This window comes from Pseudomonas sp. NPDC089530 (genome assembly GCF_050280705.1).
In the GTDB taxonomy this organism is placed as follows: domain Bacteria; phylum Pseudomonadota; class Gammaproteobacteria; order Pseudomonadales; family Pseudomonadaceae; genus Aquipseudomonas.
The window spans coordinates 57672-113911 of record NZ_JBNNVU010000005.1 but is presented as its reverse complement, the minus strand read 5'-3'; the positions used below and the strand labels follow the sequence as shown (position 1 = coordinate 113911).

General features: G+C 68.6%; 23 protein-coding genes (1 of these 23 only partly in view). 7 read left to right on the top strand and 16 right to left on the bottom strand.

Annotated elements, in window-relative coordinates:
• Positions 1-266: 266 nt before the first annotated feature.
• From ACQKQA_RS03485 to sctW, 13 genes are all read right to left on the bottom strand, one after another.
• Positions 267-890: an aspartyl/asparaginyl beta-hydroxylase domain-containing protein gene (locus ACQKQA_RS03485; protein WP_427553572.1), complete on the bottom strand. Its 624-nt coding sequence runs from the start codon at positions 888-890 to the stop codon at positions 267-269.
• Positions 891-984: 94 nt separating this feature from the next.
• The gene (locus ACQKQA_RS03480) at positions 985-5970 is read right to left on the bottom strand and encodes an AvrE-family type 3 secretion system effector (RefSeq protein ID WP_427553570.1); all 4986 of its coding nucleotides are present in this window, start codon (positions 5968-5970) and stop codon (positions 985-987) included.
• Positions 5971-6085: 115 nt separating this feature from the next.
• Complete coding sequence (sctU, locus tag ACQKQA_RS03475) at positions 6086-7177, bottom strand: type III secretion system export apparatus subunit SctU (protein WP_427553567.1); 1092 nt, start codon at positions 7175-7177, stop codon at positions 6086-6088.
• Positions 7178-7225: 48 nt separating this feature from the next.
• On the bottom strand, positions 7226-8032 hold the full coding sequence (gene sctT / locus ACQKQA_RS03470; RefSeq protein WP_427553564.1) for a type III secretion system export apparatus subunit SctT: 807 nt from the start codon (positions 8030-8032) through the stop codon (positions 7226-7228).
• A gap of 1 nt (position 8033) precedes the next feature.
• The gene (sctS, locus tag ACQKQA_RS03465; protein WP_427553562.1) at positions 8034-8294 is read right to left on the bottom strand and encodes a type III secretion system export apparatus subunit SctS; all 261 of its coding nucleotides are present in this window, start codon (positions 8292-8294) and stop codon (positions 8034-8036) included.
• 7 nt (positions 8295-8301) lie between these two features.
• On the bottom strand, positions 8302-8955 hold the full coding sequence (gene sctR / locus ACQKQA_RS03460; protein WP_427553560.1) for a type III secretion system export apparatus subunit SctR: 654 nt from the start codon (positions 8953-8955) through the stop codon (positions 8302-8304).
• Positions 8952-10025 (bottom strand): type III secretion system cytoplasmic ring protein SctQ, encoded by a 1074-nt coding sequence (sctQ, locus tag ACQKQA_RS03455; RefSeq protein ID WP_427553558.1) that lies wholly within the window; start codon positions 10023-10025, stop codon positions 8952-8954. The genes sctR and sctQ overlap by 4 nt, the downstream gene beginning before the upstream one ends.
• Position 10026: 1 nt before the next feature.
• Positions 10027-10584 (bottom strand): type III secretion system HrpP C-terminal domain-containing protein, encoded by a 558-nt coding sequence (locus tag ACQKQA_RS03450; RefSeq protein WP_427553555.1) that lies wholly within the window; start codon positions 10582-10584, stop codon positions 10027-10029.
• Positions 10581-11045, bottom strand: coding sequence for a type III secretion protein (locus ACQKQA_RS03445; protein WP_427553553.1), 465 nt, complete (start codon positions 11043-11045; stop codon positions 10581-10583). Before ACQKQA_RS03445 ends, ACQKQA_RS03450 begins: the two co-directional genes overlap by 4 nt.
• Positions 11032-12387, bottom strand: coding sequence for a FliI/YscN family ATPase (locus tag ACQKQA_RS03440; RefSeq protein ID WP_427553550.1), 1356 nt, complete (start codon positions 12385-12387; stop codon positions 11032-11034). The genes ACQKQA_RS03445 and ACQKQA_RS03440 overlap by 14 nt, the downstream gene beginning before the upstream one ends.
• On the bottom strand, positions 12387-13328 hold the full coding sequence (locus tag ACQKQA_RS03435; RefSeq protein WP_427553547.1) for an FHA domain-containing protein: 942 nt from the start codon (positions 13326-13328) through the stop codon (positions 12387-12389). Before ACQKQA_RS03435 ends, ACQKQA_RS03440 begins: the two co-directional genes overlap by 1 nt.
• Before the next feature lie 12 nt (positions 13329-13340).
• Positions 13341-15434 carry a type III secretion system export apparatus subunit SctV gene (gene sctV, locus ACQKQA_RS03430; protein WP_427553544.1) on the bottom strand — a complete coding sequence of 698 codons (2094 nt, stop codon included), beginning with the start codon at positions 15432-15434 and terminating at the stop codon, positions 13341-13343.
• Entirely contained in the window at positions 15431-16555 is a 1125-nt protein-coding gene (sctW, locus tag ACQKQA_RS03425) for a type III secretion system gatekeeper subunit SctW (RefSeq protein ID WP_427553541.1), read from the bottom strand. The genes sctV and sctW overlap by 4 nt, the downstream gene beginning before the upstream one ends.
• 266 nt (positions 16556-16821) lie before the next feature.
• Between sctW and ACQKQA_RS03420 the strand changes: the two genes are divergently transcribed.
• Entirely contained in the window at positions 16822-17379 is a 558-nt protein-coding gene (locus ACQKQA_RS03420) for an RNA polymerase sigma factor (RefSeq protein ID WP_427553538.1), read from the top strand.
• Complete coding sequence (locus tag ACQKQA_RS03415) at positions 17376-17942, top strand: N-acetyltransferase family protein (RefSeq protein WP_427553536.1); 567 nt, start codon at positions 17376-17378, stop codon at positions 17940-17942. Before ACQKQA_RS03420 ends, ACQKQA_RS03415 begins: the two co-directional genes overlap by 4 nt.
• 39 nt (positions 17943-17981) lie before the next feature.
• On the opposite strand, the gene ACQKQA_RS03410 is transcribed toward ACQKQA_RS03415, so the two are convergent.
• Genes ACQKQA_RS03410 through ACQKQA_RS03400 form a run of 3 tightly spaced genes read right to left on the bottom strand, consistent with a single transcriptional unit; the run spans position 17982 to position 20739 of the window.
• Positions 17982-19244, bottom strand: a complete 1263-nt coding sequence (locus ACQKQA_RS03410) for a hypothetical protein (protein WP_427553533.1) — start codon at positions 19242-19244, stop codon at positions 17982-17984.
• Positions 19241-20239, bottom strand: coding sequence for a DegT/DnrJ/EryC1/StrS family aminotransferase (locus ACQKQA_RS03405; RefSeq protein ID WP_427553530.1), 999 nt, complete (start codon positions 20237-20239; stop codon positions 19241-19243). The genes ACQKQA_RS03410 and ACQKQA_RS03405 overlap by 4 nt, the downstream gene beginning before the upstream one ends.
• On the bottom strand, positions 20230-20739 hold the full coding sequence (locus tag ACQKQA_RS03400) for a hypothetical protein (protein ID WP_427553528.1): 510 nt from the start codon (positions 20737-20739) through the stop codon (positions 20230-20232). Before ACQKQA_RS03400 ends, ACQKQA_RS03405 begins: the two co-directional genes overlap by 10 nt.
• Before the next feature lie 1126 nt (positions 20740-21865).
• On the opposite strand from ACQKQA_RS03400, the gene fabD reads away from it, so the two are divergent.
• The 5 genes in view from fabD to ACQKQA_RS03375 are tightly spaced (at most 44 nt apart) and all read left to right on the top strand, a layout consistent with a single transcriptional unit that may run on beyond the window.
• Entirely contained in the window at positions 21866-23752 is a 1887-nt protein-coding gene (gene fabD, locus ACQKQA_RS03395; protein WP_427553525.1) for an ACP S-malonyltransferase, read from the top strand.
• A gap of 3 nt (positions 23753-23755) precedes the next feature.
• A complete protein-coding gene (locus ACQKQA_RS03390; RefSeq protein ID WP_427553523.1) occupies positions 23756-29110 on the top strand; it encodes an amino acid adenylation domain-containing protein in 5355 nt (1784 codons plus the stop codon).
• A complete protein-coding gene (locus ACQKQA_RS03385) occupies positions 29110-33027 on the top strand; it encodes a beta-ketoacyl synthase N-terminal-like domain-containing protein (RefSeq protein ID WP_427553521.1) in 3918 nt (1305 codons plus the stop codon). The genes ACQKQA_RS03390 and ACQKQA_RS03385 overlap by 1 nt, the downstream gene beginning before the upstream one ends.
• Before the next feature lie 44 nt (positions 33028-33071).
• The gene (locus ACQKQA_RS03380) at positions 33072-41501 is read left to right on the top strand and encodes an amino acid adenylation domain-containing protein (RefSeq protein WP_427553518.1); all 8430 of its coding nucleotides are present in this window, start codon (positions 33072-33074) and stop codon (positions 41499-41501) included.
• Positions 41498-56240 carry the 5' portion of an SDR family NAD(P)-dependent oxidoreductase gene (locus tag ACQKQA_RS03375; protein ID WP_427553516.1) on the top strand. 3470 nt of this gene lie beyond the right edge of the window, so 14743 of the gene's 18213 nt are visible here — the first part of the coding sequence; the start codon lies at positions 41498-41500; its stop codon lies off the right edge, out of view. Before ACQKQA_RS03380 ends, ACQKQA_RS03375 begins: the two co-directional genes overlap by 4 nt.

Below are 56240 nucleotides of genomic sequence, written 5' to 3'. Positions count from 1 at the left end.
GATCGCGGGCTGCGCCAGCGGCTACAGGATCGCAGCGCCTGTGTAGCCGCTGCCGAGCCTGCGAGGCTGCGATCGGGCGCGCGGCGGCCGCTGGTCCAAGCGACGCGGTGTGCCAGATCAATCTCGGATACAGGTTTGCGTCTGCTGCGCAGCCGATCGCAGGCTGCGCCAGCGGCTACAGGATCGCAGCGCCTGTGTAGCCGCTGCCGAGCCTGCGAGGCTGCGATCGGGCGCGCAGCGGCCGCTGGTGCGGGCAACGCGGTGGGTCAGGTCGACTGGTTCGCCGCCGCGCTCAGCCTGACCCGCTCGAACTCCAGGTAGAGGATGGTGCGCGCCTCGTCGCTGGCGTTGACCACGAAGTGGTCCAGGGAGCCGTCGAAGATGGTCGCCGTGCCGCTGCGATGCTGGTGGAATTCGCCGGCGACGTTGAGGTAGGCATAGTTGCGCTCGGAGGCGGCGCTGAGGGTCAGGTGCATCTGCAGCAGGCCCTCGTCGTGCACTTCCGGGTGGCGATGGGTACTGAGCCAGGCATGGGGCTCCAGGCGTGCCAGGGCGGCGACCTTGAGCCCGGGGATGGCGCCGAGCAGGGCCAGGGTCCGGGGCAGGGCGGCCAGGGCCGGCGCCAGGGGCCGGTCCTGGAACAGCAGCGGATACTGCACCCAGTCGCGGTTGCCGCCGGCTTCGCCCCAGCCCTTGAGCCAGCCATAACTGCCGCCCTGTCGCAGGTGCGCGCTGACTTCGGCGTGCACCGCCTGGTGCGGTTTGTCGGTGCGGTCGATGTCCAGCAGCGGTGCCTGCAGCGCCAGCAGTTCCTGTTGCATCAGCGGCCAGTGGCGCGCCAGTTCGGCCAGGGCCGGGAAGGTGTCGAGGGGATAAAACGCAGGACGCATACAGCCTCCTTGAAAGGTCGAAGGCCCCGCCCGTCAGGGCGAGGCCGGTTGCGCAAAGAGACACCGTGGCGCCAGGGCCACGGCGAGTGGGGCCTCAGCTCTTGAGTTCCAGGCCGTCCTGCTTCAGGGCGCCGACCGCCGCCTTCAGCGACGGGCTCGGCCGTGACAGCTCGCCGTCGAGGAAGTAGCTCTTGGGCGTGTCCTGGTCCTGGCCATAGCTGAAGTTGATCTTGCCCAGGGTCTTGTTGACGTTGAGCGAGGCACTGCTGCTGTAGCTGACCACGGGCGTCGGCGAGGTGAAGCTCTCGGGCTGGTTGACGCTCTGGAACACGGTGATGGCCTTGATCCGCATGTTGTCGCGGTCGGTCAACAGGGCCGCCAGTTCCTTCTGCGACAGGTTGCCCTGGCGGCTGCCTTCGTCGATGCGGTCCTGCACGTGGTCCTTGAGCTCCAGGCGCACCCGGGCCAGGGTGCCGGGGGTGTCCTGCATGTCCTTGACCAGGGCCTTGAGGGTCGGGTCCTTTTCGAGCAGCGCCGACACCCGCTCGGCGTTGCTCGGCGAGTGCAGGGGGCTGACCAGGCCCATGACCTTGGACACCGCCCCTTGCTCATTCAGGCGCGACAGGTTGGTGTAGGAGCTTTCGAAACGCCCGCCGTCGAGCATGCTGTGCTTGGCCTCGGCGGCCTGCTGCTGCACCCCGGCGCGTGTCAGGGCGCGCAGGGCGGCGTACTGCTCGTCGTTCTCCGCCGGTTTGCCGGCGAAGTGCTGCTCCAGGCCCTGCAGGTGCCGCTGCAGTTGTTCCTTGGCCCCCAGGCCTGCGTATTCCGGTTGCTCGGTGTCGGCCAGTCGGGTCAGCTCCCGTTGCGACGCCGGGTCCTTGAAGGCGTTGCCCAGGCTGGTGCCGAGCTTGCTCAGGTTGGCGCTGGTCAGCGCTTCGGCTTCCTTGAAGGTGAACTTGATGCGCTTGGTGGTCTTGTTGTCCACCGTGACCCCGGCGGTGCCACCCAGCGGCGCCACCAGCCCCTGGGACGGCGGCGTCGCGGCGCTCGATGGCGAGGTGTGGTTGCCGGCGATCTGGGCCCGGGCGAACGCCGAACCGCCGAAGTTGTTGAGCACCCGCGGGCGGTTCTGGCTGCTTTCCTGCAACTGGCCCTTGTTGCTGTGATGCTCCAGGGAGTAGTTGCTGTAGTTCAGCAGGTTGACATTGACCGTGCCGCCGACGCCAACGCGCGCCGCCGCCGACAGCGGCGAGCTGTCCTTGTCGGTCAGGCCCAGGCCGACGCGCAGCTCCGCGGTGCCGCTGGCATTGAGGTCGAAGTTGAAGCGCAGGCCTTTCTGGGTTTCGTGGTCGAGGCCTTTTTTCATCAGTTCCAGGGGGTTGAGGTCGCCGCTGAACAGGTGGTCGACGAACTGGTCGATGCCCTCGTCGGGCACGGTGAATACCACGCCGTCACGCCGGGTGGTGGTCGCAGTGCCGGTGGCATCCACCCCCAGGCGCAGGGCTGGGGTGAGCAGGCGATCGTTGCCGATATCGACCTTGGTGAACTTGTCGACTTCCTCGCTCTTGAAAAAGCCCGGCCAGTAGTCCTTGCCGCCGCCCACGCCGCCGCTGATGGTGCCCAAGCCTTCGCGTTGCAGGTAGACGTTCACGCCCTTGTCGCCTCGTTCGGCGTTGAGGTTGTAGTTGCGTCCGCCCCCCAGCGAGCCGCTGGGCCAGGGGCCCAGGCCCTGGTTGGCCAGGGACACGAATGGCGTGCTCAGGTTGGCGCCGTAGCTGCGTTGCAGGGCGATCTCGTCGTCGGGGTGTTCCAGTTGCTTGAGGGAGGCCTTGAGCTTGTCCGCCAGCTCGGCCTGGGTCGTGCTGCCGGTGGCTGCGCGCAGGTTGACGCTGATGGCGTGGTCTTCCTTCTTGAAGCCCTTGAGGAAGGTCTTGATGCCGTCGTAGGAGGCTTCCAGGTTGGCATGGTCGATAAAACCCATGTCGGTGACCTGCTTCACCGGATGCTCGCCGTAGTCCTTGTCGCGGATCTGCACCAGTTGTTTTTTCAACTGTTCCAGCTGGCGGCTGTTGTCGGCGCCGGGGTTGAGCATTTCGCTCTGGCCCAGCAGCGTACCCAGCTCCTTGAGGGTCACCACGTCGAGGGCCAGCCGCGCCTTGCCCAGGCCCAGGTCGTCGCTGACGTCGCGGCGTTGCCCCAGGGGGATGTCGGCCTTCTGGTGGGACAGCCGCATGCCGTTGTCGCTCAGGGTCTGGAGCAGGGCGCTGGTGCGGTTGTCCGCCGAGGGTGCGATGTGGGCCAGGGCCCCTTGCAGTTCCTTGATCAGGTCGTGGCCGGAGCTGGACAGGTTGAGTTTTTCCGCCAGGTTGTTGAGCTTCATGCTCAGTTGGCTGCGCTGGGACGGCGCCGACAGCTCGCCGTGGATATTCAGCAGGCCCTCTTTCTGCTGCAGCACTTTCGACTTGCCGTACTGTTGGCCCAGGTGGTGGGTGGCGCGCAGGCTGTTGTCCTCCAGCTCGTTGCGAAACGCTTCCAGCTCCTTGATCAGTTCGGCGCCCTGGGCCCCGAGGTCGAGCCGGCCGATGCGCGCTTTCAGGTCCTGGCCGGGGGCCGCGGGCGGCTGGTCCTGATGCAGCTCCAGGCGCTTGAACAGGTTGCCCTCCGACTGGTACAGCGGCCGCAAGCCCTCGCGGCCGTGATGGTGATGCTGGATATGATTGCCGATGTTCTTCAGCACCCGAGGGGTTTCCAGGGTCGGCTTGAAGATATTGGCGCGGACGAACTCGCTGGTGCTGGCCTGGTTGCTGTTTTCCATGGCGCCGCGGCCCAGCAGGTTGGCGTTGAAACGGGCGGTCAGGCCGGTGCCGGGAAGGCGCGCGGTCTTTTCCCCGCCGCGCAGACGGGCGAACAAGTCGCTCAGGGCGTTGTGGTCGGCCGGCCGCGGGGTGAGGGGTTGCCAGGTCTGGCCCTTGAGCTGCAGTTGTGCCTGATCCTGGCTGCCCCTGAGGGTCACGCTGAGGCTGTTGTCGTCGCCGGTGCGGATGCTTTCCAGGGGCCGGCCGGACGGCAGCGGCACGGCTTTCCAGCGGGCGTCGGGACGCGCCTCCGTGGCCTGCCAGTCGTCCTTGGCCAGGGTGAAGAGTTTGCCCTCGGTGGTCAGGGCATGCAGGTTGTGATGCTCGTCCAGGGCCAGGGACGCCACCGAGCCTTCCAGGTCGAGGCGGCTAAGGTTGCTCGGTTCGCCGTTGGGGTGGTGGGCGGTGAAGCGGTCGTCGCTGTCCAGGGCCACGAACTGCTTGTCGTTGAGCATGGCGAAGGCGGTGATCGCCCGGTCTTCGAGCCCGGGCAGCGGCTCGCCGAGGCTGGCCTGGGTGGTGCGCGGCGGCTGGTTAAGGGTGTGGCTGGAACCGACCGTCACCGAGTTGTAGCGCGGGCTGACCTCGAGTTTGTGCAAGGTGCCGTCCTGCAGCGCATAGGCCTTGCTGTCGATGCCCCGTTGCAGTTGCGTGATGTCCTTGATGCCGGTGTCCTTCCAGTCCTGGCTGGTGGAGTCCCAGCTCTGCACCCGCTGGTCGCTGAGGCCGATGCGGCCCAGGCGGTCGAGGTCGAAGGTCGCCGCCGGGGTCGGCGGCGTGCTGCCGGGCAGGCCGCGCTTGTTGTCCAGCACCAGGGCATCGCTGAGGTTCCAGCCGTTCTGCAGGTGCGGTTGTTGTTCGTCCAGGGGGTGGGAATGGGTCTGCCCGGACTTGTCGCTGAGCAGTACCTGCAAGGCGCCGTTGTCGCCGGGCAGGAAACCGCTGGCCTGGCGCGTGCCCCCCAGGCGCTCCCCCGCTGGCTGCAGGCGCTCGTCGGGCATCAGCTGCAGGGTCGGCGAATCGTCGTTCAACGCGTCGCGCCGCACGCTGTACAGCCGGCCCTCGGTGTCGCTGACGAACAGCCGCTCGCGGCTCAAGCCGATGCTCTTGGGTTCGGCCAGGCCGCCGTTGAGTTCCAGGGTCTTGGACGCGCCGGGTTGCGCCGGCTCCTGATTGAGGTCGATCAGGTGCAGGGTCTGGCACTGGTCGCCGCTGAGGGTTGCGGCGTGGTTGTCGGCGCTGACGGAAAACGCCTTGAGCCCGGGCACTTCGATATGGGCCACCTCCTGGCTGCTGAGGTCCACCAGGGCATCGCCGGTCTGGCCGTAGAGCTTGCCGTTGCCCTGGCTCGCCAGATGGCTGAACTGCAGATGCCCGGTGTCCTCGGGCAGGCGCCAGGCGGCGCTGGCGTGGTCGAACTCGTAGAGCTGCTGTTCATGCAGGCGCAGGGGCTGGCCGTCGCGGTCCTGATGGATCCCGGTGAGGTGGCCCAGGTGGGCGCGGCCGATGGTTTCCAGGGGTTGGCTTTTCTGCCCGCCCTGGTCGACCCGCACGCTGTTGCCTTGATGCTCCAGGCTCGGCGCCGCGCCGGTCGCGGTGTCCAGGGGCTGGCTGCTGCGCAGCACCACCAGGGACGAGGGTGTCTGTTTCAGGTGCAGCAGATGGCCTTGCCGGTCCAGCAGCAGGTGGTCCTGGCCACCCAGGGCGCTGTGCTGCGCCTGGTAGCTCTGACCGGCGCGGCCCAGGGCGTTGTGCAGCAGGTCGCCCACGGCCGCCGGCTTGAACCCCTGGAAATCGGCGGCGCCCTTGGCGTCCAGCTGGATGCTCGGCGCCGGGGTATCGGGGACGGCCTGGCGCTGGATGCGCTCGTTGCGGCCGTCGAAGCGCCCGGCATTACTGCGGCTCAGGCGCGGTTCGTTGTGGTTGGCGGCAGTCGCGGTCGCGGCAGACTCAGAGTGGATCTCTTCGATTTCGTCGGTGCCGCCGGGCACCCGATTGTCGGTGGGGGCGGTATTGGCGCTAAGGGCCTGCTGGCGCGGCGGGGTGCGCGGGTCCTGGGTCAGTTGGCCGACACTGCCCGCCACCCGCTGACCGAAGTTGCCCAACGAGTGGGAGCTGCCCTGGGTCGGCTGTTCCTGGCGCTGTTCCAGGCCCTGGGGATTGTGCCCGGTCTGCGCGACCGGGCCGGCCTGGCCGGTGGCGACCTGTTGAATCGATGACTGCATGCTGGTTCTCCATGTCATGGACTGACAGGGCGAGGTCGTTAGGCTCGCCTTGGGCGTTCAGGAGTGATTCCTTTGCCCTGAGTGGCAGCCGTCGGCGCTTGGTTCCAGCAGGAGTTCAGTAAGGCGTGCCGGGCATCTCGATCAGCTCCTCGCGGGCGTGCTCGTCCAGTTCGCGCAGCAGGCGATAGACCTGGGCCACCGCCTGCAGGGTCTCCCGGGGGATGAACTGGCCCACGTCGCTGCGGTACAGGGTGCGCGCCAGCCAGACGAAACGGATCACCGGCACGCCGCCGCGGCGGGCGCGCTCGATCAGCTCCCGGGCCTGGGCATCGTGGGCCTTGCACAGGATCCGTGGCAGCGGCGTCTGCTGCGGCCGGTAGAACAGCGCCACCGCGTAGTGGGTCGGGTTGACCAGCAGCAGGTCGGCTTCCTCCACCGGCGCCGGGGCCGGGGCGGCACTGGCCTGTTGCTGCACCAGTTCGCGGGCCAGGGACTTGCGGTGGGACTTCATGTGCGGGTCGCCCTCCATCTGCTTGTACTCCTTGCGCACGTCCTCGTGGCTCATGCGCTGGCCCTTGATGAAGAAGTACTTCTGCAGGGCGAAGTCGGCCACCGCCAGCACCAGCAGCACCCCCAGGCAGGTGCGCGAGAGCCGGCTGAAGAGGGCGATCATGGCCTGCCAATAGGTATCCAGGTCGGTGTCGGCCAGGCCGATCAGGTCGCCCAGGGCCGGCGGCAGTACCAGGTACAGCACCACGCCGATCAGCACGGCTTTGCACAGGCTGTTGAGCAGGTTGAACAGCTGGCGCGAGGAGAACATCTGCTTGAACTGGTTCAACGGGTTGAGCCGCTCGACATCCAGCTTCAGGGCCTCGGGGGCGAACAGCAGGCCGAACTGCACCCAGCCGCCGGCCAGGCGCATGGCCACGGCGATGCCCAGCACCGGCAGCATGAACAGCAGCAGGTCCCAGCCGGCCTTGGTCAGCACCTCGCCGACCGCCGCGCCGAAGGGCCGGCCCAGCTGCTGCAACGGCAGCAGCATCAGGGCCTCGAGCTTGCCGATGCCGCCGCCGGCCAGGCCCAGGATCAGCTCCAGCAGCGCGGCGAAGATCAGCAGCTTGGGCACGTCCTGGCTTTGCCCGACCTGACCTTTCTTGCGCGCGTCGGCGAGTTTTTTCTGCGTCGGTTGTTCGGTTTTTTCGCTCACGGACGGGTCTCTGTGGGAGCCGGTGGAGGGGGATGACGGGCTGTGGGCTCAGGTGCCGGGTGCGGCCCGCAGCAGCAACGGCAGCAGGTGTCGCAGGTCGGCGAACTGGCTCAACTGGCCGTTGCCCAGCCAGCACAGCATCGGCAGGTAGAGCAGCAGGAAGCCCAGGCCGAGCAGGCTTTTCGCCGGCATCGCCAGGGTCGAGACCTGCAGTTGCGGGCTGTACAGGCTGAGGATCGCCATGCCGAACTCGATCAGCAGCAACAGCCCGACCAGGGGCGCGGCGAACAGCACCATGAAGCGGAACGTGCTGGCCAGCAGCTTGAGGTACAGGCCCCAGCCGTCCACGGCGGGCATCGGCAGCCACTGGCTGGCGGGCCACAGGCTGTAGCTGTCCCAGATCACCTGGGTCAGGCTGGCGTAGCCGCCGCCGAGGATCAGCAGCAGGATCAGCACCTGCTTGAACATATGCCCCAGCTCCGAGGTGTTGTCCCCCAGCGCCGGGTTGATCTGCCCGCCGATCAGGGCGCCGCGCTGGTTATCGAACAGGCACCCGACCGACTCGAACAGCCAGAACGGCATGGCCAGCAGCAGCCCCAGGAGCAGGCCGATCAGGCTTTCCTTGAGCATCAGGCCACTGAGGTCGAGCCAGCCCAGGTCGCGGCTGGCGAGGCTGGCGCGGATCGCCGGCATGGGCACCAGGGCCAGGGCCAGGACGATCGAGTGGCGCAACACACCTTTGATCTCGCGAAAGGCGAAGGCCGGGATCAGGAACAGGCAGGGGTAGAGGCGGGCCATGCCGATGGTCAGGGCGATGATGGCTTCGGACAGTTCGCTGAAGGCCGAGGGGAACATCTCAGGCCCTCGTCTGCGCGATCATGCTGAACGCCAACTGAGTCAGCTGGATCAGCTCCACGCCGATCCAGCGCCCGGTCAGGGCCAGGGCCAGGCCCACCGCCACCAGCTTGATGGCGAAGGGCAGGGTCTGGTCCTGCAACTGCATCACCGCCTGCAGCAGCGAGGTCAGCACACCGACGATCACGGCCACGATCAGCGGCGGCGCCGACAGCACCACCACCAGCAGCATCGCCTGCTTGAACAGGGTCAAGGTATCCATGGCGCCCTCACAGGTAGCTGTAGAACAGGCCGTCGAGCAGCCGGGTCCAGCCGTCCACCAGCACGAACAGGAGGATCTTCAGCGGCAGCGAGATGGTCATCGGCGCGACCATCTGCATGCCCAGGGCCAGCAGGATGTTGGAGACGATCAGGTCGATGACGATAAAGGGCACGTAGATCAGAAAGCCGATCTGGAACCCCGCCTGCAGCTCCGAGAGCACGAAGGCCGGGACGATCAGCAGCAGGTCGTCGCGGCTGGCCTTGGCCGCCATCGCCGCCGGCCACATGCGCTGGGTGTTGTCCAACAGGTGGGTCTGGATGTCCGGGTCGACGTTGCGGGTCATGAACCGGCGCAGGGGTTCCAGCACCTGGGTGGCGCCGCTTTCCAGGGCGGCGAAGTCATTCATGCGCTGGGGCAGCTGCTTGACGCGCTGGCCCATGTCGCTGAACACCGGGGCCATGATGAACAGGGTCGCGGCCAGGGCGATGCCGTACAGCGCCATGTTCGGCGGCGCCTGCTGCACGCCGATGGCGTTGCGGGTGATCAGCAGCACCATGGCGATCTTCAGGAAGGCGGTGCAGATCATCATCAGCAGCGGCACCAGCGACAGTGCGCCGAGAAACAGCGCCAGGGTCAGCGGATCGACGTCCTGCAGGTTCACGGGCGCGGCTCCAGGCGGGTGATCTGCAGCCCCAGGCGGCCGTCGATATCCACCAGCTCGCCCTGGGCCAGGGGCCGTTCGCCCTGGCACAGGGTGGCCTGGCCCGGGGCGCAGCCGCTGAAGCTGAGCACCGAGCCGACGCTCAGGTTGCGCAGCTGGCCCAGGCTCAGGGTCAGGCTGCCGGCGCGCAGGGTCAGGGCCAGGGGCAGGTCGTCGAAACGTCCGGGGGCTGCCGGCGCGGCGGGGTCGTGGTCGACCTGGCCGTCGTCGGGGTAGGGCGCCTGCGGCGGATTCAGGGGTTGGCTGTCGGCCAGGGCGAAATGATCGAGGGAGGCATTCATGGGCAGGTCTTCCAGTTCGTCGAGGGTGAAGCGCAGGGCCGTCCCGGGCAGTGGCCGCAGGTGCAGGCGGCAGGCGCCGAGTTGCAGGTAGCCGTGGCCCTCGGGGGAGAACAGCGGCTGTTCGGCCAGCAGCACATCGCCCGGGCGCAGGGCGGCCAGTTGCGCCACGCTCAGTGGGCAATGGCCCAGCAGCAGGGGCAGGCGCAGTGGCCAGTCCGTTGTGGTTGAGGGGCTGGCCGGGGCCTGCCAGTCCGGGTGCTGCAACAGGTTGAGCAGGGTGGCGGCGGGGATCCGTGCGCGGCTGACAGCTCTTTGACCGGCTGCCCCGGCCGCGTCGCGTAGCTCCAGCAAACAGTCCAGCCCCGGGGCCGAGGCGGCCGTCACCACCCGCAGGGGGCTGAGCAGGCTCTGCAGTTCCGCGGCCAGGTAGTGGTTGTACAGCGGCCAGTACCAGTCGCAGTCGTCGGGCACCGTCGAGCTTTCACCGAGGATCGCCGGGCAGGCGGAAAGTCGGCTGAGCAGGGCCTGGGCATCGTCCAGCCAGAGCAGACCGCAGGCGCATTCGATAGCGCTGCGCGGTGCCTGGGTAAACGCGGCGGGGGCCAGGCGCAGGTGCAGGGTGGTGGCCTGGGGCGCTGCTAGCCTGAGGCTCAGGCCGGCCCCCAGGCGTTCGCGGACCTGGGCTTCGGCAGCGCCCATGGGGCGCAATTGCAGTGGCTGGGCGGCCATGTCAGTGGGCCTCCCGTTGCAGGATGAGACGCACCGGGCGCCCCAGCTGTTGGCCGAGCCAGGCGGCGCTGGCCTGGCGCTGGGCCGCGCAGTACTGCCAGGCCCGCTCCCGGGCAAAGTGCAGGGCAATCTCCAGCTCGCGGCCACGGGGCAGCACCCGCACCGCCACCGACCCCAGGTTCGGCATCTCCAGTTGGACTTCCAGCGGGCCCTGGTCGAGTTCGCCGAGGTGCTGCTCCAGGCGCACCAACAGGCTTTGCCACAGTGCCCTGGTCTGCGGGTTGGCCACGGGGGCGTAGCCGCCGGGCTCCGGGTCCTGGCGCGAGGGCTGCTGGTGGCCGCCGCCGTCGCCGCAAAAATCCGCCACGGCGCCCTGGCCGGGGCCGTCCAGAGACGCCAGCAGTTGCTCGAAGCATTCGCTTTCATCCCGGGTCTCGCCCCGCAGTTCGCGGGCCGCTTCATGGCGCACGGGCCAGTTGCCGGTGGGGGGTTCCTGGCGCGGGCGCGGCGGTTCCGGGGGCCGGGGCGTCGGCTTGGGTACGGCGGCACGCGGGGTCATGAGGCCTCCCGGGACAGGTCCCGCAGGTAGTCGAGTTTTTCCATGTCGCGCTGACGGCGGCGCAGTTGCTGCTGGCTGTCGTCGGTCCAGTGCTGCTGTTGCCGGTACTCCTCCTGCAGCGCCTTGAAGTGCTGCTCGAAGCGCTCGATCCGCCGCAGCGCCTGCTGTTCGCCGGCCAGCCAGCGGTTCATCTCGTGCAGCGGCAGGCGCCGCTGGCTGTGCCGCTGGTGCTGCTCCTGGCGCGCCTGGTGCTGGCTGTCGCGCAGCTGTTGCAGCTCGGTGGCCATCTGCGTCAGGCGCGTGTGCAGGGCATCGAGCACCGTGCGCTGGCGCTGCCAGGCCTGCTCGGCCATGGTCAGCCGATGGCGGCGGATCGGCGCCAGCAGGTCCAGGGTCGGCGTCAGCCCGGCCAACTGCGGGTCGTTGGCCGGGGCCTGGGTCTCGGCATCAGAGTGGGACATCGGCGGTTACCTGTAGGAGGTGGTCCAGGGTTTCGTCGAGCGACGCCGGGTCGCGCAACGCTTGCTGCAGGAAGGCCTCGATCCGCGCCCGTGAATCCACGGCGCAGTCGGTCAGCGGGTCGTTGCCCGGCTGGTACTCGCCGAGCTTGAGCAGCATCTCCACCTGCTGGTAGGCGGCCATCAGCCGGCGCAACTGGGTGGCGCCATGCTGCTGTTCGGTTCCCACCACATTGCCCATGGTCCGGCTGAGGCTGGCGAGGACGTCCACCGCCGGGTAATGCCCGCGCTCGGCCAGGCGCCGCGACAGCACGATGTGGCCGTCCAGCAGCGAGCGCACCTCGTCGGCCACCGGGTCGTTCATCGAGTCCTGTTCGATCAGCACCGAGTACAGCGCGGTGATCGCCCCGTCGCGGGTACGCCCGGCCCGTTCCACCAGACGCGGCAGCAGGCTGTACACCGAGGGCGGCAGGCCGCCGCGTCCGGCCGGTTCGCCGCTGGCCAGGCCGATCTCACGCTGGGCCCGGGCGAAACGGGTCAGGGAGTCGATGATCAGCAGGGTCGACTTGCCTTGCTGGCGAAAACCCTCGGCGATCGCCGTGGCGGTGAAGGCGGCGCGGGCCCGTTCCATGCTGCTGCGGTCCGAGGTGGCGCAGACCAGCACCGTGCGGCTGCGCAGTTCCTCGTCCAGTTCGTGGTCGAGGAACTCCCGCAGCTCGCGCCCACGCTCTCCGATCAGGCCGAAGACGATGGCCTGGCACGGGGTGTTGCGCGCCAGTTCGGCGAGCAGGGTGGTCTTGCCGCACCCGGCGCCGGCGAACACCCCCACGCGCTGGCCTTCGCCCAGGGTCAGCAAGCCGTCGATGGCCCGCAGCCCGGTGGCCAGGGGCGCCTCGATCCGCGGCCGCTCGGTGGCCGCCGGGGCATCGCGGATCACCGGCAGGGCGCCCAGGGTTCCCGCCGGGGCGAAGGCCTCAGGGCCCTCGCCGCCGAGGGCGCGGCCGAAGCCGTCGAGCACGCAGCCCAGCAGGCGCTCGTCCACCAACAGGCCATGGGGCTGGAACAGCGGCGTGACCGGCGCGCCGATGGCAATGCCGTCCAGCGGCCCGAGGGCGGCGAGCAGGGTGTGCTGGCGGTCGAAGCCGACGATCTCGGCCATCACCTCGCTGCCGTCGGCGCGGCGGATCTGGCAGAGGTCGCCGATCCGTGCCCGGGGCATGCGGCTGTGCAGGAGGATGCCGCTGACCCCGACGATGCGCCCGCGGATGCTCACCAGCGCGCAGTGCGCCAGGCGTTGCTGGTGCTGCTGGCGCCAGTGCTCGAGGCGTTCGATGGCTGCCTGCATCACCAGCTCAACTCGACGCGTTGCTCGCCTTCGAACACCACCTTGTGCTCGTCGATATCCACCAGGCGCACCCCGGCCACCTCGTCGCCGAGGAACAGCCGACGGCCGTCGCTGGTCAGCACGTTGGGCAGCCGTGCGTTGCTGATCTGCACGATGCTGAACGGCAGCACGTCGGTGGCCGGGGGCAGGGCGCTGAGCACTTGCAGCGGGCTGCGGTACTGCTGCTCGAAGCGCAGCAGCATGCGCTCGGTGGATTGCAGCAGGTCGTCTTCGTCGAAGCGGCCCTTGAGGACGATCTTGCCTGGTTCCTCGACCAGGCTGATCCGGTTCTGCAACTCCCGCTCCTTGAGCATGCCCTCCAGCACCTGGCGCACCGCAGCGGCGTCCTTCAGTTCAGTGCGGGTCGGCGCGACGGGCAGCGCTGGCACCGGGTCCTGGCGGTTGAGGCCCCAGATCAGTGTGCCGAGGAACAGCAGCAGGGCGCCCAGCAACAGGACCGGCCCCAGCAGCGAGCGGGACGGCGCCACCGGGCGGGGCAAGGGCCCGTCGCGCTCGGCGCTGAGGGGCACTGGCGCGAGATCGGCTTCGCCTTCGACCTCGGTCAGCGGCGGCGACTGCTCCTCCTCGGGCCATTCGGTATTGGCGCTGACCACCGACAGCCAGACGCCGTTGAGGGCGAAGGGCGTGCCCGGTTGCAGGGTGGCGATGGCATCGACCTTGTGCCCCTCGCTGTCGGTCACCGGGCCGTCCTTACGCGCCAGGGACCAGGTGTCGTCCACCAGCCGCAGCAGGCAGTGGCGGTCCTTGATCCCGGGGTCGTAGAGCGCCAGGTCGGCGCCGTTGGAGGAGCCGATGCTCCATTCGCCGCCGGTCAGCGGCAGGGCCGCGCCCCGGTGCAGGCCGGTGAGCACGCGCAGTTCATACATCATCTCGGGTTTCATGGTCGTACTCCGTCAGGCCAGCATGGCCTGGGCCTCTTGCAGGTCGAAGCGTCCCAGCACCTGCACCTGAATGCTGGACAGCAGCTCGGCGAAGGACAGCACTGGGACATGGTTGAATTCGTCGTTGAGCAGACCGTGCAGCGGGCTGCGCAGGTCCTGGGCCACCAGCAGCACCGGTGCCGGCAGCGCCCGCAACGGGAAGGCTTCGCGCAGCTGCTCCAGCAGGGCGCTGCCCAGCTCCGGTTCCAGGGCGAAGTAGGCTTCGTGCTGGCTCTGGCGCAGGGCGTCGCGCAGCAGCACTTCGGTTTCCGGGGTCAGCAGCCAGGCGTGCAGCGCGCCCTGGTCGGCGTGCTGGTGGCAGATCTGCGCCTTGAGGGCGATGCGCACGTAGTCGGTGAGGGCGTTCAGGTCGCGTTCGTGCTGGCCCTGTTCGATCAGGGTCTCGGCGATCGGGCGCACCGAACGCAACGACACCAGCTCCGCCGACAGCCGTTGCAGCACCGCGGCGAACCGCGCCAGGGGCAGGGTCCGCTGCAGCTCCTGGGCCAGCTCCGGCTGCTCGCTTTCCAGCCAGCCGAGGATCGCCTTGCTTTCCTGCAGGCCGATAAAACGCGGCCCGGTGGCCTGGAAGGCGCGACTCATGCGCTCCAGGATCAGTTCCTCGGCGCTGACCGGCTCGACGCTGCTCATGCGCAGCAGCGAGTGGTCCGGCGCGAACCAGACCCACTGGCCTTCGTCGCGCTCGATGCGCCCCGGCTCACCGTCATGCAGCTCGCCGCACTGGCGCAGCGGTACCGCCACCCGGTCGCTGGCGAAGGTGGCGTGGATCAGCGGCACTTCGTAGACGCAGAAGCAGAACTCGTCCTCGGCGCACTGGGTGCTGAACTCCAGCTCGAAGGACGGCAGGGTCAGGCCGAACTGGTGCACCAGGGTATTGCGCCGCTGGCGGATGCCGTGCAGCAGTTGCTCGACGGCGGGGCTGCTCTGGTGGCTGGGATGGAATTGCAGCAGGTACGGCCGCGACGGGTTGAAACGGCGGATATCCTCGCGGCCGTTGAGCTCGGGAGCGGCGTTGCGCGCGACGCCGGCTTGGTCCTGAAGGATCTGCTTCTGGCGGATGCGCCACAGCTGGATCAACCCGCCGGACAGGCAGACCAGGCTGATGCTGACGAACACCAGGCCGGGCATGCCGGGAATGGCGGCGAAGCCGAGCATGCCGAGGGAGGAAAACACCCAGGCCTTGGGCTGGCTGGTCAGCTGCTCGGCGATCTCGTGGCCGATGTTGGCGTCCCCGGCCTGACTGTCCGGCGCCACCCGGGTAATGATCATGCCCGCGGTGAGAGAAATCAGCAGGGCCGGGATCTGCGCGATCAGGCCGTCGCCGATGGTCAGCACCGAGTACAGGTGCATGGCCTCGCCGGCCTCCATGCCGTTTTGCAGGACGCCGATGGAAAACCCGCCGATCAGGTTAATGAAGACGATCACCAGGCCGGCGATGGCGTCGCCCTTGACGAACTTCATGGCGCCGTCCATGGCGCCGAACAGCTGGCTTTCCTTGGACAGTTGCTCGCGGCGCTGGCGGGCTTCGCGGACGTTGATCAGGTTGGCCCGCAGGTCGCTGTCGATGGACATCTGCTTGCCGGGCATGGCGTCCAGGGTGAAACGCGCGGCCACCTCGGCGACCCGTTCCGAGCCTTTGGTGATCACCAGGAAGTTGACGATGGTCAGGATCAGGAAGATCACCAGGCCCACCGCCAGGTTGCCGCCGACCACGAAGCTGCCGAAGGCTTCGACTATGTGCCCGGCGTCCTGTTGCAACAGGATCAGCCGGGTGGTGGCGATGGACAGCGACAGGCGGAACATGGTGGTCAACAGCAGCACCGCGGGAAAGGTGGAGAACGCCAGCGGCCGCGGCAGGTACATGGCGAGCACGATCAGCAGCGAGGAAATGCAGATGTTCAGGGCGATCAGCACATCCACCAGGGCGGTGGGCAGCGGCAGGATCATCATGAACACGATGGCCATGACCATCACCGCGCCGACGATCTCGGTGCGCCGCATCACCGCCAGGGCCAGGCGGTTGAGGCTGTGGATCAGGCGGTTCATCGCAGGCCCCGCGGCGTGTTGCCCAGGCTATCGCCCAGGCCCATGGCCTGGCGTTCCTGGCGGGCCAGTTCGTCCATCAGGTTGTGCAGCAGGCGCAGGCCGTTCTGCCGGGTCTTGAGGTCTTTCCACAGCACCAGGGGCAGGTTCTGCAGCAGCGGGTACAGGCCGTTGAAGAACCAGGGCAGCAGGTGCGGCGCCTGGCCCAGGGTGTCTTCGCCGAGCAGGGTCAGGTCGCGGGCGAAGAAGCCGTTGGCGCAGAAGCGCAGCACACGCTTGCCCATGGCCAGGGGCGTCATGCCGCTGCGGGATTGTTGCTGGCTCAAGCGTTCGAGCAGTGCCTGGCAGGCCTTGAGCAGGTTGTTGAGCTGGCCGCAGGAGCCCAGGCCCCGCAGCATCGAGCCCAGCACGCCGCCGGGCAGGGATGGCGCGAGGGCGGCGATATCGTCGGCCAGGGCCCGTTGCAGGGTGCGCAGGCCACGGCCCAACTGCTCGTCGCCAAAGCGTTCGAGCAAGGACTCCAGCAGGCTGGCCAGGGGCTGCTGGCCGACGATGGCCTGGTAGTACAGCTGGCGCATGGCGCTGCGTTGTTCCGGGTCGCGGCTGAACAGGGCGATGGCGCTGGCGGTGTTGAAGCCGGCGCGGATTCGCTCGCCATGCACCTGGCGCAGCTCGTCGATCAGGCCCCGGGTGCTTTGCGCTTCGCTTTCCCGGCCTTCGTTCATGGCCAGGCGCAGGGCCTGCTGCAGGAGGATGTCGGTCCGCGCCGGGTCCTGGTCCCCCAGGCTCAGGGCGGCCTGCAGCGACGGCTGTTGCTGCAGCACCTGCTGCATGCGCCGCGCCTGTTGTTCGAGGCTCGGCTGGTCGCTGTGGTCGAGCAGGCGGTAGAGCTCGGCGAGCTTTTCGATCCGCTCCACCCGTTGTTGGCCGCGGGTGGACTCGCTGATCTGTCGTTCGTCCAGGCTCTTGCTGTGGCGCTCGACGCTTTCGCTGAACTTCAGCGCCACCTCTTCCATGGAGTCGATCAGCGGGTTTTTCGCCGTGGCCGAGGCCGTCTCCGCGGCGAAGGGCGGACGGGGCAACAGGTCCAGGGGCAGGACGTCGTTGTAGCTGTTGATTTTCATGACAGGCGCGCAATCCACCGCAGTACTGGTGTGTCCTGAGTGGTCGCGGGCGGCCGCTGGTTCCATGGCCGGCGCCGGTCTGGAAACGCCGTGCCAGAACTGGCACGGGGATTTTGTCGAAAGTGCAACAAATGGCAAAAAGCGGGCGCTTATTAAAATTAAAGTCTTATAAATCAATGAATTGAAAATGCATCGAGGTTGGTACGCTCGCTGCTCTCTGTCTCTCTCGCCACTGTCGGCATAGCGTGAGTGATGAGGTATCAAGCGTGGAATCGAGTACCGTTCAGAGGGAAGTGAAAGTCATTGGCGCCATTGAGCTGGACCTGGGAGGCCTGGCGCGCAGCAGCGAGAAGAAACTGCGGTGTTTCATCAATAAGCGGGTGTTCAACCAGGCCGATGTCGACGACCTGATGCAGATGACCTACCTGGAAGCCTGGCGCAACCAGCACAAGTTCATCGGCGCCTCGAAGCCGGAAACCTGGCTGTTCGGGATCGCCACCAACCTGGTCAGCAACCACTTCAAGAGCCTGTACAGCCGGCCGCAATGCACGGTGCTGGAAGAGTCGGGGATCGAGAGCCTGGAGCACGGCCATGACCCGAGCCAGGTCAGCGAACACCAGCGCCTGCTGGGCCGCACCCTGGCGGCCATGGACGGCTTGTCGGCGGACATGCGCGCGGTGATCGACCTGCTGGTGGACTCCGATATCAGCTACCAGGACGCCGCCGAGCAACTGGGGGTGCCCATCGGCACCGTGCGTTCGCGCCTGGCCCGGGCCCGCGGCCAGTTGAAAATGAGCGTGTATGCCGAGAGGGCCAGCGCATGAACGGTTTTGTCCGCCGGGCGCTGCCTCAGGCCTTGCCCCGGGGCGTGCGCGAATCCTGCGACGCCGACCTGCCGGCGATGATGGAGATCTTCAACGAGACCGCCGGCACCGGCGCCAACTCCCCGGTGACCCGGCCCATGACCCTGGAAGAGGTGACCTTCTACATCAACCTGTACAAGCGCGACGGCCTGCCGGTGTATGTGCTCGAACGCGGCGGCGAGGTGGTGGGCTGGCTATCGATCAACCGCTTCAGCTGGGGCACCCAGGCCTGCCGCAACACCGGAGAAACGGCGATCTATGTGCGCGCCGATCGCCACGGCAGCGGCATCGGCGTGCGCCTGGGCCACGCCACGGTGATCCTCGGCCGCCAGTTCGGCCTGGAAACCCTGGTGGCCTGGATCATGGCCGCCAATGTGCCCAGCCAGCACATCGTGCAATCCATCGGCGCGGTGCTCTGGGCCCGCCTGCCGAACATCGCGCGTTTCGGCGAGGAGCGCGCCGATGTGCTGCTGTTCGGCTTGCCGCTGTATGAGCAACTGTCCGGGCCCGGTCCGCTGGCCTGACAGCCTGGGGAGCCGGCCGCAAGGGCCGGCTCCGTCTCTTCAGGGCGTGGTGCCGGCGCCGCGCTCCCCGCGCAGCGGCCGGCAGGCTTCTTCCACCGTAGCGCGCAGGGCCCGGCACAGGCGTTCGGGCTCGCGGTCCTGGCGAAAGCCGCTGACCAATCGTTCGAGGGCGGCGAAACAGGAACCGCCCTCGGTCCCGGCCAGGCTGGTCTCGGGATCGGGCTGGACGTAGCGCGGATCCCCCGGCGCCAGGTACAGGCCATTGAGGTTCTGGTAGTCGGCATCGATCCAGGCGTACAGGTGGTGTTCGAAGCGTTCGGCAAAACGATAACGGCCAAAATCCATGACCTGCAGTTGCAGGGGCGTGACCCTGGCCGCGCCGGCCAGTTGCACATTGACCCCGTCGATCAGCAGCGGCGCGCCCCGGTTGTCCGCCAGCAGGCGTTCCAGGGTCCGGGCCACCTCGGGGCTGACCGGCAGCTCTTCGCCGTCGCGTTGCACCTTAAGGCTCCCGGCCTCCCGACTGACCTGGAAACGCACCGCGCCGCAGCTGCTGGCGGTCAGGCCATAACGGCGCAACAGCAGCTCGGCCTGCATCAGGGCGCCGGCCAGTTCGGCGCCTTGCCAGTAGCGTTGCCACTGGCAGCGCGGACGGGTGCAGGGGCGGCGCAACAGCAGCACCGCCGGCTCCGGCGCGCGGCCGTCGTGCCACAGGGCGTCGAAGCCGAGGTCGATCAGGGCATAGGCCGGCAGCGGTGTGATGGCGCTGCTGCTGTGAGTCATGGCGGCGTGGGCCATGGCGGCGAACACCAGGTGTTCCATCAGCACTTCGTGCACCGCTTCGGCCAGGGTCAGCAGACCGTTGGAATACGGCAGCACCGGGGCTTCGTCCGGCGGTACGCCGATACCCTTGATATCGAACAGCACCTGTTCGCTGGCCGGCGCGCAGAGCACGGCGGCGCGGCCATAGCGCGGCGGGCGCCAGGCCGGCACGCGGCGCGGGTCGAGGGCGATCGGGGTGTTGATGCCCTGGGCTGCGGCCTGGCTGCTGGAGATAAAGGCCGCGTTGTGCAGCAGCCAGCGGTCGATGGCGGCCTGCTCGCCCGTGCCGGGAGGGGTGTCCCAGGGGCCGTCGAAGTCGGCGCGGATCGCCGCGTAGTTGGCGAACAGCACTCGGGCGCCGGCCACCCCCAGCAGCTGTTCCTGCACCAGGGTCTGGCCGCTGCCGGCGTAGTCCGCCAATTGGCGGACCCGCGGGCCCGGGCTGAAGGGCAGGTTCAAATCGTGTCGGGCTGGGCTCATCGTTGGCCTCCGGCCCAGGCCTCGAGGCGTTGTGGCTGGTCGAGCGCGGCGAAAGGCTCCAGCAGCACCCAGCTGCGATGCAGGTCCAGGCTGGGCTGCGGTCCCTGGGCCACCTCGCCGCGGCGGCCGAGCATCGGCAGTTCCCGCAGGGCGATGGCGGCCGGGGCGCAGACGCCCAGGGCCTCGGCATGGGGGCTGTAGCGCAGGCGTTCGAACAGCAGCGGATCGCGGGTGCGGATCGGGATGAATTGCCAGCTCGGCATCGGTGCATCTTCGGCGGCCCAGGGTTCCAGGCCGTTTTCGCGCAGCCGGGCCAGCAGCTCGGGGACCTCCTGCCGCAACCGCCGGGTGCGGGCCTGGGCCGTGGCGACGGCGGGTACCAAGGCGGGCAGGGCATGGATCGACAGGGCCGGGCTCGACGCCGGGCGCACACGGGAACGCTGGCCCGGGGACCAGACATCGATCTCGGCGTCCACCGGGGTGTCGCCGAACAGTGCGCCGCCGCCACCGATATCCAGGGGCTTGCCGTGGCCCAGGGAGGTGATGGTTCGCGCCGCGCCGGGGAGGTTGAAATCCCAGGCCGCGGCACTGTCCTCGATGATCGGCACTCGCTCGCCCAGTTGCCGGCGCAAGGCCGGGATATCGCAGGGCAAGCCGTACTGATGGACCGCGATCACCGCGTCCAGGCCATGGACATGGGGGGCGAGGGCGGCCGGGCTGAGCAGCAGTTCGGCGGCGTTTTCGATAATGACCGGCACCGCGCCGGCATTGAGCACGGCGGCCACCACCTGATGGCAGGTGGCAGCCGGCACCGCGACCCGCCAGCCGGGCATCACGCCCAACTGCTGCAAGGCCAGTTCCAGGGCCGCGGTACCGGAGCCGAGCAGGGCGCCGTGACGCCGCCGGTAAAACTGCGCGAGCCAGGACGAGCACGGCAGCCGGTCGGCTTCCCGTGCCCGCCACTGGCCATCGGCAGGGGGCGGGATTACTTGCATTTATCCATGGCGCAGGCGGTCAGGGCTTCGACCTTGCACTTGTCCATGGCGCAGGCGGTCAGGGCTTCGACCTTGCACTTGTCCATGGCGCAGGCAGTCAGGGCTTCGACCTTGCACTTGTCCATGGCGCAGGCAGTCAGGGCTTCGACCTTGCACTTGTCCATGGCACAGGCGGTCAGGGCCTCGACCTTGCACTTGTCCATGGCGCAGGCGGTCAGCGCTTCGGCGCGAGGGCCGCCGATGCGCCAGCTGGTGAACTTGCTGTCCGGCAGGTCGCTGCGCTTGACCACGTCCAGGTGCAGGGTACGGGCATCGTGGTCGTTGCCTTCGAGGAGAATCTCGTCGTCGGCCACCGCGAAATGATCGTGCAGCAGGCAGAGTCCGAAGCGATCCAGGTTGCCATGGCGCTCCAGTAGCTCATGCAGGTCATTGATGAATTGCGCGTCAGACGCCCCCAGTGGCATGGCTTCGTCAAAGGAGGGATTGGTGTGTCCGTTCATTGGGTGTACTCCAATAGGTTCGATTCAGGCTGTCATCTTCATCAAGAGTGCGGTGTGTCTTTGCCTCATGGACCTCCTTGTCCCGGGGGAACCTGGCTTGCGGATAGCCGGAAGATTGCAATGCGGGGCAGGTGCGGCAGGTGGCCTCGGCAGCGGATAAGCGCATCCGTTGCCTGGCCATGTGGGGGGGCCGTCCATGTCCCGTATTGCGTGAGAGTCTAGGTGTGCTTCCCGGCCTGTCGAGGCGGATGTGAAAGGAGAAAAGGGCGGTCTTGCGTGGCTGGCGGCGGCACGCAGTCGCTGTGCCGTTCACTGCAGACCCCATGGTTGCGAGCATCCAGGGCCAAGGCCCACTCGAGGCATAAGGCGCTGATAGCGTTTTGTTCTCGGGGTTAAAACGAAATAGTTGGCGCGGGGGGCATGGCCACCAGCCGGCGGCGCTGACCAAGAACCCGAGTCGCACTATGAAGCCAGGTTGGCTCCTCAAGGCTGTTTCGAACAGCAATAAGTAAGCGTCAGAAGTTTCATGAAAATCTTTTCATGCTGTTAATGCCTGACCTGTTGGAGGTTAATTCTTCTTTGTCCGATCTTGATAACTATCTAGTTAAATAACGAATCTGGTCAAGTGACGGGCTGGCTTCAAGTTTTTGTATTTGAATGCTTTTCGGAAGTCCTTCAGCAAGCTGTAGAACATCGATCCAGCGTCAAATTTATATATTAAATTTTGTCCCTGCTTTTCAGGTCAAGGCCTTTCTCAAACCCTGATTACAGTATTTTTACGATCATTAGTTGTTGTTTTTATTGGATATTTTATTTTTTAAATGGCGAGTTGCTCGTCCGCTCTCATGATCTTCAGGAGGATTAAGAATATTTCACAAAGTGCGCTTAACACTTTTTTACAAAGGCTGTTAATCTCCTGTGATACGTTTTTTCTGATGTTAGAAAGTTGCGCTGATGGCCATTAGATGGCTGTGTCGATTGGGCTCTAAGTTCCTCTTTAAGTTGCTTGGTTTTATCAACTCTTCTCCTCTATAGCCTGCGGCAATCTTGTTGCAGCCCGAGCGTGCGGCATGCCTGAATCAAATATGTCTTTGAGGCACGCCTGTACCTGTCAAAAGGTGACTCAATGCAAAAGATCTATGTTTTTCCCGGCCAGGGTTCGCAATTCAAGGGCATGGGCGAGGAGGTTTTCGGCAAATTCAAAACCTATACGGACCTGGCCAGCGACATTCTCGGTTACTCCATCGTCGAGCTGTGCCTCGAAGACCCGGATCAGTGCCTGAACCAGACCGAATACACCCAGCCGGCGCTGTACACGGTCAGCGCGCTGACCTACCTGGATCGCCGGCAGAACGCTTCCGGCAACGAGCAGGTAGCGTATTTCGCCGGTCACTCCCTGGGCGAGTACTGCGCACTGTTCGCGGCCGGAGGTTTCGACTTCGCCACCGGGCTGCGACTGGTCCAGCGGCGAGGCCAACTGATGAGCCAGGCACCCAGGGGCGGCATGGCCGCCGTGCTGGGGCTGAGCGAGGAAACCGTGCGCCGCCTCCTGCGCGACCAGGGTCTGGACGCCATCGACCTGGCCAATATCAATTCGCCGGATCAGATCATTCTTTCCGGGCTGCGCGACGATATTGCCGGCGAACGGACCCGGGCCGTCTTCGAGCAGGCCGGCGCCAGCTATTTCCCGCTGAATGTCAGCGCCGCCTTTCACTCGCGCTACATGCAGGACGTCGAGCGCGAGTTCGCCGGCTACCTGGCCGGGTTCGAGCTGCAGCCCCTGTCGACCCCGGTCGTCTCGAACATGACCGCCCGGCCTTATCCGCAACAGGACTACGCCGCCATCCTCAGCGGGCAGATCACCCACCCGGTGAAATGGTACGAAAGCGTTTCCTGGCTGCTGGCCCGGGATATCCACCCGATCGAAGAACTCGGGCCGGGCACTGTCCTGACCAAGCTCACCGACAAGATTCTCAAGGCGCCGATGGTCATCGCGCCGCCTGCCGCGGCGCCGACGCCGGCTCCGGTCGCCTCGCCGAAGCAGGACACGCTCTTCATGTATGGCGGGCAGGGCACCCAGTACTTCCAGATGGGCCGCGAGCTGTACCAGCACAATCCCGTCTTCCGCCAGCAAATGGATGCCTGCAGCGCGCTGGTGGAAGCGCAGGAGGGATTCTCCCTGGTCAAGGTCATCTACGACGAATCGCGTCGGGTCTATGAGCCGTTCGACTCGATCTTGCAAACCCACCCCGCACTGTTCGCCATCGGCTACAGCCTGACCGCCACGCTGCGCGCCGAAGGGGTCGAGCCCAAGGCTGTGCTGGGCTACAGCCTGGGCGAGTACATCGGCTTGACGGTCGCCGGCTGCCTGTCCTGGCAGGACGGGCTGCGCCTGACCCTGCGCCAGGCGCGGGTGCTGGCCGAGCATGGGCCCAAGGGCGGGATGCTCAGCGTCCTGGCCCCCGCGGAGCACCTTCGGCAGCATCCCGAGCTTTACCGCGGGGTGGAGCTGGCCGGGATCAACTTCGCCGACAATTTCTGCGTCGCCGGCGCCCAGGCGGACCTGGCCCGGATCAAGCGCGGCCTGGACGGCATGGGGGTGATCTGCATCGAGCTGCCCGTGCAGTATCCCTTTCACTCCAGCCATATCGAGCCGGCCCGGGAGCAGATCCTGTCGATCCTGGATGGCATCGCCTTCAGCGCGCCCACCATCCCTTACTACTCGTCGACGCTGGCCCGGGCCATCCATGCCGGCGACCTGGCCAATGCCCGGGACTATCTGTGGCGCATCATTCGCCAGCCCGTCGATTTCCATGGGTTGATCCAGCACCTTTCCAGCGCCGGCAATCAGTCGTTGTTCGTCGATCTGAGCGCAACGGGTTCGCTGGCCAACTTCATCAAATACACCCGCCCCAACCATCTCAAGTACAGCCATTCGATCAATCAGTTCGGCAAGGACTTGAGCAACATCAACATCCTTCTCAACGAAATCACCGGCCGTTCGGGGGAGTAGCCCATGTCAGTCAATCCTGTTCCAGTGGCGTGGAGCGCCAACGCGCGCGCCTTCGACAACGCAGAAGGCTTTCATCAGCTGTTCGACGCCAGGGCGCGGGCCACGCCGGACGCGATAGCCCTGGCGGATGCCCGGCACAGCCTGAGCTATCGCCAGCTGGCGGAAAAAAGCGCTCAGCTGGCCGCCTACCTGGCCGGGCAAGGGGTGGGCGCCGGCTCGCGGGTCGCCCTGTTCATGAACCGCTCCCTCGACCTGGTGGTGGCGATGCTCGCCATCGCCCGCGTCGGAGCCACCTACATCCCGCTGGACCCCACGTACCCCGAGCAGCGCTTGCGCTACATGCTCGAGGACAGCGACAGCCATTGGGTGCTGACCCAGGCCGCGCTCGAGCCGACCCTCGCCGCCCTGTTGGGCGAGCACTGCCGCAGCCTCGCCCTGGACCGCCAGTGGCCGCTCGTGGCCGCCTGCCAGAGCCCCTGGCCGGAGCCGGCAGCGGCTCCCGACAGCCTGGCCTACATCATCTACACCTCCGGCAGCACCGGCCAACCCAAGGGGGTGATGATCAGCCACCGGGCGCTGAGCAACTTTCTCCTGTCGATGGCCGAAGAGCCCGGCATGCAGGCCGACGACACCTTGCTGGCGGTGACCACCCATTGCTTCGATATTTCCGGGCTGGAGTTGCTCCTGCCGTTGATCGTCGGCGGGCGCTGCCATATCTGTCCGGCCGAGACCGCGGGCGATGCCAGCCAGTTGATGAGCCTGATCGCCCAGGTCCGGCCCACCCTCATGCAGGCGACGCCGGCGACCTGGACGATGCTGTTCCATGCCGGTTGGCAGCCCGCGGCGCCATTGCGCATCCTCTGTGGCGGCGAGCCGTTGCCGGATGCCCTGAAGGGCTGTTTCGAGCAGGCCGGCAATAGCGTCTGGAACATGTTCGGGCCGACCGAAACCACCATCTGGTCGACCCTGCAAAAGCTTGAGCCCGGACAGCCGGTTTCCATCGGCCGGCCCATCGCCAACACCCGGCTGTACCTGCTGCGCGACGACGGCAGCCATTGCGCCATCGGCGAGCCGGGGGAGTTGTGCATCGCCGGGGCGGGCCTGGCCGAAGGCTATTTGAACCGCCCCGACCTGACGGCCGAAAAGTTCATCGACAACCCCTTCGAAAGCGCCGGCAAGCTGTACCGCACGGGCGACCTGGCCTGCTGGCGGGCCGACGGCCTGTTGCTGCACCTGGGCCGGATCGACAACCAGGTGAAAATCCGCGGCTACCGGGTGGAAACGGGCGATATCGAAGCCCAGCTGGACAGCCATCCCGAGGTCCTGCAAGCGGTGGTCGTGGCCCGGCAGCAGGCCGGTTCCGGGCAATTGGTGGGCTACTTCGTCCCGCGCAGCCCGAACCTGCCGGACGCCTCCCTGGCCGGACGCCTGAAGACCTGGCTCGGCGAGCGCGTGCCCGGCTTCATGGTGCCGAGTTTCCTGCTGCCCATCGAGCGCCTGCCGTTGACGCCCAACGGCAAGGTCGACCGCAAGCTGCTGGGGCAACGGCCCATTTCCGTGACCTCGCAGGCCAATGCCGCGGGGGCGGGGGAGGTCGAGCGTTACATCATCGAGCAATGGCAGGTATTGCTGGGGGTGGAAGACATCCAGCCCGACAGCCTGTTCGTCGAGATCGGCGGCAATTCGATCGCGGCCAATGCCTTTCTCGCCCGGCTCAACCAGCGGTTCGACACGCAACTGGCGCTGAGCGACCTGGCTCGGCACGCCAGCCCGGCGGCCATTGCGCAGTTGGTTCTGTCCCCGGCGCAAACCTCGCCGACGGCCATGGCCCAGGAGCCCACGCGCAACGACAGGCCGGCCGGGCAGGGCGACGCTGCGCAGCAGGACATCGCCATCGTCGGCATGGCCTGCAGCTTCGCCCAGGCGCCGAACAAGGAAACCTTCTGGGCCAACGTCCTGGCCGGGCGCAATTGCATGACCAGCGCGGCCCTGATGCGCCCGCATCTGGCCCAGGCCGACAGGCCGCTGTGGGGCGGGTTCATCGCGGACGCGTTCGACTTCGACCCGGTGTTTTTCCAGGTGGCGCCCAAGGAGGCGCAACTGATCGACCCGCAGCAGCGACTGATGCTCACCTACACCTGGCGCGCCCTGGAGGACGCCGGTATCGGCGCCCAGGCGTTCAGCCAGCGGCGCACTGGGGTGTTCATCGCCGCCTCGCAGAACGACTACGGGGTCGCGGCGGCGCAGGATGCAGAGAACAAGGGCTACCTGGCCACCGGGCAGCTGGCGTCCATGGTCGCCAATCGGCTGTCCCACACCCTGGACCTCTTCGGCCCTAGCGAATGCATCGAGACCACCTGTTCGTCGTCCCTGGTGGCCCTGCACCGGGCGATCCGCGCCCTGCGCCAGGGCGAGTGCGAGCAAGCGGTGGTGGGCGGGGTCAACCTGTTGCTGTCCCCGGAGTATTTCCACAGCTACGACGCCATGGGCCTGTTGAGCCCCGACCAGACCACCCGTTCCTTCCAGGCCGGGGCCAACGGCTACGTGCGTTCCGAAGGCGCGGCGGTGGTGATTCTCAAGCCGCTGGCCCAGGCGCTCGCCGACAACGACCGGATCGCGGCGGTGATCAAGGGCAGCAGCGTCAACCACGGCGGGCGTTCCTCCTCGCTCACCGCGCCCAACCAGGACGGCATGCGCAGCGCCATGCTCGACGCGCTGGCGGATGCCCGCGTGGCGCCGCAAGCGCTGGGCTACATCGAAACCCACGCCACGGGCTCGTTGCTGGGCGACAGCGTCGAGGTGAGCGCCCTGGAGGCGGTGTTCGCCGAACAGGGTGCGGCCGCAGCGGCCACCCGGGACTGCGCCCTGGGCAGCTTGAAACCCTGCATCGGCCACAGCGAAGTGGCCTCCGGCATGGCGGCGCTGATCAAGGTGGTGTTCGCCTTGCAGCAAGGCATCAAGCCCGGGGTGCCCGGGGTCACCGCCGAGGACGTCGCCCGCTTGTGGTCCTCCAGCACATTGCGCATCAGCGCGCAGAACCAGCCCTGGGCCGATGCCGCGGCGCCGCGGCGCGCCGCCATCAACAGTTATGGCTTCGGGGTCAACGCCCATGTGATCGTCGAGCAATACTGCCCGCCGGCCGATACCCGCGGCGCCGACGCCAGCGCGCAATTGCTGGTGTTCTCCGCCCGGACCCCGGCGCAACTGGCCAGCGTCCTGGACAGCCAGCTGGCCCACCTGCGCGCCCATCCGCAGCTGCGGCTGCGGGACCTGGCCTACACCCTGCAAGTCGGCCGCGAAGGGCTCAAAGTGCGCCTGGCCTTTGTCGCCGGCTCTCTCGCCGAGGCCGGCGAACGACTGGCCAGCGCCTTGCAGGCCCTGGCCGCAGGCTCGGCGGATACGGCCTGGCCGGACGGCATTTTCTACAGCGGTCGGGAGCTGGCGGCGGACGGCGAACTGGCCGAGCTGGCTGCGCAGTGGGTCGCAGGGGCGGCGCCGGCCTGGCACCGCCTGCATCCGCCAGGCAGCGCGCAGAAACTGGCGCTGCCCGGCTATCCGTTCCAGCTCAAGACCTACAACGCCCTGGCCCAGGGCGAGCCGGCGGCCACGCCCGGGGCGCGGAGGATCTGCGTGATCGGTGCCGGCCCCGGCGGCCTGGTGATGGCCAAGTCGCTGCTGGAAGAGGGGCACCAGCCGGTGGTCTATGAGGCCCAGGACACCCTGGGCGGGGTCTGGAACCTCAAGCGGGACAAAGAGGCCGGCACGTACTCCACCACGCGCTTCCAGAACTCCAAGGACACCAGTTTCTTTTCCGACTTCTATCCCGAGGACATCAGCGACACCTTTCCCAATGTCCACGACGTGCGGCGCTACCTCGATGCCTACGCCGCCCGCTTCGACCTCGAACGCCATATCCACTGCCGGTCCCGGGTGGTTTCGGTGAAGGCCGAGGGCGATGGCTGGGCGGTGGAGATCGAGTCCGGCGGGACCCGTCGCCGGGAGACCTTCGACGGGGTGGCGCTGTGTCACGGGCGCTACCAGATTCCCCGGCATGCGCAGATTCCCGGCCTGGATACCTTCACCGGCGAGGTGCTGCATTCGGGGCAGTATTTCGACAACGCGTCGCTGGCGGGCAAGCGCGTCCTGGTGATCGGCAACGGCGTCAGCGGCATGGACATCGCCGGCGAAGCCAGCAAGGTCGCCGCCAAGGTCTATTGGAGCCTGCGTTCGCGCAAGTTCATCCTGCCGCGGATGGTGGGCTTTCTGCCCAACGATTTCGTGTCCCCGGCCAACCTGCTGATGCCGGAAGTCCTGCGGGCGCAACGCAATATCGACCGTCTGCAACTGGCGATGCCGGCCTTCAGCGAGGCTCTGCAGCGCAGCGGCCTGCAACCGAGCCTGACCGAGTTCCGCCAGCACCCCTTCATTCACATCAACGACGAGGTGGTGGACCTGGTCAACGCCGGGAAGATCGAGACCATTTTCGGCCAGGTGGAAAAATTTGCCGGCGCCCGTTGCTTCCACGTCGGGCATGAGCGGGTACTGGACGACATCGATGTGGTGGTGCTGTGCACCGGCTACCGCACCGGGGCGCTGTACGACTACGTGCAAGGCCTGGAGCCGGTCCGGGACCTGGCCATGGGCCTGTTCCACCGGGACGACCCGCGGTTGTTCAACCAGTACGGGCTCCAGGAAATCGGCGTCATCGGCACCTTCCCGTACCTGGAAATGGCCTCGCGCTGGTATGCCCAGGTGGTCTCCGGCAAGTACCGGCTCAGCCAGGAGGAACTTCGGCAAACAGTCGACACCGACAAGATCATCATGGGGCCCCTGGCCAGCGTGGTGATCGGCATGAAGCTCGGCCTGGTGCCGGACCCGGTGCACGAGTTCAAGGCGTTCTGGAGCCTGCTCAACACGCCGGGCTTTCCCGCCCAGTACCGCCTGCGGGGCCCCCACGCCAGCGCCGGGGCCGCAACCATCGTGGCCGCGAGCCGCACCCGGGCCTTTATCCAGGACGAGACCGGCGACACCGAGATCAGCAAGGTCAAGGCGCGCCTGCTGGCCGGGCTGGGCCGCGAGGTCGTGGCAAGCCTGGCGGCCCAGGGGCAGATCACCGGGCAGGAACAGCAGGCGGCCCTGGCCCAGCTCGACAACCCGCTGCGGCTCGATTGGGACAGCCAGTTCCTCACGCCCCTGAGCGACCGCGCGCTGGCCATCGACCAGGCCACCGAGTCCCTGGACCGGGCGCTCGCCGAGCACGACCGGGTGTACCTGGGCCTGATCCGCAGGATCCAGAGCAAAGAAATCAACGCAGACAACTTTCTGTCGGAACTCAAGAAAATCTCGAGGGCCTCGTGATGCCATACCTGAACGCTTTTATCGACAAGGTTTCCAGCCAGAGCATTTCCGACGAGCAGGCGCTGGACGTGATCAGGCAACTGCACGAATCGGTGCAGCAACCCGCGCCGGTGCCGGGTTCGCTCTCCGAGCAGCAGGTGCTGGCCGAGCTGACCGGCTTTCTGGCCGCCACCATCCACTTCGAGCACAGCGATATCGAGCCCGAGCGCAGCCTGGCCGACTACGGCTTCAACTCCATTTCGCTGACCGAGTTCTCCCAGCGCATCGCCGCGCATTTTCCCGGTCTGAAACTGGCGCCGTCGACCTTCATGGAGCACCCCTCGCTGGCGGCCCTGGCGCGGCACATCGCGCTCAAGGCCGGCCCCGGGCCAGCCCCGGCCGCGACCAGCGGCCACCTGGAGCAGGTGGTCGCCGATCGCTTGCAGCGTTACTTCCATGAGCACACCCACCTGGCCGGGGCGACGGTCCAGCCGATTGCCCGGAGCGTTCGCGCAGCGAGTGGGGCGAGCGTGCAGGGACCGCGGTCGCACGGCGCGGCGGGTGCCGACCAGCACGGCGAGGCCGCGGCGCTGACCGAGGACATCGCGATCATCGGCATGGCCGCGCGCCTGCCCAAGTCCGACAGCCTGGCCGACTTCTGGCGCCGCCTGGTGGCCGACGAGCCGTTCATTTCCGAGGTGCCGGCCGACCGCTGGGATTGGCGGGCGATCTTTGGCGACCTCGACAGCCCGGACAAGACCGACTGTCATCACGGCGCCTTCATCGACGATGTACGGGGTTTCGATCCGCTGCATTTCAATATTTCCCCCCGGGAAGCGGCGCTGATCGACCCCCAGCACCGGCTGATGCTGCAAGCCGTGTGGGAGACCCTGGAAAGCGCCGGTTACCAGCGCGACCGGCTGCGCCAGCAGAAAATCGGCGTGTTCCTGGGCATCGAGCGCAAGGACTACGCCGACCTGATCCGCGCCAGCCAGGTGCCGATCGACGGGCACCTGAACACCGGCAACGCCCACGCCATGCTGGTCAATCGCATTGCCCACTTCTTTGACTGGAAGGGCCCGGTAGGGACGGTCGATGCCGCCTGCACCAGCTCCTTCGTCGCCATCGACCGGGCCATCACCGCGCTGCGCACCGGGCAGGCCCAGGCGGCCATCGCCGGCGGCGTCAACCTGGTGCTGAGCCCGGAAGTGAATATCTACAACCGCAAGCTGGGCCTGTTCACCGGCGACGGCATCGTCCGGCCCTTCGACAAGCAGGCCAACGGGCACTTCTTCAGCGACGGCCTGGGCGTGGTCATGCTCAAGCGGCTGTCCCAGGCCGAGCGCGACAACGATACGATTCTCGGGGTCATCAAGGGCCTGTCGGTGCGCCATGGCGGCAAGAGCCTCTACCTCACCGCGCCGAATGCCGAGATCCATTGCGAAACCATCGCCGAGGCCCTCGAGCAGGCCGGCCTGCAACCTGGGGATATCGACTACCTCGAAGCCCAGGGCACCGCCAATCCGATGGCCGACGAGGTGGAGCTCAACGCGTTCGACAAGGTCTTCAAAGACTGCGCCGGCAAGCCGGGCCTGGGCACCCTGAAGGGCCAGCTGGGGCATTTCTCCGGGGCTTCCGGGGTGATCGCGCTGATCAAGAGCCTGTTGGCGCTGCAGCACGACACCTTGATCAAGATCGCCAACCTGCAGCAGTTCAACTGGGACGCCGCGCAGGGCGACTTTGCCTGCGAACCGGTACGCCGCACCGGCACCTGGGCGCCCAAGATGATCGACGGGCAGCGCCGCGCCCGGCATATCGGCATCCACAACTTCGGCTTCGGCGGTGTCACCGGGCATATGGTGCTCGGCGAATACCTCAACCCCGTGGCCGCCACGGGGTCGCCGCGTGCCGAGGGCGAGCAGGCGGTCCTGCTGTCGGCCCGCACCGCGGATCAACTGACGCAGGTGGCCGGGCGCCTGCTCGCCCATCTGCAATCCCCCGAGGCCGGGCAGCCGACCCTGCAGGCGCTGGCCTGCACCTTGCAGATCGGCCGGGAGCATTTCGAACATCGCGCGGTGATATTCGCCGACTCGCTGGCGGTACTGGTCGAGCGCCTGGAACGCTTGCTGGACGGCAAGGACGATGCGGGCGCCTTCCTCAAGCGCGACCTGGAAACCGGCAAGGACGTGCGTCAGCTCTTTGCCAGCCCGGAGATGCACGCCGTCGCGCAACAGTGGCTCGACGAGCATAACCAGCGCGGCCTGGGCCGCATCTGGGTCGCCGGGGTGGTGGTGGACTGGCAGCGTTTGTATGCCGGCCAACCGGTCTTGAGAAAAGTGCAGCTGCCGACCTATCCCTTTGCCCGGCATGCGCTGTGGATTCCCCGGGAGTCCGCCGGCGGCCCGGTCGCCAGCCCGAGCGCTGCGGCGCTTTCGCCGATCTTGCAGCACAACGTGTCAACCTTCATGGCGCAGAAATACCGTTCGGACTTCACCGGGCTGGAGCCCTGGTTCGTTGCCCGGGCCGCCGACCAGTCCCGTCGTTTCGTCGAGCTGGCGCACCTGGACATGCTGATCCAGGCCACGCGCCAGGCGGCCGAAGTGGCGGCCGACGAGCCGTTCAGCCTGGCGTTGCACGACATCGCCTTTCCCCACCCGCTGTGGGTGAAGGGGCAGCCGGTCGCTGTCGAGCTGAACCTCGCACCCGATGAAAACGACCTGGTCGATTACCGCATCAGTTCCCTGGACCAGGGCGATGCCCTGTTGCATATCCATGGCCAGGCGCTGTTCCAGCCGCGCCGGCCCTTGGCCGCGCTGGAGGTGGCGAGGCGTTCGAGCGAGCCCGGCTGGCACCCGGTGGAGCGGCCGGCAACGCTGCTGGTGCAACTGACTGGCCTGCTGGCCCGGGCCCAGGGCTGCGCCGTCGAGGCTCTGACATTGCTGTCGGTGGATGAAGTGCTGGTGCAGGGTGCCCTGGACAACGCCGCCTGGCTGCGGCTACGGCCCTCGGACAACGACTTTGCCCAGGTGGAGATGCCGTCCACGGTTTCGCGCCTGCATGTCGATATCTGCGACGCCGCGGGCGAGGTGCTGATGCAGCTGCGGGACGTGGTGTGCAGCCATGTCGATGCCGGGGGCACGAACCCGGTGCCGGCACCTTCGAGCATGCCGCAACAGATCAAGGGCATGATCCCGACGCTCAACGGCACCGGCGCCATGACCACGGTGTTGCCTGCCTGTTCGCAGTTGTTCGTCGAGTTCGCCGCCACCGCGGCAGGCGAAGTGATGGACATGGGCTGCGCCTACGGCGTGGCGACGATCGCCGCGCTGGAGCAGGGCGCGCGGGTACTGGCAGTGGATATCGAAGAGCAGCACTTGACGATTCTGGCCGGCAACGTGGCGCCAGCCCTGCGTGGCCGCCTGAGCACCCAGGCGGGCGCGCTGCCCGACATGGATTTCGCCCCGGGCCGGTTCCAGGCCATCCATGCCGCGCGGGTCCTGCATTTCCTGGCGCCCCAGGCGTTTCGCGAGTCGATCCGCAAGATGGCGCAGTGGCTGGCGCCGGGCGGTCGGCTGTTCCTGACCTGCGACAGCCCGTACTTCCCGCACTGGGCGGCCCGGGTCGACGAGTACGAGCGCCTGAACGCCCAGGGCGAGGAGTGGCCGGGCTATATCGCCGATATCGCCGGCTACTTCCGCAACCGGGCCCAGGCCAGCGCCGGCAATGCCATCGACAGCGGCAGCCACGCCAGCGATGCCCTCAATGGCACCCCGCTGATCAACCTGGTCGACCCCGAGATCCTCGCCCGCGAATGCCGGCTCGCCGGGCTGCTGGTAGAGGAGGCCGGGTATGAGGGGCTGGCCATCGACTATGACGGCCAGGCCGCCACCGACGGTCTCGAGCATGCCAGCGTGATCGCGCTCAAACCCCACGCCTGAACCCCGCGCAGCCTGCGCAGCTCACTTTTCTGGATGGAACTCAGATGTCTGTCAAAGACTTGCAATCGATCAAGAAAACCATTCGTAGCCTGCTGGCTGACGCGCTGGGCGTCGCCGCCGGGGACATCAGCGAAAGCCGGACCTTTTTCGAATTGGGCCTGACCTCGCGCATCGGCGTGCTGTGGATGGCCCAGGTCAACCAGGCCTATGGGCTGGGTATCCCGGCGGTACGTGTCTTCAACTACCCGACCCTGGAGCGGATGGCCGAGCTGGTACACCAGGAACTGGCCGCCCAGGGGGGCGAGGGCGGCGCCCAGCGCCCGTCGCGCACGATGTTCGGCCGGCGTCCGGCGCCCGTCGCGCCAGCCCCTGGCCCGGTGCCGCCGGCCCCGGAGCAGGCGCCTGCCGTGCACCCGGTGTCGAGCAAGCTGGCGTCGAGAAAACTGGCGTCGTTTCGCGGGCAACCGCGCGGCAAGGCGCAACCCGCCGAGGCTGTCGCGGTGGCGGTTCCCCAGGTACCGGTCGCTCGGCCCGCGGCGCCCACGGCCGATCCAGGCGCCATCGCCATCATCGGCCTGTCGGGGCGCTTTCCCCAGGCGCGTAACGTGCAGGCGTTCTGGGAAGCCGTGGCCACGGGCCGCGACTGCATCAGCCGCGTCGCCCGCGACTACTGGCGCATGGACCAGGCCTACAGTGCGACGCGCCAGGCGGGCAAGACCTATTCCGACTTCATCGGCGCCGTCGACGATATCGACCGCTTCGACCCGTTGTTCTTCAATATTTCCCCGGCCGACGCCGACGACATGGACCCCCAGCAGCGCCTGTTCCTGCAAGAGGCCTGGAGCTGCCTGGAAGATGCCGGCCTGCATCCGCAGCAACTGGCCGGCAGCAAATGCGGGGTCTTCGTCGGCTGCGGCAACTACGGCCAGAGCCAGAACGGCCATGCCCTGAGCGCCGCCGGTTTCCTCGGCGGCAGCGCCTCGATCCTGGCCGCGCGCATCGCCTACCTGCTGGACCTGCGCGGCCCGTGCCTGACCATCGACACCGCCTGTTCCGCCTCCCTGGTGGCCATCGCCCAGGCCTGCGACAGCCTGGTCATGGGCAACAGCGACCTGGCCCTGGCCGGCGGCGTGTCGATCCTCAGCGATCCGTCGATCCATATCATGGCCAGCCAGGCCAACATGCTGTCCGCCGACGGCCGCTGCTACAGCTTCGATCAGCGGGCCAACGGCTTCGTCCCGGCCGAGGGCGTGGGGGTGGTGGCCCTCAAGCGCCTGGCGGACGCCCAGCGCGACAACGACCCGATCTACGGCACCCTGATCGGCTGGGGCGTCAACCAGGACGGCAAGACCAACGGCATCACGGCGCCCAGCCAGACCTCCCAGGCCGAGTTGCAGCAAGCGGTGTTCCGCCAGTTCGGCATCGACCCGCGCACCCTGGGGCTGATGGAGGCCCATGGTTCGGGCACGCCCCTGGGCGACCCGATCGAAGTGGAGGCCCTGGTCAATGCGTTCAAGCCATTCACCGACGACAGCGGCTTCTGCGCCCTGGGTTCGATCAAGGGCAACATGGGGCACATGCTGGCGGCGGCGGGGGTGGCCGGGTTCTTCAAGGCGCTATTGGCGATCCGTCATCGACGGCTGCCGCCCTCGGCGCACTTCCAGGCCCTCAACGAACATATCCGGCTCGATGGGTCTCCCTTCTTCATCAATACCGACAACCGCGAGTGGAAGGTGCCCGCCGGCACCCGGCGCCGTGCCGGGGTCAGTTCGTTCGGCTTCAGCGGCACCAATGCCTATGCCGTGCTGGAGGAGTACCCGCAACCGGTGCCCAGGCCCGCCACCGCGCCCGTCGAGCAGGTGATCGTGCTCAGCGCCCAGAGCGAGGAGCGCCTGCGGGCCTATGCCAGCACGCTGCTGGACTTTTTGCGCGACGGGGGCGCGACCCTGGGTCTTGCAGACGTCGCCTACACCTTGCAGGTCGGGCGGCTGGCCATGGACGCGCGCCTGGCCCTGGTGGCCCATTCCCTGGACGGGCTGCAAGCGGCCCTGGCCGGCTACCTGGCGGGGGTCGCCGGCGATGACGGCGACGCCAGCCTGTTCCACGGCAAGCCCGTGGCCGACCAGGATGCCTTGCTCGATGCCGACGAAATCCCGGCGCTGGCCTTGCGCTGGGCGCAGGAGGGCAAGTGGGCGGCGCTGGCCCGGTTGTGGGTGCGGCGCGGCTTCGACTGGCAGCCGCTGTGGGCCCAACGCGGCGAAGCGCTGCCGCGGCGGGTGAGCCTGCCGACCTATCCGTTCGCCCAGCGTCCCTGCCAGATGCCGGTGTTCCAGGCGCCGGGCGCCCCGGCGGTCGCCGCGGGGCTTTCGCAACTGCTGCAGCGCAACGTGTCGACCTTCGAGCAACTGGCGTTCCGGTCGGTGTTTAGCGGCGACGAATTCTATTTTGCCGACCATGTGATTGCCGGGCGCAAAACCCTGCCGGGGGTGGCCTACCTGGAAATGGCCTGCACCGCCGGCTACCTGGCCGCGGGCCAGAGGGTGTCCCGGCTGCGCAATATCGTCTGGCTGCAGCCTTTCCTGGTGGACCGCGAGCCGGCCACCCTGGAACTGCGCCTGAAGCAGAAGAACGGCAAGACCCGCTTCGAGATCCATGGCCTGTCCAATGCCCGCCAGCAGCTGTGCGCCCAGGGCGAGCTGGTGATCGACGCCACGCTGCCCGAGGTGCCGGCGCTGCCGGACCTGGCCGGGTTGCTGGCCGAGGCCCGGGTGCTGGACGAGCGGGCGGGGTGCTACGCGCGCTTCGCCGCCCAGGGCTTTGCCTACGGCCCGACCTTTCGCGGGATCAAGACCCTCTCGCGCAGCGGCCAGTACCTGATCGCCGAGATCCAGCGCCAGGCGGGCGGCAGCCGCGGCGAACCGCCGGTGCCGGCGGGCCTTGGCGAGCACTATGCGTTGCTCGACGGCTTCGTCCTCAACCCGGCGCTGCTCGACAGCGCGTTCCAGCCGTGCATCCGCTTCTGCGAGCAGGAAGATCCCAGCAGCACCTACATCCCCTACGCCCTGGAGCAGATCAGCGTTTTCAAGGCCTTGCCCGAACGCTTCTACAGCGTCGCGCAACTGCGGGAAATCGACGCCGAAAGCGCCCAGTGCTCGGTGCATATCCTCAGCGAGAGCGGCGAGTTGCTGGTGCACATTCACAACCTGACGTTGCGCCCGATCAAGGCGCAACAGGCTGTGCTGTCCAGCCAGCTGTATCGCATGGACTGGCTGCCCGCCGCCCCGGCGCCCAGCGTCGACCCAGCGCAGTTGCAGGCGCCGCGCCTGCTGTTGGTCGCCGACGCGCAGCTGGCCGCCCACCTGGCGCGGCCCCAGGACATCCTGGTGTATCCCGCTGCGGCCTTTCGCTGCGTGGCGCCTCGGCACTACGAGATCGCCCCCGGCAACCCGGACGACTACGCGCAGCTGTGGGACGCCTGCGCCGTCCCCGGGATGACCGTGGTCCATGCCTGGGCCCTGGGCGCGCCGGCGGCATTGCCCCAGGCCCTGACGCTCAATCTGCATGCGCTGACGTTTATCGCCCAGCAGTTGATCCGCAATGGCGCGGGCAAGGACACGACGCTGCTGCATTTCTATCCCCATGACCTGCCGGCCGGGATGGCTGTGGGCGGCTTCATGCGCAGCCTGGCGGCCGAACAGCCGCTGTGGGCGGCGCGCTCCGTCGGTGTGCCTGGGGAGGCGGCGCCGCGTCTGGCCGAACGGCTGGAGCGCGAAATCGGCGTCCGCCAGCCATCCGGCCAGGGTGTGGAAGTGCGCCTGGAGGAGGACCGCCGCCTGCTGCTGAGCGCCGTCCTCGACAGCGAGGCGCCCACGGCGGCGCCGGCCTTGCGCGAGGGCGGGGCGTACCTGATCAGCGGTGGCGCCGGCGGGCTGGGGCTGATCCTGGCCCGGCTGCTGGTCGAGGACTATCGAGCCCGGGTCATCCTCACCGGGCGCACGCCGGCGGCGCAGTTGCCGGCGGCGACGCAGCAGCGTCTCGCGGCGCTGAACCGGAACGAACAGGGCGGGCGGGTGGAGTACCTGGCCGCCGATATCACCGACCTGCCAGGCACCCTCGAGCTGGTCGCCACGGTCCGGCAGCGGGTCGAGCGTATCCACGGCGTGTTCCATTGCGCCGGGAGCATGGACAACGCCACGCTGGCGAGCAAGAACGCCGAGGGAATCGCCCGCATCGTCGAGCCCAAGGCGCTGGGCGTGGCCCATCTGGACCAGGCCCTGGAGCACGAAGCCCTGGACCTGTTCGTGGTCTATTCGTCGATTTCGGCGGTCATGGGCTTTGCCGGCCAAACCGACTATGCCTATGCCAACCGCTTCCTCGACGGCTTCGTCGCCCAGCGCCAACGCCGGGTGCAGCAAGGGCTGCGCCAGGGCCGGAGCCTGGCGCTCAACTGGACCCTGTGGCGCGACGGCGGCATGCAGCTCGACGAGCAGAGCACGCTGTTCCTGGAGCGCAGCCGCGGCCTGGTGGCCCTGGATACCGAGGCCGGCATGGCCGCCCTCAAGCGTTGCCTGGCCATCGACGGGGCGACCCAGCGGGTGGTCGTCCAGGGGCAGGCCAGCGCCATCCAGGCGGCCTGGAACGAGTTTCCCAAGGCGCCGCGCAGCACAGCCCCCGCACCACGCCCGACGGCCGACAGTTCGAGCGTCGGCCATTCGACGGGGCAGGGCGCGTCGGCGGTGGGGGAACGCACCCTCAGCGAACTGGCGGACCTGCTCAAGCTGGAACCCGCCGATATCGACCCGGACCAGGACCTGATGAAGTACGGCCTGGATTCCATCGGCGCGATGATGCTGATCAACAAGATCAACGACGCCTTCGACATCAGCGTGCAGCCGGCCGCGCTGCTGCGCCACACCAGCCTCAGGGCCTTCACCGCGCATATCTGCGACGAGCATTTGCCCGAGGCGGCCGCTGCCGCGCAGCCGCAACCCGCACCGACGCCTGTCGCGGCGCCCGCACCCGCACCCGCACCCGTACCCGTGGCAGTACCTGCGCCCGTCGAGGCCCGGCCCGCGCCGGCCGTGGCGGTGAGCTATCCCGACCCTTACCTGGCCCCGGTGCCCAGGGCGGACTGGATCGACAGCGCCGCGCCGGCCGCCGAGGCCGAGGTCTGGCCCATGACCCACGGCCAGCAGTCGCTGTGGTTCATCCATAAGCTCAACGAGGACAGCGCGGCCTATCACATCGCCATGACCTTGCGCCTGCGCTCGCCCCTGGACCGTTCCGCCCTGGAGCGCAGCTACAGCCTGCTGGTACAGCGTCATCCGGCGTTGCGCGCGCGGTTCCGCGAACATCAGGGGCAGCCGGTACAGGAAATTCCGCCGACGGCGCATCCCGACATCGGCGTGCACAACCTGGTCGGCCAGTCGCCCGAGCAGGTCCAGGAGGCGCTGCGGGCCGCCCATCGCCAGCCGTTCGACCTGCAGTACGGCGCACTGAGCCGGTTGCGCCTGTTCATCTGCGGCGAGGGCGACACCCTGCTGCTGTGGACCGTCCACCACCTGGTGTCGGACGCCTGGAGCCAATGGCTGCTGCTCGACGAGCTGCTCAGCGGCTACGCGGCCCTGTGCCGCGGCGAGCAGCCGCTGCTGGCGCCCTTGACCAGCAGCTTCGCCGACTTCGTGCGCGAGGAAGAAGCCTTCCTGGACAGCGCGGCCGGCCAGCGCCAGCGCGACTTCTGGAGACGCCAGCTGGCCGACCCCGAGGTGCGCCTGAACCTGCCACTGGACTTCCCGCGACCCAAGGCCCAGACCTTCAATGGCGCGTCCGTGACGATCGAGTGCGGCGCCGAGCTGAGCGAGGGCCTCAAGGCCCTGGCGCAACGCGAAGGCGTCACGGTCTTCACCGTGCTGCTGGCGGCCTACCAGTGCCTGCTCGGCCGCTATTCCTCGGACCGCCAGGTGCGGATCGGCTCGCCGGTCTCGGGACGGATAGACCAGCGCTTCAATCCGCTGGTGGGCTACTTCGTCAACTCGGTGGTGCTGGCCGCCGACCTGCGGGCCAACCCGTCCTTCAGCGAGCTGCTGCAGCAGCAGAAACAGGTGGTGCTGGAGGCCCTGGAAAACCAGCGAGTGCCGTTCGCCAAGCTGGTGCAGGACCTCAACCCCAGCCGCGAAGCCGGGCGCACGCCGCTGTTCCAGGCCGAGTTCGTCTACCAGAAACCGCACCAGAGCAGCGAACTGATCCGCATCCTGTCGCCCCGTGAAGGGGTGCCGATCCGGCACCAGGGGCTGCACCTGGAGTCTGTGCCCTTTTCCCAGCAAGAGGGCCAGTTCGAGATCGGCCTGGAGATGATGGACATCGACGGCCAACTGGCCGGCGCCCTGAAGTTCAATGCCGACCTGTTCGCCGCAGCGACCATGGTACGGATGAAAGAGGGCTTCCTGAGCCTGTTGCGGCACTGCGTCAGCCAGCCCCGGACCCCGGTCTGGTCGCTGCCGGTGGTGGCCCAGCAGGACCTGGCCCTCTCGGCCGCCTGCCTGCAAGGTCTGCAGGCGCCGGTGGCGCCCTTGACCACGGCCCAGCTGTTCGAGCGGCAAGTGCTGCAACAGGCCGCGCAGACCGCCCTGGTCGACTCCCAGCGCAGCTGGAGCTACGAGGCCTTGAACCAGCGGGCCAACCGCCTGGCCCAGCACCTGCGGGCCGCCGGCCTGGCACCGGGGCAGGGCGTGGCCCTGTGCATGCAGCGTTCGGGCGACCTGGTCGCGGCGTTGCTGGCGGTGTTCAAGGCCGGTGCTTACTACATCCCGATGGACCCGGGTTTCCCCGCCCAGCGCCTGCAGCACATGCTCGAAGACGCCCGGCCGGCCTTCATGCTGGTCGACAGCCTGGCCGGGTTGCCCCAGGGGCTGTCCCTGGGCGGCACGGCGCTGCTGGACCTGGCGGCGCGCAGCGCCGAGATCGAGGCCTGTGCGCCGGACAATGTGCCCAGTCAGTCGCGCATGCAGGACAGCGCCTATGTGATCTACACCTCCGGCTCGACCGGCAGACCCAAAGGCGTGCAGATCTCCCATCAGGCGTTGAGCAACTTCCTCCAGTCCATGGGCCACGAACCGGGGCTTGCGGCGCAGGATCGCCTGCTGGCGGTGACCACCGTGTCCTTCGACATCGCCGCCCTCGAGCTGTACCTGCCCCTGGTCAACGGCGCCTGTGTGGTTCTGGCCTCGCGGGAGGCGGCCATGGACGGCCTGCAGTTGCAGCGCCTGCTCGACGAGCAGCGGATCACGCTGATGCAGGCCACCCCCACCACCTGGCAGATGCTGGTGAGCAGCGGCTGGGCCGGCAAGCCGGACCTGCGCATCCTGTGCGGCGGCGAACCGCTGCCGCGCAGCCTGGCGCGGGAACTGCTGGGGCGCAGCCGGGAGCTGTGGAACCTCTATGGTCCGACGGAAACCACCATCTGGTCCTGCGTCGAGCGGGTCGACGGCCAGGGCGAGTCGGCCATCGTGCCGATCGGCAAGCCGATCCAGAACACCAGCCTGCACATTCTCGATGCAGCCCTGGCGCAAGTGCCGCCGGGGGTGGCCGGCGAGTTGTGCATCGGCGGCGAAGGGGTCGCCAGCGGCTACCTCAACCGCCCGGAGCTGAACGCCGAGAAGTTCATCCAGACCGCCAGCGGCCGGGTGTACCGCACCGGCGACCAGGCGCGCCTCACGCCCCAGGGCCAGCTGGAGTTCCTGGGCCGCGAGGACGGCCAGTTGAAGGTCCGCGGTTTTCGCATCGAGGCCGGCGAGATCGAGAACCTCCTGCGCAGCCATCCCCAGGTGCGCGACGGCGTGGTGACCCTGGGCCAGCGCGGCACGGGCGGCGACGCGGAAGGGGTGTTGACCGCCTACCTGGTGCTCGCCGCGCCCGCGGTACTCGACGAGGCCCTCAAGGCTGAGCTGCGCCAGCGTCTGGCGCAGGCCTTGCCGGCGTACATGGTGCCGTCGCTGTACGTGCGCCTCGACGCGCTGCCGCTGACCCCCAACAACAAGATCGACCGCAAGGCGCTGCCCGCGCCGCAGACGCTGGAGGCCGCGCCGGCGCAGGCTGCGGCGCCGGGTCGGGGCGAGCAGGTGGCGCGCATCTGGGCGGCCATCCTCGGCCTGCCCCAGGCGGGCGGCGACAGCCATTTCTTCAACGCCGGCGGCACCTCGTTCACCGCGACCCGCCTGATCTACCAGGTCCAGCAGGACCTGGGCATCACGCTGCCGGTCAGCCTGCTGTTCGAGCATCCGACCCTGGCCGGTTTCGCCGGCGCGCTCGAACAGCGGGCCCGGGGCGACGCCCCGGCAACCCCTGTCATGCCATTGCAGCCGGCCGCAGGTCCAGGCGACGACCCGGACCAGGCCTTGCTCGACATCCTCGCGCAATTGCAGAGCGGTCGACTCAGCGTCGACCAGGCCAATCGTTTAATGGGTGATTTCCAATGACTGTGTGCATTACCACCACCGATATCCTCAACCTGGTCAAGGACGGCCATATCTCCCTGGTCCAGGCCCGCGACCTGCTGCGCCTGGTGGCCGGCGGCGCCGGCCAGCCCGCCAAGGAGCCGCCCGCGGGCGCGACGGACATCGCCATCATCGGCATGTCCGGGCGTTTTCCCGGCGCCGACAGCACGACCGCCTTCTGGGACAACCTCAAGGCCGGGCGCGACAGCGTGGCCGAGATTCCCGCCAGCCGCTGGGACAGCCGCGACTACTTCGACCCCGACCGCAATGCCCGCGACAAGAGCTACAGCAAGTGGGCCGGGCTGGTGGACGACATCAAGGGCTTCGATGCCGACTTCTTCAACATCAGCCCCCGGGAAGCGCTGCTGATGGACCCCCAGCAGCGCCTGTTCTTCCAGGAAGCCTGGGGCGCCATCGAGGACGCCGGCTATGCCCCGGGCAGTTGGTCGGGCAGCAAGTGCGGGGTCTTCGTCGGCTGCGTCACCGGCGATTACCTGACGCACCTGCGCCAGCAGCGGATGCCGGCCGACGCCTACAGCCTGACCGGCAACACCTCGTCGATCCTCGCCGCGCGGCTGTCGTACTTCCTCAACCTGAAGGGCCCGGCGGTGGCCGTGGACACGGCCTGCTCGTCGTCCCTGGTGTCGGTGCACATGGCCTGCGAAAGCCTGCTCAGCGGCACCTGCGACGTCGCCCTGGCCGGCGGCGTGATGATCTACAACACCCCGGAACTGTTTGTCCTGGCCTCGCAGCTGGGCATGCTGTCGCCGGACGGCCGGTGCAAGACGTTCGACGAGCGGGCCAACGGCATCGTGATTTCCGAAGCGGTCGGGGTGGTGGTACTCAAGCCGCTGGCCGCCGCCGAGCGTGATGGCGACACCATCCACGCGGTGATTCGCGCCTCGGGCATCAACCAGGACGGCAAGACCCCGGGCATTACCGTGCCCAGCGCCTATGCCCAGACCCAGCTGCTCAGCGACGTCTATGCCCGCGCCGGGATCGACCCGCGCAGCATCGGCTATGTCGAGGCCCACGGCACCGGCACGCGCCTGGGCGACCCCATCGAGTTCGAAGCCCTGACCGCCGCCTTTCGCCAGCGGACCGAGCACAAGCAGTTCTGCGCCATCGGTTCGGTCAAGACCAATATCGGCCACGCCCAGGTGGCGGCGGGCATCACCAGCCTGATCAAGACCGTGCTGTGCCTGCGGCACCGCACGCTGCCGCCGTCCCTGCACCTGGAGCAGCCCAACCAGCACATCGATTTTGCCGACAGCCCGTTCTTCACCCTCGACCGCCTCCAGCCCTGGGCCGCCCAGGCCGACCACCCGCGGCGGGCCTGCGTCAGTTCCCTGGGGTTCAGCGGCACCAATGCCCATCTGGTGCTGGAAGAGTACGTGGCGACCCCGGCGGCGCCCGCTCTCCACTCCGAAGCGCCCGGCGCCGGAGTGGCGGTGCTCTCGGCCCGCACCCCGGAACGCCTGGCGGTAATGGCCGGGCGCCTGCTGCACTGGCTGGACGGCGGCGCGTCGCTGCCGGCCTTGCGCGATGTGCTGCACACCCTGCAAAGCGGGCGCGACCCGATGGCCGCCAGGCTGGCCCTGGTGTGCGACTCCCTGGAATCCCTGGCCCAGGGTTTGCGCGCCTTCCTGGCCCAGGGGGGCGATCGCCAGCAGCTGTTCGTCGGCGACGAACCCAGCGAGCAGCAACGCCAGGCGGCCCAGGCCGAGCTGGCCGCGCTGGGGCAACCCACGGCCCGCGACCTGGCCCGGCTGTGGGCGGCCGGCGCGGCCGTGGACTGGACAGGCTGCTCGCCCCAGGCCGGTCTGCGGCGAGTGCCGCTGCCCACCTATGCCTTTGCCGCGACCCCTTACTGGGCCGCCGGCACCCCCGGCGCCTCGGCCGCCGAGCCGGCCTTGCACCCGATCCTGTCCCGCCGCCTGAGCGGGACCGCGCAGCCCAGCTTCAGCCATGGCTTCGACGGGAGCGAGGTGTACCTCAAGGACCATCTGGTGTCCGGGGCGCCGACCTTGCTCGGCGTCTCCCACCTGGAAATGGCCATCGCCGCCCAGCGCCTGGCCGGCGAAGACGCGCCGCAGGGGCAGGTGCAGCAAGTGCAGAACGTGGCCTGGATCAAGCCGGTGATTGTCACCGACCAGCCCCGGCAGGTGCAGGTCGACCTGGAGCAGACCGAGCGCGGCACCGCCTACCGGGTCAGCGACGGCGCCGGGCAGCTGTATTCCCAGGGCCGGGTACGCCGGGTGCCGGCCCCGGACACGGTTCCGCGCATGGACCTGGCGGCGATCAAGGCCCGCTGTACCCAGGTCTGGCCGGCGCCGGACTGCTACCGGATCTTCGACCGCAACGACCTGGTCTACGGGCCGGGCCTGCGCACCCTGGAGACCCTGTACTTCAACGCCGCCGAATCCCTGGCCCGGCTGGTCCTGCCCCAGGCCCTGCGCCATGACCTGGCGGCCTACACCCTGCATCCGTCGTTGATGGACGGCGCCTTGCAGAGCCTGCTGGGGCTGCTCGGCGACCCCAGCCAGGATCAGACCCTGTACATCCCTTACGCCCTCGGCGAGATCACCGTCTACGCACCGCTCACGGCGACCTGCCACGCCTATGCCCGGGTGGCCGGCAACCACGGTTCGGCGCAGTTTGCCGAAAAGCGTTTCGACATCGACCTGCTGAGTGACGACGGACAAGTGCTGGCGGCCATGCGCAGCCTGTCCTACCGGCCTTACTCGTTGCGCAAGCAGGACGATTTGCAGTTGTTCGCCCCCCATTGGCACACCTGCGACCTCAGTGGCCAGATCGCCCAGCCGTCGGCGGCGCACACGGTGCTGTTCACCGCGACCCGCGGGGCAGGGCAGGCGCTGGAACAGGCCCTGGGCTTCCAGCCCTGGCGGGTGTCGCCAATCCCCGCCGGCGACGGTTCGCTACAGGTCGGCGACGACGGCAAGACCCTGGGCATCGACCCGCGCAACGCCGGGCACTGGCAGCGGCTGCTGGACGCGCTGCCGGCCAGCGGCGACTTGAACCTGCTGTTCCTGCTGGAAGAGGGGCTGCAAGAGGAGGCGCTGTTGCAGCTGCTGTATCAACTGCTGCCGATGCTGGCGGCGCGTCAGCGCGCCCAGGGCCGGCTGCTGTTCGTGAGCCGCTCGGGCGACGCCAGCCATCGCGCCCTGGCCGGTTTTGCCCGGGTCCTGGGCCATGAGCATCCCGGGTTATCGGCCAGTGTCCTCGACGTGGCCGACGGCGCCGAAGCCGATGCCGCGCGCCGGGTCGCCCAAGAGTTGCGCCATGGGCCACAGGCCGGCCAGGTGCTGGTCCGTTATCAGCAACAGGTACGCCAGGTGCAGCGCCTGGAGGGCCTGGAACGCTCGGCGGCGCTCGCGCCCCAGGGCCTGTTCCGCCAGGGTGGGGTCTACCTGATCAGCGGCGGCGCCGGGGCCCTGGGCTTGCAGATCGCCCGCCACCTGCGCCAGCGCTTCGCCGCGCGGGTGGTGCTCTGCGGCCGTTCCGCGGCGCACAGCGTGGCGCCAGCCCTGGCCCGGGCCGAAGAGGCCGGCCTGCCGGGGACGACCCGTTATCTGCAGGCCGATGTCAGCCGCCAGGCGGATGTCGCCGCGCTGTACGCGGCGATCAAGGCCGAGTTCGGTGCCCTCAACGGCGTCCTGCATGCCGCCGGGGCGATTCGCGACAGCCTGATCGTCAAGCAGGATCCGCACGCCCTGGGGCCGGTGATCGAGCCCAAGGTCGCGGGTGTCCGCCACCTGGACGAGGCGACCCGGGGCGACGCCCTGGACCTGTTCCTGGTGTTTTCCTCCATCTCGTCCCTGGCCGGGACCGTCGGCCAGTCGGCTTACGCCTATGCCAACGAATACCTCGACCATTTTGTCCAGCGGCGCGACGAGCAGGTGCGGGCCGGGCAGCGCCAGGGCAAGTCCCTGGCGGTCAACTGGCCGTACTGGCGCGACGGCGGGATGCGGATCAGCGAGCAGACCGAAACCCTGATGCGCACTGTGATGGGCGTGCAGCCGCTGACGCTGGAACTGGGGCTGGAAGTGTTGCTCGGCCTGTCGCCGGCGAGCCCCGCCTCGATCTGCGTGGCGGTGGGGGACCGGGTGAAGATCGAGAAAACCCTGGGCATGGCCGTTGCCCAGCCGGCACCGGCTGCGGCACCGGCTGCCATCCAGCCGGCGCGCGCCGCGGCCGATAACGCGGGCCTGACCCTGGCGCTGGGCCGGCTGGCCGCCGATATTCTGCGGCGCGACGCCAACAGCCTGCGGCCCCAGGTGGCCCTGAGCGACTACGGCTTCGACTCCATCACCTATGTCGAGCTGGCCAACCGGATCAACCGCGACTACGCCCTGGACATTACCCCGGCGCTGTTTTTCGAGCACAAGACCCTGGACGCCGTGGCCCGCTTCCTGGCGAACGAACATGCCCTGGCGGCGCCCGCCGCGCCGGAGGCCGAAGCGCCACCTGTTGAAGCACCGCCTGCCGCCGGCCCCGAGCTGATGGCCACCCTCAAGGACCTGGCGGCCCAGGTGCTGCACAAGACTGCGACCGGGTTCAACCCCGACGCCGAGCTGGGCAGCTACGGTTTTGACTCCATCACCTATGTCGAGTTGGCCAACAAACTCAACGGCCGCTACGCCATCGACATCACCCCGGCGCTGTTCTTCGAGCACAAGACCCTGGCCGCGGTGGCGGGATACATCGCGGCCCAGTACCCGCAAATCGTCGCGGCGCCGGCGCTCGCGGCTGTAGCCGAGCCGGCTGTGGCAGCCGTGCCCGTAGCCCCGGCCGTCGTGCCACAGGCCGACAACGGCGCCATGCCGATCGCGATCATCGGCATGGCCGGGGTGCTGCCGGGCTCGCCGGACCTGGAGCGCTTCTGGGAACGCCTGGACGCCGGCGACGATGCGATCACCACGGTCCCGCCGCAGCGCTGGAGCTGGGAGGCGCTCTACGGCGACCCGGCCGAAGGCGGCAAGACCCGCGCCAAATGGGGCGGGTTCATCGAGGATGTCGACAAGTTCGACAGCCTGTATTTCAACATCTCGCCCCATGAAGCGAAGCTGATGGACCCCTCCCAGCGACTGATCCTCGAGACGGTGTTCAGCGCCATCGGCAACGCCGGCTACGCCAGCGCCGATTTCGCCGGCAGCCGGACCTCGGTGTTCATCGGCGTCGGCGCCACCGACTACCTCAACCTGCTGGTGGCCTCCGGGCAACCGGTCAGCGCCTATTCCTCCACCGGGCTGTCCCATTCGGTGCTGGCCAACCGCATCTCCTACCTGTTGGGCATCCATGGGCCGAGCCAGCCGGTGGACACCGCCTGCTCCAGTTCGCTGATCGCCCTGCACCGGGCGGTGGAGTCGATCCGCAACGGCTGCGAAATGGCGATCGCCGGCGGCGTCAACCTGATCCTCAGCCCGTTCCTCACCCTGTCGTTCAGCGACGCCGGGATGCTGAGCGAGGACGGTCGCTGCATGACCTTCAGCGACAAGGCCAACGGCTATGTGCGCGGCGAAGGGGCTGGCGCGGTGCTGCTCAAGCCGTTGCACCAGGCCATCGCCGACGGCGACGTGATTCACGGGGTGATCCGCGCCACGGCGGAGAACCATGGCGGGCGGGCGTCGTCCCTGACCGCGCCGAATCCGCTGGCGCAATCGATGTTGCTGGTGGACGCCTACACCCGGGCCGGGGTCGATCCCTCGACCATCACCTACATCGAGACCCACGGCACCGGCACGCCCCTGGGCGACCCGATCGAAATCAACGGCCTGAAAGACGCCTTCGCCACCTTGTCCCGCAACCATGGCGTGAGCATTCCCGAAGGGCGCTGCGGCCTGGGCGCGGTCAAGACCAATATCGGCCACCTGGAAGCCGCCGCCGGCATGGCCGGGCTGTTCAAGATCCTCCTGTCGATGCAGCACGGCACCTTGCCGGGCAACCTGCATTTCCAGCGGCAGAACCCCTACATCAAGCTGGCCGGCAGCCCGTTCTACATCCTCGACCAGCGCCAGCCGTGGACGCGCCTGAGCGACCCGCAGGGCCAGCCGATCCCCCGGCGCGCCGGGGTCAGCAGCCTGAGCTTCTCCGGGGCCAATGCCCACGTGGTGCTGGAAGAGTATGTAGCGCCGAACGTCGCGCCGGCGGCGGACGGCGAGCAACTGGTGGTGCTGTCGGCCAGGACCCGCGAGCGCTTGCTGGAAAGCGCCCGGCGCCTGGCCCGGCATATTGAGCAGTACCCGGACATCTCCCTGGCCAACCTGGCCTACACCCTGCAAGTGGGCCGCGACCCGCTGGCCGAGCGCCTGGCGCTGGTGGTGGGCAGCGTGGCGGAACTGGCGCAGCGCCTGGGTCAATTGAGCGACGAGCCCACGGCCGCCGCTGCGGCCTACTGGAGCCATCCCGACGCCAACGGCGCCGAGGCGCCCGAGCAGCACTGGGAGCAGGCCCTGGCGGCCCGCGACCTGCACGCCCTGGCGCGCTTGTGGACCCGGCATCGCGACAGCGCCCTGGACTGGCGCGGGCTGCCGCGTCCTGCCGGCGTGCGCCGGGTGGCGCTGCCGAGCTATCCGTTTGCGCGGATCCGCCATTGGGCCATCGACGACCAGCCTGTGCCGCCGACGCCCGAGCCGTCCGCGCGCCATGCCGTGCTGACCTTCGCCGAGCGCTGGCAAGCGGCGCCCGCCGAGGTCGCCAGCGCAGCCGCGGAGCAACCGCGGCTGGTGCTGTGCTGCCTGTCCGACCCGGCCCGACAGGCGCAATTGCGCCAGTTGGCGGCCACGCAGCTGCCCGGCAGCCGCCTGGTGTTCCTCTCGCGCCAGGGCCATGGCAGCGCCGACAGCTTCGCCCTCGACCCGCAACGGGCCCATGAGGTCAGCGCCGTGCTGGGGACTATCGTCCAGCAGCAGGGCGCCATCGACGGCCTGCTGTACCTGTGGCCGCTGGAAGCGCCGGAGCTCGCGCAACAGCCGGTGCTGCTGGTGAACCTGATCCAGGCGCTGGCCCGTCAGCAGCAGAACCTGCAGCAGGTATTGCTGGCCGGTCTGTGCCGCGACGGACTGGAGCGCTGCCAGCTGGAATCCTGGATCGGCCTGGAGCGTTCCATGCCGCGCATCCTGGCGCAGACCGTCTGGCAGACCCTGTTGCTGGAAAGCACCGCGACCTGCGACTTCGCCCTGGCCGGACCGGAGCAGGCCAGTGCCTGTTTCGAACCGCTGCTGGCGCAATGGCGCGGCGGCGCCGGCGGCAGCAGCCTCTATATCGGGCCGCAGCGCTACCGGCTGGCGGCGCAACGCCTGGAATTCGAGGCCGGCGCAGGGGTGACGCCTGCGGACTTGCCGTCGGCCCGGGCCGGCACCTGGCTGATCACCGGCGGCAGCGGCCGCCTGGGGCTGCTGTTCGCCGATTACCTGGCGCGTACCCATGGCGCAGCCCTGCGCCTGGCGCTGGTGGGGCGTGCGGCGCCGACCCAGGCCCTGGAGCAACAGCTGCAGGCCCTGGCCGCCACGGGCGCCAAGGTGCGTTACTTCCAGGCCGACGTGACCGACTTCGCCTCCCTGGAGCAGGCGCTGATCCAGGCCCGCACGGCCTTCGGCCCGCTGCAGGCGTTGATCCACGCCGCCGGTGTCGAGGAGGGGCCGGGGCTGTTGCAGGCTCCGGCGCAGGGGTTCCAGACGGTGCTGGCGCCCAAGGTGGCGGGCACCGAATTGCTCGATGCCCTGACCGCCGGCGACCCGCTGGTCCATGCCTGTTATTTCTCCTCGACCGCCGCCTTGCTCGGCGACATGGGCGCGGCCAGCTACGCCATGGGCAATCGCTTCCTGATGGCCCACGCCAGCTATCGCAACCGCCAGGTCGCCCGCGGCGAGCGCCACGGGCAGACCGTCGCCATCAACTGGCCGCTGTGGCAAGAGGGCGGCATGGGCCCGGTGCGGGCCGCCGCCGACTCCGCAGCGGGCCGCGACCTGGCGTCGTACCTGCAACGCAGCGGCCAGGCCCTGCTCACCGCGCAACAGGGCCTGCCGGCCTTCGAAGCGATCCTGCGCAGCGGCCTGGAGCAGGTGGCCGTGGCCTACGGCGATGGGGACCGGTTGGCGTCGTTGTTCGACCTCGATAGCCAGGCGCAGCCGTCGGCGGCGCCTGCGGTCGAAGCGCTGCCGGCCGCCGCGTCGCTGGATCTACCCGCCCAGCTGTTGGCGGAGCTGCAAGGCCTGTGCAGCGACGTGGCGCAGATTCCGGCCGCGGAACTGGTCGGCGACGCCACCCTGAGCAGCTTCGGTTTCGACTCGATCAACCTGGCGCGCCTGGCCCGGTCGATGCAGCAACGGTTCGGCTTCGCGGTCAGCCCGGCGCTGTTTTTCTCCCATCCGACCCTGGCGCGGCTGGCCGGGCACCTGGCGCAACAGCACGCAACGGCGTTGACCGAGCATTACCGTGCGCCGGCCACAGCCACAGCCACAGCCACGGCGGCCCCGGCCCAGGCGGCGCAACCCTCGAGCGCGCAACAGGCCGCGGTCCCGGCGCCTGCCCAGGCCCCGGGCAACGGCGGCGCGCTGCTGGCCGAACCCATCGCGATCATCGGCGCCAGCGGCCGTTTCCCGCAGTGCGATTCGGTGGACGAAATGTGGCAGTTGCTGCTGGACGGGCGCAGCGCGGTGAGCGCGGCCCAGGCCCCCGAGGGCTACAGCTGCGGTTCGTTGCGCGGGGTCGACGAGTTCGACCCGCTGTTCTTCGGCATTTCCCCGCGGGCGGCCGAAGAGATGGACCCGCGCCAGCGGCTCCTGCTCGAAGAGTCCTGGCGCGCCCTGGAAGATGCCGGCATCGGCCCGCGCCAGCTGGCCAGCCGCCGAGTCGGGGTGTTTGTCGGCCTGGAGGAGGGCGAGTACTTCCAGCTGGGCGGCGCCGGTTCGATCACTGCCAACCACAGCGCCATCGCCGCCTCGCACCTGGCGTATTTCCTCGACCTCGACGGCCCGGTGATGACCCTCAACACCGCCTGCTCCTCGGGGTTGGTGGCCTTGCACCAGGCCTGTCAGAGCCTGCGCCTGGGCGAGTGCGAGATGGCCCTGGTCAGCAGCGCCAACCTGATGCTCACCCGGCAATCGTTCAGCCGCATGGACCAGGCCGGCATGCTGTCGCCGGACGGTCGCTGCCATACCTTCGACCAGCGCGCCAACGGCATGGTCCCCGGCGAGGCGGTGGTGGCCCTGGTGGTCAAGCCGTTGTCGGCGGCCCTGGCGGACGGCGATCCGATCGTCTCGGTGATCGCTGCCAGCAAGATCAACTACGACGGCAAGACCAACGGCATCACCGCGCCCAATGGCGCGGCGCAGGCGCGCCTGCTGGCAGAGGCCTACGCGGCCTGCGACCTGGCGCCGCGGCAGATCGATTACGTGGTCACCCACGGTACCGGCACCGCCCTGGGCGATGCGGTGGAGGTCAACGCCCTGGCGCAGGTCTTCGGCCAGCCCCAGGACGGCGTCCATTGCGCGCTGACGTCGACCAAGACCAACTTCGGCCACAGCCTGGCCGCGTCGGGCCTGGTCAGCACCTTGTGCCTGGCGTCGGCGCTGCGTCATGAAACCATCCCGCCAAGCCTGAATTTCCAGACCCACAACGACTTCGTCGACTGGCAGGCGAGCGCCTTGTTCGTCAACACCGCGCCGCGCCCGTGGCCGGCCAGGGCCGAGGGCGCGCGGCATGGCGCGGTGAGTGCGTTCGGCATGAGCGGCACCAATGCCCACGTGGTGCTGCGCGACCTGGCGGGCGCCGAGCGGCGTCCGCCGCAGCGCTTCAAGACCGCGGCGGCGTACCTGCTGGTGCTGTCGGCGCGTTCGATCCTGTCGCTGTGCGACCGGGTCGAGCAGTTGATCGAGGCGCTGGCCGGCAACCCGCCACTGGACCTGGCCGCGGTCAGCCACACCCTGCTGGACGGTCGCCATCACTTCGAATACCGCTGTGCCCTGGTGGTGCCGGACCGGGCTGCGGCGCTGAGCCTGCTGCGCCAACTGGCCAGCGACTACCTGCCCCAGGCCCGGGCCCGGGCGGCCAGCGACGACGCCTTCCCGGCACAGGTGTTCCAGGAGCGGGTGCTGCTGGGCAAAGGCGACAAGCGCCAGGCGCCGCAGCCTTCCATCGTGCGCACCATCGAGCAGTGGGTGCGGCAACTGGGGGACGACCTTGCGCCCGAGGCAGTGGTAACCGAGGCCCCGGCCGAGGGCTACGAGGAGACCCTGCGCAGCCTGGCCGATTTCTACTGCCAGGGGTACGCGCTGCCCTGGCATCTGCGTTACCCGCGCCAGGCCCCCGTGCGTCTGCCCCTGCCGACCTATCCCTTCGAGCACGGCCGCTATTGGGTCGACCCCCAGGGCCCCGGCCGCGGCACGCCACCGGCGGCGCCTGCGACCCAGGCCCAGGCGTTAGTGAGGTACCAGGGCTCGCAGGCCGGCGGCGAATGCTTCGTGTCGGCGTTCACCGGGCAGGAATTCTTCCTGGCCGACCATGTGGTGCAGGGGCATCACGTGCTGCCCGGGGTGGCCTACCTGGAAATGGCCCTGCAAGCCGCGGCCACGCTGCAATCGGGCTGGACCCGCGCGCGCCTGGCCAAGGTCGGTTGGCTGGCGCCGCTGACCTGGCACGCCGACCAGGCGCGGCAGGTGGACACCCGGCTGACCCCGCTGGCCGAGGCCGGCAGCTTCGCCTACAGCATTGCCAGTCGCGCGGCGGACCAGCCGGCGGCCGAGCCGACCCTGCATGGCCAGGGCGTGGTGTCGCTGTTCGACAGCGCCCCGGGCGGGGACTTCGCGGCCCCCGAGGTGCTGGATATCCAGGCGCTCAAGGCGCGCAGCCGACACGTCCTGTCGGGCGCCGACTGCTACGCCGCGTTCCAGGCGGCAGGGCTGGCCTACGGGCCGGCGTGCCGGGCGATCGAGGCGGTCCACTGCGAGGCCGGGCAATGCCTGGTGCGCCTGGTGCTGCCCGAGGCGCCGGGCAGCCAGTCCACGAGCGGCTGGACCTTGCATGCGGCCTTGCTTGACGGTGCGCTGCAAGGGGTGGCGGGGTTCTTCCTCGGCGCGGACGGCAGCGGCAGCCTGCCGCCGAAAGTGCCGTTCGCCCTGGAGCGGCTCGACATCCACGGCGCGCTCGAGCCCAGGATGTGGGCGTTGCTGAGCCTCGATACCCAGGGGGCGGTGAGCAAGCTCGACGCCCGGCTGTACGACGATCAGGGCCGCCTGCGGGTGAGCCTGCACGGCCTGGCCGCGCGGGAGATCGCCCTGGGCGGGCGCGAGGCGCTGGCCCCGATCCGCCTGCTGCGCCAGTGGCAAGCGCTGGCCGCCGCTACTAGTGCGCCGCCGGTGCCCGGCCAGCATCAGGTGCTGTTGCTGGCGGCCGACGATTCGCTGGCGGCGTCCGGCCGCCTCGGCCAGCTGTTGCCCCAGGCGCAGGTGCAGGCGCTGGCGGTGCGCTCCAGCGGCCAGGACAACCAGGCCCTGGCCCGGGATTACCAGGCGGCGGCCGCGGCCTTGTTCGCCCACCTCAAGACTTGCCTGGGGGCCGGCGCCGGCCAGCAGCCGCTGTTTATCCAGGTGCTGTTGCTCGGCTGGCCGGCGGCGCCGGTCATGCTCGGCCTCGAGGGCCTGCTGAAGACCGCGTGCCTGGAAAACCCAAGGCTGCGCGGGCAACTGATCGCCATGCCGAGCCTGGATGGGTTCGAGCCGGGGCTGATCGGCGCCGAGCACTCGGCGGTCTGGCTCGAGGACGGCGAACTACGGGTGCCGGTCTGGAGCCGCGGCGCGGCGCCGGCCGCGCAACGGCCGCTGTGGAAGGACGGCGGTTGCTACCTGATTACCGGCGGCGCGGGCGGGCTGGGGCGGATCTTCGCCCGGGAGGTCATCGAAAACAGCCGCGACGCGCGCATCGTCCTGGTGGGGCGCTCGCTGCTGGGCGAGGCCGAACGCCAGCAATTGGCCGACCTCGAACAGCGCGGGGCGCGGGTCGTGTACTGCCAGGCGGACATCGGCCAGCTGGCGGAAGTCGAAGCCTTGCTGGCCTCGGTGCAACAGGCCCACGGCCCCCTGAACGGGGTGATCCATAACGCCGGCATCGCCGCCGATGACTTTATCGTCAACAAGACCCAGGCGCAGTTCGCCGCGGTGCTGGAGCCCAAGGTGCGGGGCACCGCCAACCTCGACCACGCCACCCGCAACCTGGGCCTGGACTGGTTCGTGCTCTGCGCCTCGGCCAGCGGCGTGACCGGTAACGTCGGCCAGGCCGACTACGCGACGGCCAATGCCTTCCTCGACGGTTTTGCCTATGTGCGCAACCAGCAGGTGCGCCGCGGCGAACGCCAGGGCCATACCCTGGCGGTGGACTGGTCGCTGTGGGCCGAAGGCCGCATGCGCCCGGACGCCGGGACCGAGGAACGGCTGTGGAGCCGCTCGGGCATTCGCCCCCTGAGCACGAAGGTGGCTCTGGCGGCGTTGCGCAGCGCCCTGGCCGAAGGCGCGACCCAGGTGCTGGTGGCCGAAGGCGATCCGGCCCGGGCGCTGGTGCCGTTTGGCCTGGGCCCGGCGCCTCGCGCGGCGGTCGAGCCGGTCGAGCTGCCTGGGGCCGCGCCGGCCCCGAGCGCGGCGGTGACTGCGGAGCAGGTCCAGCAGTACTTCAAGCAGTTGCTCTGCGATGTGTTCGCGCTGCCGGCGCACCGGATCGATGTCCGGGCGCCCCTGGAAGACTACGGCATCGACTCGATCATGGTCGGGCGCTTGACCGCCCGCCTCGAAGCCGTGTTCGGGCCCTTGTCGAAAACCCTGTTCTTCGAATTCCAGACCCTGGAGAAACTCTGCGGCTATTTCCTCGAACAGCATGGGCAAGAGTTGGCGCGGCGCCTGAACCCGGCCGCGCCCGTCGCCGTGCCCGGCATTCCGCCCGTCGCCGTGAACGTGGAGCCTGAGGTGCCGGCGACTCCGGCACCCGCCGCCGGCCCGATGCAGTTCGCCATCGTCGGCCTCAGCGGCCAGTACCCGCAGGCGGCGGATCTGCAGCAGTACTGGGACAACCTGCGCCAGGGGCGCGACTGCATCACGCCGATCCCGGCCCAGCGCTGGAACCACGCGCGCTTCTACGCCGAGGAGAAAAACCTCCCCGGCACCACCTACGGCAAGTGGGGCGGTTTCATCGACGATGTGGACTGCTTCGACACCCTGTTTTTCAACATCTCGGCCCGGGAGGCGGAAATCCTCGATCCCCAGGAGCGGCTGTTCCTGCAATGCGCCTACCACCTGCTCGAGGATGCCGGCTACACCCGGGCGTCCCTGGCCGCCACGGCGCGCCGCTACAGCCGCGAGCACAGCGCCGCCCATAGCCTGGACAGCGCCGCCGTCGGGGTGTTCGTCGGCGCGATGTACAACGAGTACCAGCTCTACGGCCCCGAAGAGACGGCCCTGGGCCATCCGCTGGCGATTCCCGGCAATGTCGCCTCGATCGCCAACCGCGTGTCGTACTTCTGCAACTTCCATGGCCCCAGCGTGACCCTGGACACCATGTGTTCCTCCTCGCTGACCGCGATCCACATGGCCTGCCAGAGCCTGCTGGCCGGCGAATGCGCGCTGGCGATCGCCGGCGGGGTGAACGTCACCGTGCACCCGAACAAATACCTGGTGCTGGGCCAGGGCCGCTTCCTCTCCGACGACGGCCGTTGCCGCAGTTTCGGCGAGGGCGGCAGCGGCTATGTGCCCGGCGAAGGCGTCGGCGCGGTGTTGCTCCGGCCGCTGGCGGATGCGGTGGCCCAGGGCGACCGCATTTATGGGGTGATCCAGGCCTCGGCCATCAACCACGGCGGCAAGACCAACGGCTATTCGGTGCCCAACCCCAATGCCCAGGCGGCGCTGATCAAGGCCGCCCTGCAACAGGGCGGGGTGGACCCGCGCGCCATCGGCTACATCGAGGCCCATGGCACCGGCACGGCCCTGGGCGATCCCATCGAGATCGCCGGGCTGAGCAAGGCGCTGGGGACCGGCTGGCAGGAAGACCGGCTGTGCGCCATCGGCTCGGTCAAGTCCAATATCGGTCACGCCGAAAGCGCGGCCGGCATCGCCGGGCTGACCAAGATCCTGCTGCAATTCCAGCACCGGCAACTGGTGCCTTCGCTGCATTCGGCGGTGCTCAACGGCAATATCGATTTTGCCGGCACGCCGTTCCGGGTCCAGCAGGTGCTGGCGGACTGGGAAGTGGCCGAAGGTGAAGCGCGGGTGGCGGCGGTGTCCTCGTTCGGCGCCGGCGGCTCCAACGCGCACCTGATCCTGCGCGAGCCTACGGAGGGCGAATCCGCCCCCGTGCCTGCCAGCCACGCCGGCAGTGCCTGGGCGATCCCGCTGTCGGCCCGCACGGCGGGGCAACTGCGGGACAAGGTGGAACAACTGCGCCAGGCCCTGGCCGACGGCCGTCCACGGACCCTGGCCGACATTGCCCATACCTTGCAGGTGGGGCGCGAAGCCATGCGCGAGCGGCTGGTGTTCATGGCCGACTCGCTGGAGGGGCTCGCAACGCGCTTGCAGAGCCTGAGCCTGAACTGGGCGCAACTGGAGGCCGCGAGCGGCGCCGGCCTGTGGCGCGAACCGACCGGGGCCGGGGTGTTCTATCGGGCCAAGGCGGGTACGGCGCCTGCCGCTGTTGTGGCCGGAGCGGCCCTGGAGGCGCACC

What these genes read in the sequence shown, in the direction of transcription:
- ACQKQA_RS03485 (WP_427553572.1), bottom strand. Translation starts at nt 890, where the DNA reads ATGCGTCCTGCGTTTTATCCCCTCGACACCTTCCCGGCCCTGGCCGAA.
- ACQKQA_RS03440 (WP_427553550.1), bottom strand. Translation starts at nt 12,387, where the DNA reads ATGCAGGCAGCCATCGAACGCCTCGAGCACTGGCGCCAGCAGCACCAG.
- sctS (WP_427553562.1), bottom strand. Translation starts at nt 8,294, where the DNA reads ATGGATACCTTGACCCTGTTCAAGCAGGCGATGCTGCTGGTGGTGGTG.
- fabD (WP_427553525.1), top strand. Translation starts at nt 21,866, where the DNA reads ATGCAAAAGATCTATGTTTTTCCCGGCCAGGGTTCGCAATTCAAGGGC.
- ACQKQA_RS03385 (WP_427553521.1), top strand. Translation starts at nt 29,110, where the DNA reads ATGCCATACCTGAACGCTTTTATCGACAAGGTTTCCAGCCAGAGCATT.
- ACQKQA_RS03410 (WP_427553533.1), bottom strand. Translation starts at nt 19,244, where the DNA reads ATGAGCCCAGCCCGACACGATTTGAACCTGCCCTTCAGCCCGGGCCCG.
- sctQ (WP_427553558.1), bottom strand. Translation starts at nt 10,025, where the DNA reads ATGGCCGCCCAGCCACTGCAATTGCGCCCCATGGGCGCTGCCGAAGCC.
- ACQKQA_RS03445 (WP_427553553.1), bottom strand. Translation starts at nt 11,045, where the DNA reads ATGTCCCACTCTGATGCCGAGACCCAGGCCCCGGCCAACGACCCGCAG.
- ACQKQA_RS03450 (WP_427553555.1), bottom strand. Translation starts at nt 10,584, where the DNA reads ATGACCCCGCGTGCCGCCGTACCCAAGCCGACGCCCCGGCCCCCGGAA.
- ACQKQA_RS03480 (WP_427553570.1), bottom strand. Translation starts at nt 5,970, where the DNA reads ATGCAGTCATCGATTCAACAGGTCGCCACCGGCCAGGCCGGCCCGGTC.
- sctV (WP_427553544.1), bottom strand. Translation starts at nt 15,434, where the DNA reads ATGAACCGCCTGATCCACAGCCTCAACCGCCTGGCCCTGGCGGTGATG.
- ACQKQA_RS03415 (WP_427553536.1), top strand. Translation starts at nt 17,376, where the DNA reads ATGAACGGTTTTGTCCGCCGGGCGCTGCCTCAGGCCTTGCCCCGGGGC.
- sctW (WP_427553541.1), bottom strand. Translation starts at nt 16,555, where the DNA reads ATGAAAATCAACAGCTACAACGACGTCCTGCCCCTGGACCTGTTGCCC.
- ACQKQA_RS03380 (WP_427553518.1), top strand. Translation starts at nt 33,072, where the DNA reads ATGTCTGTCAAAGACTTGCAATCGATCAAGAAAACCATTCGTAGCCTG.
- ACQKQA_RS03435 (WP_427553547.1), bottom strand. Translation starts at nt 13,328, where the DNA reads ATGAAACCCGAGATGATGTATGAACTGCGCGTGCTCACCGGCCTGCAC.
- ACQKQA_RS03400 (WP_427553528.1), bottom strand. Translation starts at nt 20,739, where the DNA reads ATGAACGGACACACCAATCCCTCCTTTGACGAAGCCATGCCACTGGGG.
- ACQKQA_RS03405 (WP_427553530.1), bottom strand. Translation starts at nt 20,239, where the DNA reads ATGCAAGTAATCCCGCCCCCTGCCGATGGCCAGTGGCGGGCACGGGAA.
- ACQKQA_RS03390 (WP_427553523.1), top strand. Translation starts at nt 23,756, where the DNA reads ATGTCAGTCAATCCTGTTCCAGTGGCGTGGAGCGCCAACGCGCGCGCC.
- sctT (WP_427553564.1), bottom strand. Translation starts at nt 8,032, where the DNA reads ATGTTCCCCTCGGCCTTCAGCGAACTGTCCGAAGCCATCATCGCCCTG.